Below are 57,671 nucleotides of genomic sequence, written 5' to 3'. Positions count from 1 at the left end.
TGACAATGTCGTTTTTCCAGTGCCAGACAGTCCAAAAAACAGTGCAACATCATCTTTTTCACCCTGATTAGCAGCACAGTGCATTGTCGGAATCCCCTCTAATGGAAGAAAATAGTTCATCATCGAGAAAACTCCTTTTTTAATCTCTCCACCATACCAGGTTCCTCCAATTACCTGCACCCCCTGCTCAAAATTAAAAGCAACAAAATTCTCTGAATTAAGTCCCTGTTTTTTCCACTCCCTATTCACTACCCGACTTGCACACAACACCAAAAAATCGGGTTCATCAAATTGCCTCAACTCCTCTTTATTTGGACGGACAAACATATTTAAAGCAAAATGTGCCTGCCATGCAATCTCGGTGACAACACGAACTTTTCGTCTATTTTGCGGATCCATTCCACAAAACACGTCTACAACATAAAGATACTTTCCATCTAAATATGTCGTTACTAAATCTAACAGACAGGACCAAATCTCAGGACTTATTGGCTTATTATCATTTGGGTATGACTGACTCGTCCACCAAACACGATGATCAGTATGATGATCCATTAATATATACTTGTCTTTAGGCGTTCGACCAGTAAAAACACCTGTATCCACACTAACCGCACCCAATGAAGTTACCACACCTCGTTCTTGTTCATCTAATGCAGGATCACACTCTAATATAAACAATTCGTCATATGTAGGTTGATGAACAATCGTCGTTGTGCTACCAATTCCAAATTCAGAAAGATATGAGTGCGTCATAATACAAGGTATTTAATGAAGAAATATTACCTTAAGAACAACAAAGAGAGAAGAAAAGTTTTATTAAAAAACCCTCAAACAAGAAACAAAAAATTTATATAGGAAAGTAAAGAAAAAGCAATCAAGATGTTTCTCATTTGAGGGATAAAACAAATATAATAAAAATTAACACACAAAACAATCTAAACAAGTCTTTTATTAAAATAACATAACGATAATATCAAAAACAACGAAGGCTCTAAATCTACAAACAAACTAGACTGTAAATCATATCATTATTATACAAACAATAAAAATTAACACTCTAGAAACAGTAAGATATAAGTACACACATAAACTCCCAACAGTTCAATAGCCATACCGGAAACAATGAAGATATTGAATACTATATTTTAAAACTCAACATAAAACACAAAGTGTTTATTTATGACTATTAAGCCCAGAATCAAAAACAATCTGATTATCAACAATAAAGATCATCTCTCTATAAATCTCCATGAAAAACATTTATTTTTTTCATGGAATTATTTGTAAATATCATCAGAGGTATTACTTTTGTTCCCCGGGTGAGTGCTACACGACATGCTCCTACTGAAACTCCCCAGGGTCGGAAGGCAGCAAGGATAGGTGGTTGTAGCAGTGCGATGTAGTTAGCTCGCCCACATGCCGAATTAGCTCAGTTGGCCAGAGCACGTGATTTGTAATCTCGGGGTCATCAGTTCGAATCTGATATTCGGCTCAACAAAAAGACTGTCTTTTAAAGGCAGTCTTTTTTCATATCTGTAACACCTAAATAGACTTATCTAACAGGTTAAAATCAAACTACCTGTAACCTAAAATATAGTACTTGTACTATAATTCTACATAAATTGATATTCTTAATTCAATACGTCTTTAATAATGATATATTTAGAGATATAGCAAACAGATGGAAACAATAAATTTGAGTCTACTTATATCATTTGTCTATGCAACCTTATATTCAAGAGAGCTTCACTGGAAAATTAATTGAATGAGATATCATTTTTTCTTTGCAGCAATGAATTTGTCCATTAACATATCAAACCGACGATCCATACAGATGCTTATGTCAGTGGTCACAAACTGACCATTATAAAACAAGCTAAAGATAGTTGCAGGTGTAGGTGCTTCTTGTGCCTCTGATAAAGTCTCTAGTTTTCTTATATGAAGCGGTATCTTTCTTCTCTTTGTAGTTTCCACTAGTGATGTGGAGACATGATATTCTGAGAAAGGACAACGATTGGTATAATAAACTGTAATTCCATCATCTAAAGGACACATTCCACTTTGCACACTCTGCTTAAAAGTAGGGTTTGTCCCACTTTTATCAAACTTTAACACCAACAGACTAAACCCATAAGAAAGTTTCTCGAATACCTCAAAACCTTGTCGTAATAACCATTTTGTATCACTCATAAAATGAAATTTCTTGGTTCCCACCACCGTCACCAACCCTAATTTTCCCTGGGCTTTTGCATCATCAATAGCATATTGCAATAATTTTCTTGCATTCCCATGTCCTTTATACCTTCCTGAAACCCAAAAACAGTTGATATTGATATAATTAGGTGCATCAATTGGCAACCATGCCTTCTCTGCTGGTCCATACTCTATAAAAACTTTTGCTCTAGCATCGATACGTCTGAAGACATATCCATTATCCAACTCTTTCTTTAACCATGATTTTTTCAACTCATAGCTCTCTTTGCATTTCTTATCAGAGATCGCACAACAAATATGCTCCTTGTCGATATTTTCTTTACTCAGTAGTATAAAATCGGCCATAACCTATGCATCTTTCCATCGTTCCAACTTCATTAAACTCCTCTTATTCATCAGCAATTTCGACCACCAACGCCATTTACCAGCTGCGACCATTGCATCTACCGTATGATCGACAAACCCATCTAGTCTGTCTTCAAAAGTAAATTGTCCCTCTTGATAACAATAGCTACAATATTTTTCACTTCTCTCATTCCCCACTTCTGTTCCTCCACCTTGAGGATCTTTTGCCATCGGCATATGGCAACTTTGACAAAACTTATTTTTCATATGATTATTTGATAGGTATATAAATCTCAGTAAGAATATCTTCTTTGTTTACTTCACTAGGATCGTTTAGATACTTTTCATAAGACATACGATTACGTAACCGCACCTCGCTCTCTTGCAACCATCCATAATAAATATCATCATACATCTGTCCCAACTGCGAGTAGGACCCACGCAATGTAAAGACCGCAAATTGACCACCTTTTAAAGTCAAGGTTCCAATCTCGCCATCCCCTTCTACTGGTGCTTCAATAGAGTAACAAGCATAAAATCGACACTTCTCATTTTGCGTAATATTAGGGTCATCAAAACTCAAACCAATGGCTTCGGTCTGTCCATTAAAAAGACGATGCTCAGAAACAAATTTACCCAAACGTTCCCAGGCTTCATCATAAGCCTTATGCGAACCATACTTCGAAATGATACGAATGTATGCCAACAACTTATCCTCTTCATAACGGATTTCAGGGTGCAACCCCAGCCTATCCTTTCGGGGCTTCCTTTTAGAGTCAAAATAAGATTCTAAATTACGAAAAGCAGATGGTGTGATCCCAAAATGTTTCTTAAAAGCCTTAGACAAAGCCTGCTGATTGTTATATCCAACTTTTTCCGCAATCTCAGTCAGACTCTGATCGGTAATCCGCAATTTACTCGCAGCACTCTCTAAACGTATACGATGGAGATAGGCTCCCAACGACTCTCCAATATATGCCTTAAAAATTCGATGAAAGTGATACTCCGAGATATGTGCCACTTCCGCCAATGTCTTTAAGTCTATATTTTCACTTATATGAAGTTGAATATAGTCTACTACCTGATTGAGTGACTCATGATATCTATCGTTTGTTACTTTTTTCATTTCCTGCCTTTTGTCTCAATTATATTTGATCTAATTTAGCATTTATATTACTCTTTTGTCAAAGATAATACATGTCAAATTGCACCAACTTATCCATTCTTGCTATTTCACAAGAGAACAATGATTCTCATCATCCCATCGATCAAAACAAGAACAATTTACAATATAATTACAAGACAAAATATTGTCAATGAAAATTCATTCCTTATAATATGCTTTAGTAAACAATCTACAAAACACACAAAAGATCATAAACACAGTCTTCATTTGAAACACTTTATAATAACACATACCGACTTACTTAGCCAAAAGACAAATAGGCTCAAAAGTGGTGCCCTTAAAAATCTCTTATTTAATACCAATCGAATCATGAAATAATGTAATTTGAGATTAATGACATGAAATAGTCCTTATTAAAAGGAGAAAAAGCACAATAATTTCCCATTGAATTGACAAAACTAAAGTATAGGGATCATAATAATTAAGTACTATTTTGAAATGTGAGATCCCCCAGTCAATATATATTAGCATATTTTTTCGTTTCTTCTTTTAACTCATGGTTGATTTTTATAATTTCGTTCTTATCATAAAGACAAACTAAAAATGGCCAATTATTATTTTACTGGGCTGTTTTGAACAACTATACTATTAACATAAAAAGCATTTGAAACCTATGATATGGACTTCTACTTTTAGGACTCTTTTATGTGTGACAGGAATAGTGTTATCTTGTATTTTGACATCACAGGGAAACACGAAATCAGACACTTTCACCACTTCGAAACACACCATCTCGACTTATGATTTTTCTTCAAACCTACCTCTAATCACAAACAGTTATGCGTTGGCAGACAGCACTTCAAAAAAGAAAGGAAAGCCAATAGAAGAAACGAAATATGATTTCCCTTCAAAGGCACAACAAGCGGTAGGAAAGGTGACCTCCAATGTAGAAAACGCAGTGAAAGTGATCACAACAAAAGCAGATAAGGTCATCAAAGATATAGGCCCTGTTGTGGATACTACGGCCAACAAAGTGGCTAAGGAAGCCAATCGTATTTTTGATGATATATCGACAGCAACCAGTAAAACGATTGACGATTTATCTTCAAACAAAGTAGATGAAGTAAAAGAAACCAAGTCAACTCCAAAGGAAACTTATACCACGGAGCATAAGTTTGATCGAGCGATGACACTCCTTTATGAAGAGATGGAGATAAAAGAAGGTTATGGAATTCTTCAATCGGAGGCACGCAAAGGCAATATCAAGTCTCAATTATTTCTAACTTTGTATCCTAATGCGACCAAATTCAGTAGCCTCTCTCCTAGCCTTGATCAAATTTATGAGGGTGCAGTGGAAGGTAATGTAGAATACCAATATTTGTTAGGAAAAAGTTATCTCGGAACAGATTATATTATCCATATTGAAAAGGCTGTCGTTTGGTTACAAAAAGCATCCAATAGTAAACAGATTGCTGCCACAAGGCTGTTGGCTCATTTGACATATTATGGTATAGGAGTAGTGAAGAATGAGGGGAAAGCTTTTCAAATGCTCACCACTGCTGCAAAACAGAAAGATACGATCGCTTTGCGAATGATAGCCGATGCTTATCTATATGGAAAGTTCAAGAAAAAAATAGATCCAAAGAAAGCCATCCCATTCCTTCTTCCTCTTGCACAGAGTGGTCAGGTGACGGCACAAAAAGAACTGGGAAAAATCTATTACCGAGGGAAACGAAGTAAATCGATATTATGGTACCACAAAGCGGCAAATCAAGGCGATTTGGAGGCCAATAAATTATTAGCAGATCTGTATTATGAAGGTACTGGAGTGGTGAAAGATTACAAGAATGCAAAAACACTATATATCAAAGCAGCTGATCTGGGGGATGTGGAGGCATTGACGCGATTGGGCGACATCTATTACTATGGCAAAGGAGTAAAACGAAATTATAGTACCGCATGTGGATGGTATAAAAAAGCCATGATGAAAGGGGCTAAAGCACCAGCGGAGAAATTATCGACGTGCTATGACAAGGGATGGGGAGTGAAACGAGATCCGATCTATAGAGATTTTATTTTGGGTAAAGCCAGTAAACATTACAAGCTGACGTCAGAAGAGAAAAGAGCATTAGGGGATAAAGTGCGCTTGTATAATTTTGGGGCGAAGTTAGATGTTGATTTTTCTGGAGAGACCCACCATCGTATTGGTCGTGAATTCGATAAAAAAGGTGATTTTAAGAAAGCTTTCTATTGGAATAAGGAAGGGGCAAAACTAGGCTATGTCACATCACACCAGATATTAGGCGATTATTATATTAAAGGAATGGGAACGAAAGTAAACAGAGATAGTGCGCTACACCATTATATTGTTGCTGCTTCGTTGAGAAATAAGAAGGCCAATAAACATCTAAAAACCTATAACTATAAACGTGCTAATCCTACGATTGTAAAGAAAGATATTGAGGCTTTAACAACCATTGCATATCAAGGAAATAAGCGTATTGCAGCCTTCCTATCTACATGTTATGACCATGATGATATGGGGGTGAACTACGACCAAGAAAAAAGTGCTTTTTGGAAGAAGGTAGCAGAGAGCCAATCGAAGGTGATAGCCTTGGACCAGTGGAGTGAGAAGCAATGGAAAGATCTTGATTTCATTACGAATCAAGCGTATGCCATGAATTTTAAAGCACAATCAGTACTTGGATATTGGTATCTGACAGGTATCGACCAGAAGGAAAATCTAAGTAATGGAATGATGTGGTTGCAAAGTGCTGTAAGAGGAGGAGACAAAGATGCTGCATTCCTATTGGCATCAGTGTATTATGCTGGCTATAAAACCATCTTACCGAATAAAAAAGCTTATGCGACATGGATAGCCAAAGCATATGAATCAAAGAATGCAGCAATGAAATTGGCTGCAATTCAATTGAAACTATCTCAAAATTTATCGGCAACATATCTCGCTCAAGTGATTACGGACTTAAAAGCACTAGGGAAAGTAGATCTAAATGGTACAGCTCTTACATGGACACAGTGGATTACCAAACACCCAAGTGAAATCACGCAAGCCATCAATTCAAACCATCGTTTACGTTCCATTGAGCTATTGGCACGTATCTATTTTTATGGTCCTTACCCTATTCACGACCCGAATAAGTCAATGATATATTATCAACAAGCAGTAAATCAACAGAGTGTGATCGCTAAAATCAATCTAGGTTATGGCTATCAGTATTCTTTGATACCACAAGGAAGAAGTACCAAGGCTTTGTTCTATTGGCGCGCTTTGGGAAGAGAAAATAGTGCATTGGCTAAACCATACCTATACAGAGCCTATGATCAAGGTATAGGTACAAAGAAAAATAAACGCTTTGCCAAGCGATATCAACCTTCAGAAAGCCAAGTGTTATAGAGGGCTAATGGCAAGAAAATATTGCCACAGATTTTAAAGAACCGAGGATGATACATACGGAATGGCACACAGATGAACACTGATTTTTGTTTATGCTGCGATATTCCCTTTCAGGGAATATCGCAGCATAGCCCAATGGTGAAAACCATAGGGGGAACGAGATAAAAAATCATATAAAGGCTGAAAGTACGATTCGATCATTTTGTCGATGTTAGTGTATGAAGGTGCATGAAAAAGGGAACCACAAAGGATTTTGGTTGTGGCAAGATGCCGAGCAGGAGTTCGGCGTTACCAAAAGGTGTCGTATCCCTTTCGTACCAAGGCATTGGCACAAACTTGGTCATATTGGATGTCTATTTATGACAAAAGTGTATAGTGAAGAGATATATGATCATATAGTGTATGATATATACCTCTTCTTTATATTTAAACTACTTGACTCTGCCTTCGATAGATTCAGCACCTGTTGATCTTCGCCTTTTGCTTTTGACTTGATTCGATCCTAGGTTATAGGAAAAGGTCAGGCGTAACATGGTTCTATCGGTGGATTCAGAAATGTCCAGATGAATATCGCCACTATTTAGCGTAGAAGCATAACTATTCCATCGGAAAGGATCCACTAGAGTTGCAGAGATAGATCCTTTTTTGTTCCATAGAGATTTTATAAATCTAATATTCAGATTTGCTCTTGGGTCTATTACCGTTTCAAACCAGTTGCGCTTTGTGGAATAGAAAAAGGTCCATTCTGAGGTAAAAGTCTTTGAAATTTTAAATTGGTTGTATAATTGTACACTTGCCCATAGATTATCACTATTCCAATCTCGACCTTGGTATTGATTATCGTAGATGTCGTAGTTTGCTACGGCAGAAAAATTGGATCTCCACCAAGAACCTATCCTTAATGGAATATATAGATAGAGCGAAGTTTTATTTGAGTTTCCAAGGTTTTGATAAGTATTTACGATCTCATTGGTTTTTGGATTACGCTGAGGATCTAAGAATATTTGATCATTGTATCTTGAGTGGCTAAGCGAAAGGGTTACGACCGATGGAATGCTATACCTCAAATTGATGTAATGGATATAATAAGGTTTCAAATTGGGATTCCCTTGCTGATAAATATTATAACCATTATAAAAACGATATGGATTGAGTTTAGAGAGAGAAGGTCTTACTATTTTATGTAAATAAGAGACAGAGAGACTGCTCTTTTTGGTCAAGGATTGTCGAAAAGAAAAGGATGGAAACAGATCCCAATAGTTATCTGAAAACTCTTCTTCTGTATTTCCCTTATAGTAAGTATGTTCAGCTCTCACACCCACTGCTATGGAGTTCGTTTTCCATTTCTTATCTAATTTGGCATAACCTGCCACAATGTTTTCATCATATTTCGTATCGATATTCTGAGGAGTTGTCTCTACTTTCTCAAACTCAACATAGCCTTGCTTTATGGATCTTTTTAGCACATTTGCTTTCCATCCTGTTTCCAATCGGAGCTGGTTTCGAAACGATTTCACATAATCCATACGTGCCGTAAGGATTGTGTTCTGATTATCGATATTCTGACTATTACCGCTATAGACATCATTTAAATGAGTAGATTTCATCAGATGGCTATTGTCATTACCAATATACGAAAGTGTGATATCTGTATTGAGCGAAGCTCCCGTAGAGTCTATCTTCCAATGATGATTTAGGTTTGAAGTAATGTTCTTATTGCTATTATCTTTAAATAGGTCGGACTGAATCGATACATCTTTAGGCTTATCCTCCTTTTCAGGGTAGATATAGGTTTCGATACCACTATCATCCTCCCCGTTATAAGTTCCTGCTTGTATTAACAGCCCTATGGTGTGCTTTTTAGATGCAAAATAGTCCAATCCTAAAGTTATATTATTGGATACCCCATCTGTCTTTTTGAACTCATGGTTTTCATTGATATATTTCTTATCGTTCTCTTGGTAATGTTGAACCTGATCAATATCCTTTTCGAATTTACCCGTATAGAAACCATAACTCCCATACCAGTTCATCTTATTCTTACGATAGTTAAAAGAGATGGATGGAGAATAGACCATTCCTGTCTTTTTGATTCCTGCACCTAATATAATGCCACTATTGATCCCTTCTCCTTTATCATATTTCAATTCGATATCTACGATACCACCTGTAATGTTAGCATCATATTTTGCATCAGGGTCGGTAATCACTCTTATGGACTTGACATTGTCTGCTTGGAGAGAGGCGATATAGTTCTCGGCCGCCTTACCCGACAGATTTAAGGATCGGCCATTGACATAGATGGTAGCCGTTTTGCCCATGACACTAATCTGTGTACCATTCTTCAATACTCCAGGTATAACCTCTAGTACTTCTAAAGCTGATTTACCTTGTGTGGATGTATAATCTTTCACTTTCACCGTAAAACCAGTTGCATCTTCTATGATGGCTTTTTTGGCACCCTTTATCGTGATTTCATTCAAGTTATGTATTTTATCCGAGAGGGTGATATGTTTGAGGTCTTCGGTGAGTTGTACAAACTTAGGGCTATAGCCTATATAGCTAATTTTTAGGAATGTATTTTGTTGTGGTGTCTCGTCAAACACAAAGTTGCCCTGAAGATCAGTGATGGTGTTGGCTAACAATGTCGAGTCGGGAGATTGACAGAGTAAAACATTGGCATAAGGGATGGCTTTGCCATGCCTATCTCTCACCACACCTTCTAACTTTTTTTGTGCTTGCACACCCAAAGAAAGGACACTTATAAGCATAACACACAAGAACTTAACTCTAAACATACAATAGTTATTTCTATATTATAAAAAATACTTTTTACTTAAAACCGAAGTGTGATTTACTAGAGTTAGAAACAAAGAATACAGCTGATATTTATGGTCTTATTAAAGCTAGGCATATCACAATTTTATCATAGGTGATTTCAATTCTTGCCACAACACCACACAACATCTCCTCGAGACACAATAGTTGCTATGAGATCTTAACATGACACTAATTAAACTCTTATTTACAAATACATATATTTAAACATAAATTAACCTATAGATAATCTAATTATAGGTTAACAAGGTCCAAAAGAGAGAGAAGACACACAATAGTAAGGCTAAAGCCCTAGCCCATGATGTCAACCACAATTTAGCACTTCTTGAAGGTTAAGCCTATAGTAAGATACATATCGAAGTTTCTATCCAATTTCGAGACATGTAAATAAAAAAGCATGATTTGTGACGATATGCCGTTACAAACCACGCTATGCTGTACATTATTTACATGTATAAAAGAATCTAATTTGAGATCCTTGATATCCCCCATTAAAGTATGTTACTCTATTACGATCCACTGGTAAGAGTGTGCTGCAATATTTACTTTGATTGTGATGGAACCATCTTTAGTAATTTCATACACTCTCTTCTTACCGTCTTTTATTCTCACGGATGCTTTTTGATCGAGTCCAGTATAATATAGAGGTAATTTGATATTGCGCTTGATATCTTTATCCGTAGGATTAAAAAACATAGCCAACCCTTTTTCTTTAAGATCAGGATTAACATGAAGGAATCCATCCCAGTCTTTACCTGATGCTCTTTTAAGATGTATCAAATCACTGTTAAGGATATCTCGGTATTTCTTATACCATGTAATTACCTCTTTTACCAGTGCTTTTGTTTTTGAGGTATCATATAACCTAGGACCTCTGTAGCAAGCTTGCACACCAGAACCGTAATTCTGCATCATATGATTTTCATAGTCATCAAGGTGATCATTTAAAGGTTCTAGGGTAGCAGCAGCTCCTCCTCCATGATATTGTGTCAGAGGAACAAAAGTCCAACACATACTAGGAATACGTTCCCATAAGCCATCATAAATATTCATTCGTCCAATAACCAGTTGACGCTCACGTGGTAATGACCAATTGACCTCACGGTAACCGATTCCCGTTTTGTTGGATCCCGCATTGAAATAGAAATCTGGGATATTCATATAAATTCCCTCTGCACGCATCCAACGATATAGATTTTGTATTTGAGCATACTGTTTCCATTGTGAATCATTCAGACCATGATGGTGTTTATGTGTTGTTGATGCACAGACATTGCCTGGATATGAACCATCATTCTCAAATACCTGCATTCCTGTTTCTTGATAAAACTTCTTCATTTTACGGAAGTAGTCATATCCCCATTCACTACTTAGGCATGGAGAAGATCCAAATATCATTCCCCCTCTTTTCCCTGTCTTGGGATTGATCACATCGACTTCATCACTAATCCAACGGCTGGATAGTAGAGAGTATCCTCCGAGCTCCACCCCTTTGGAATTGGCATATTCTCTTAAAGCCTTAAACTTTTTGTAGTTCTTCGCCGACTCATTTTCCATATTTAGTCCACTACCGAAGCTCAAAATAATCATCTCATACCCCACTGCAGCACATTGATCCACGGCCCTTTTTACCTTTTCTTCGTTGGTAGATATCAGATGAAGAAAAATTGGGTTTTCAGTTGTCCATGGAGAGATTGTACGATACATCTTTCGAATAAATAAACCTTGGCGCTCTCTTTCACGAGTATCTAATGGCATCTCCCAAACTCTAAAAGTGGTTAGGGTGTCTTGTGATGGAATATCAGTATCAGGCCCTAACGGTGATTTCACTTCGAGAATACAAGGCACAGCCATTGGATAGTTTGTTTGGGAAGTATAGCGTAAATCTTTCTCCCAGAAAACCGTATGATTGGATGTTTTCTGATTCATTCCACCAAAGGCATAGTCAGTCTCAACATGAATATTCGGTTTGATCCAATGTTCAGGAATATCCACAAGATCTTCTCCTGGCACCATAGCCAACTGCTCCACTTTGAAATGATTTAACCTGATCGGCAATTTGCCTCTATTGATTACTTCAATCCACTTCGACAGGGTTGGAATTCCATCGTATAGTGCAAAATGGATCTTCACCACTATTTGATCTTTTACAAGAGTAAAGATGATCTCTTTTCCTCTAGGCATACTTTTATTGCTTGCCCACCGTACTTGTTTCCATTTCATACGTGCAGAAAGAGGTTTCACTTCAAAGTCCGTCACTTGAAAAGCCGTAGATAAAGCGGTCATTTGATCTACCCATTTCATTAATGTATAGCCATATTCGACTTGCCCACTTAAACCTCCAAGACTATAGCTTTTGCCATCGATGGTTAAAACACCTTCATTCGAGACAGCTCTCAACAGGCTCTCACCAGTCATTTGGTTCGTGTAATCGATGGTTGCAAGATTAGGCATTAATCGAAACCGTCTTGCAATTAATTGGTTGGATATAATAATATCTTTACCATTTTCTGAACGATACACCTGTGCTTTGACCTGACTATTATCTAACAACCAATCATAGGATGGGGTTGCCAGTGGTGCAGAAATAGAAGGGAGTTGTTCTATTTTCTTTGTGAGTTTTTGCTCAATCTCTTTGGGCTGTTCATACGTATCTGCTAACACATCGGATGCAATAATAATTGGTGATTTTGAGCGATAGGTCACTTTGGGATTAACCCATACTGCATGATCTCCACTGCTTCCGTCTTTTGCATCATCAACAATAAGTTGTAATAATCCTCCTTTTGCTTTCACATCGATCTGTTTTAGCGGATCCCCCTGTGTCATCAAGCCACTATTGTATATCTCCTTTCCATTATGTAGTACCCTAAAGACAACAGAACCTCTATCTACAGTTCCTGCTTTCCCTTCTACTCCTAAAAACTGTTTATGTCCGTGTGCTACTTTGTAGAAAATTCGTTTTCCATTAGTTAGTGGGATAGATTTAATTGGGTTCGTTCCTTTCTCGTTATCTCCACCATAGTGGATCAAATTATCTGCAACTCCTATTTCGGCGGAGAAACGTTGGGCACTATTGAGTTTGATGGTGATCACTGAATTTGAAAGCACCCCAATACCTTTAGCATATGGTTTACCATCAATCGAAATCGGTTCTCCTATCACCGACTTATTTTTTATCGGGATACTTATTCGTTGTTCAATCTTCGACATATCGAGATTTTGCACCTCAACTACTTTCTGTGCTTTTATCGGATTGGCATAAAATGCAAAAACAACCCCTAAGGCATAAACGATGAATCTCATACTTAATCTAGTTTTGTGTTTTAATTGGTCTATCTATAGAAAACACCCATTAAATAATGAATTGGGTATAACACAAACATAAGATTCCTAAAAGGGATAGAAGCATATCTGTTTTTTTGTATTCAAAAGGAGGTCTTTTTGCGCAAAGGAACCATATAAACACTATAATACAGACAGTTACAATACAGAGTATTTTCTACGAAATGCCGACGGTGTCATACCAGTATTGGTTTTAAAGATGCGATTAAAAGCCGATTTAGAATTAAATCCACAATCCCAAGCAATAGAGATAATAGTATGATGATGGTAGATAGGATCAACAAGACGCTTTTTCACTTCTTCAATCCTATAGTCATTCACAAAATCATAAAAAGCTCGTCCGACCACTTCGTTTAGAAGATGGGATAACTGATTGGGGGTAACATTAATCTCTTTTGCCAAATCTGAAAGGGTTAGTTTGACATCCAAATAAAGCTCTTTATCAGTCATACATTTTTTCAAATGGACAATTAACTCTTCCTCCTCTGGAGATATGACTATATCTTTGGGGGTATTTCGTTTTTGCTTCTTCAGGTTCAAGATAAATGCCAACAATAAAAGTAAGCCTAACATCCAGAACCAAACATATGCACCAAAGATATGACTCGTAATAGTTACTGTCAATTTTAATGTATCACTATAACGATCTTGATCGACACAACGGATTTCTAAGGTGTATTTACCTGCGGATAAATTTGCATAGCTGATGGTCGGATCATTTCCCTGATAGTAATTCCATGTTGTATCGACCTCTGGCATCCTCCAAGCATATTTATTTCGATTACAACTGGCAAAAGACATCGATGAAATCTGTATTTTGAAACGATTATGGGTTTTAGGGAGGGTTACAAACCATTGCTGATTTTTATTTTTCCCCCATACCACACAATGATTTAAAGTATCTCCTTGGCGATAGTGTAAATCATCAATAGTTAAAGAGGTGATTTTTGGAGTATTCAAGGTTCGCTGCATTGGAAAATCCTTGGGATCAAAAATATTTACACCTGCAGTTCCTCCAAAAAACATCTTGCCATCAGGATCTTTCCAAGCACTGTTTTTTCTAAACTTACCACTTAACACCCCGTCATAATCAGAATAGTTCGAGAATGTTTCAGTTTTCGGATCAAAGCGAGAGACACCACTATTGGTAGAGATCCACAGGTTTCCGTCGTCATCTTCAAGAATACCATTCACCTCATTATCAGGCAAACCATCTTTTTCAGTATAGCTTCTAAAAGTATAATGTGTTATATGGTTGTCATCTTGAGATTCCACCACTTTATTAAAACCTGCTCCAGAAGTACCAATCCATAAATTAACTTCACTATCTTCAAAAATAACAAAGACCTCGTTATTGCTTAAGGATGTTCTATCGTCGGGATGATGACGAAAATGTTCGAACCATATCCGACCATCCATCTCTTCGTGCATCAAATTAAGACCTGAACCATTAGTTGCAATCCATATGCGACCATTATGATCTTGAAAGACTTTAAAGATGGAATTACCGGATAACGAATGTTTTTTTCCTTCTTCAGAAGCATAATTTGTAAATTGAAACTCTCCTTGATCATCTTGGGTAAGGATGGAAAGTCCACGGTAAGTTCCCAAGAGGATACGCCCAGTTCGATCTTCGATTATCGAAGTGGTTGCACTACTTGGAATAGATTGCTTTGAACCACTTTGATGAATGAATGATTTCCACTTAGATTGGTTTGGTTTGAGAAGGTTTAGTCCACCATCAAGAGTTGCTACCCATAAGCGTCCTTTTGAATCTTCCATGATCTCAGCAATATGATGGCCTGAAAATCCCCTCTTTTTTGCTTCAATCCCCAAATGAGTAAAAGTAGGAGCAGTTATAGAGCTATTCAGATCCATTTGTTCCAACCCACGATCTCTTGTCCCCAACCATAAACAACCTTTCTTATCACGAAATATAGATCGGATAAAACTGTTGTCTAACCCATAAGGATTATCTGGATTGTACTCCCATTTAATAAACCGTTGGCGTGACCAATCATAATAATCCAATCCCTCTTGAGTACCTATCCACACAACTCCCATCTCATCAGTAAAAATATCATAGAGGTCATTACTACTAATTGAAGTCTGTAGAGAAGGTCTAGAGAATAAGTATTCAGAACGCCCCTCTTTAGGGGCATAAATGGTCAAACCACCACCATAATTACCCATAAAGAGATTCCCATTCCTATCCTCTGCAATAGAATTAAAGCCTTTTCTCAAGGGGTGTCTCACCTCATTAATATGTTCAAAAACACCTCTATCAGAATGAAATCGATAGAGCCCATGACCCCCAATCCCCCAGAGAAGACCATAACGATCTTGATAAACCCTTTGAATATTTGCAGAAAAATGTTTTATATGTCGATAATCATTGGAGTTCAATAAGTCCACCCCTCCATTATGGCATATCCATAAAAATCCCTCCTTGGTCTCATTAAATGAATAGATGGTCTTACCCTCCAGAACTTTTTCAATCGTATGATTCGATTTGAAATATCTATAGTTTCCTTTTATCGTACCAATCCACAGATAACCATTTTGATCTTCAAGTAGAGAAGTGATAATAGAGTTGTCTAAATGTGTCTTAATAGCAAAAGTATCTTGAAAAGCTGTCGCTTTACCTGTCACAGGATTCAACTCACAAAGGCCAGTAGTAGTCCCAACCCAAATATTACCATTAGATGAAGGGGTTAAAGAAAATATTTTATCTCCACATATTGTATTTTCACCCCCCTGTTTATATATACGGAATCGATACCCATCAAAACTTGACAACCCATTTTGGGAACCAAACCACATCATTCCATCTTTTCCTCTCTTGATCACACGCACCTCATTGTGTGACAAACCATTCTCAATCGTATAATGACGAAATAATGGCTGTGGCAATCCTTTTACACTCCATATAAGGAGTAATAGTGTAACAATATAGAATTCCTTCATATCTATAAAAATAACACTAAAATAGATATTGTCAATAGGATGAACTAAAGCTTAAATAAAACTGAACCTTAATAATGCTATATTCAAAGCGCTGAAGTTGTCTCTTCATCACCACGCTCACGAATCGAAACAAGGAAGTAAATGATATTCCTGTAAGTAGTCTGCCAACCAAGATAAAAAGAGGCTTGGAAAGTCAAGAAGTTAAAAATGTTCGTCTACTGAGAAGGTGGGGCTACATTGAATAAAAAGATCTTTGTAAAGTATAACTGATTTACCTAAGCCGTATTATTCATATCATCAACCTTTCGAAACAAGGTCTAAACAAGCTTTAGCGAAATGTGCCCACGAATAAGAGTAACTTGAAGCCACACAATGCTGTTTAACCTCTTGAAAAGCGGCTTTAGACATATCTTGAACCGAAAGCATGGTCTCTTTCAATGACATAGTATCTCGGGTACAAAAGAACCCATTATACCCATCTTCTAATATATCTTCAGAAGCAGTAACAACTCCCTCCCCTTTATAAGCAATAACTGGTATTCCAGAAGCCAAAGACTCCGTAATAGTCTGACCAAAGGGTTCACAAATAGATGTCATTAAGAAACAATCGGCAGCTTTATAGTAATCTTCTGGTCTTTGACTTGCACCTAGTAGATGGACACAACCATCTAATTTAAATTGCCTCACCATTCTTTTAAGGTCATTATACTCCAAACCATCTCCTACAATTAAAACAGATATTTTTTCTCGAATACAAGGGGACATTAAATTTAAGGCATGCAAGATATCTGGAAAACATTTTATCGAAACAACTCTCCCAACACATAAATACACAAAACGTTTTTCTATTCCAAGCCGCTTTCGAATATCTTGACGAACTGTCTTGGAAGGAAAAAAACGACTGTGATCAACTCCAGGAGGACACATACTAATATCATCTCTTGAAACAATGGATGCAACCTCATTTTGCATTAGTCGACTTAATACCATCAAAAAAGGAGATTTTTTTAACACTCTATTTTGTATGAAAATATGCTGACGAACCACAATATGACGTATTATAAGATCTTTAAATCGATCTAATCCTGTCAAAACATGACTAACATGGGTATCTGATCTTTCCACAATACTAGGAACAACATAAACAATATTCTTCATTCCGTATAGTAGAAAAGACATTACCATAAGATGACTACGGCATATCACTCGGGTCTCTTTGTGCCACTTCTTTTTTTTAAGATAACGCCAAAATGTAAAAACAAGAATCAAAGGTTCGAATAATAACCAAATACGATTAGGATGAACAAAACGCTCTACCCAAACCCCCTCTTCCATACCACTTTCTGCACGTACACCAGAAGGTGTTCTATCGGAGGCTAGAATAATCACATCCTCTCCATCTTCTATTAATGAATTTGAGATATAAAAAAGAGAACTCTCAATCCCCCCAATAAATGGCTTTGAATAAGTATTACAAACGATAACACGCTGTTCTGATTTCTGTGACATAAAAACAAATTAAACCAAGACACCTTTCATAAAAAAACAAAAGCATCGACAAATCTTATCTACGACTTATCAAACGGGAATAATTAATAGTTTATTATCAAAACAAAAGAACTTATGGCATTTTTACATTTATGTATGAACAAGAATTAATATGTGTTCATCAGTCTAATCTGTTTCATCTGTGTCCCATCCCCTGTACATCAACAAAGATCCGTGAAAATCCGTCCAATCCGTGGCTATATTATTTTCTTTGTGTCTTCGTAGTTCCACTCCCCTTGCACCTAAACCACAATAAAGATCTGTGTTCATCAGTCTAATCTGTTTCATCTGTGTGCCATTACCTGCGATTCAACCGCTGGGAACGGGGTGCTGCCGCTCGGTATCATGACCCCAACAAAGATCCGTATAATCAGTCCAATCTATGGCTATATTATTTTCTTTGTGTCTTTGTGTCTTTGTGTCTTCGTGGTTAATTTAAAAGATCCGTGAAAATCCGTCTAATCCATTAAATCCGTGGCAATACTATTTTCTTTGTGCCTTCGTGTCTTCGTGGTTAATTTAAATGATCCGTGAAAATCCGTCTAACCCGTGGAAATACTATTTTTCGGACAGGCCTTCAGCCCTTGTTGGGGAATGTACATATCCCCAAGGCTCCATGCCAACTCAGAGCTAAAGCACTTCGTCAGCATTCCACCATTGGGCTAGGTTCGGTTTCCCTTTCAGGGAATGTTGTAGTCTGGAGAAATGATCCGTGAAAACCCGTCCAATCCGTGGCAATACTATTTTCTTTGTGTCTTCGTAGTTCCCCTCCCCTTGCATCTAAACCACAATAAAGATCTGTGTTCATCAGTCTAATCTGTTTCATCTGTGTCCCATCCCCTGCGATTCAACCCAGATCCGTTAAATCCGTGGCTAAACATTTTCTTTGTGCCTTTGTGTCTTCGTGGTTAATTTAATGATTCGTAAAAATCAGTCTAATCCGTGGCTAAACATTTTATTAGACGCGAGCATCGCGCCTCTACCTGGCTCAATAAAATCCGTGAAAATCTGTCCAATCCGTTAAATCTGTGGCTATATTATTTTCTTTGTGTAATTCGTGGTTCTTTCCATCCTTGCGCCTCAATCTATTCATGATCAATTTTATTCACAACAGGAGTTATTCTACACCTCATCATTAACCGCCTCTTTTTCGAAAGCTTCTCTTCTTCCAATTCTTATATCCACTTTATTCGGCTTATCCAATGTACAATATTGAGAATGGTTAGATACAAACTCAGGCACCAACTCTTTCATCTGTTTAACAAGAGTGATGTCCGAAACAACATTTAAGCTATCCATCAGACACTTTACTCTAGCTGAGACTTCACTATAATCGACGGTACGTACTTTCGCAATAGTTATCTTTTTGTGATGTGTAGGCAGAGTATTCTCCTCATTTGCCAAAAGTTCTTCATACAACTTCTCTCCATCACGCAAGCCAGTTACTTCTATTTTAATATCTCTATTCGGTTCTAAACCACTTAACTTAATCATTTTACGTGCCATCTGATATATCTTCACAGGCTTTCCCATATCAAACAAGAATATCTCACCACCTCTACCCATAAAACCTGCCTCAAGCACCAACTGACATGCCTCTGGTATGGTCATAAAATATCGTGTAATATCTTTATGTGTAACCGTTACAGGTCCACCTGCAGCAATCTGCTTCTCAAACAATGGTATCACAGACCCGTTAGAGCCCAACACATTTCCAAAACGAGTAGTTATAAATGAAGTTCTATGATCCTTTCTCAAGGCTAATGCCTGAACATACATTTCACAGATACGTTTAGATGCACCCATTACGTTGGTAGGATTAACAGCCTTATCTGTAGATACCATGACAAATTTCTCCACATTATATTTTACTGCCAATTCTGAAAGAACACGACAAGCACCTATATTTACGCGGATAGCTTCATACGGATTCTCCTCCATTAATGGAACATGTTTATATGCCGCAGCATTAAAAACAACCTGAGGAACATACTGCTTAAAGATAGTGTTCATACGAAACTCATTGGAAGCATCTGCAACGAGACTCACAACATCAATCACAATATTCTTCTGTCTCAACTCTTGTTGAAGGTCATACAAAGCACTTTCAGCTTGATCTATCAAAATCAACTTTTTAATATCAAAACGTATCAGTTGGCGAACTATCTCTGAGCCAATAGATCCCGCGGCTCCTGTAACCATCACAATTTTATGATGCAAACCAGTAGCAATTCTATTCATATCCACTTCTATTGGATTTCGAGCAAGAAGATCCTCTATCCGAACCTTTTGAATCTGTTGTACATCAAAAGTTCCATCCATCCACTTCTCAGTTTCAGGAGCTACTTTTACTTGAATACCAGCATTAATTAAACCATCTGTAATGGATTGTCTCATCTCTCTAGAAAGAACGTTTTTATTTATAGATAAGACCACCTCGGTTACACCTAACTCTTTAATAATTAAAATCGAATCGAGTCCTCCCAATACTGGAATATTAGATACATACTTATTTTTTAATGAAGGATTGTCATCCAAATATCCCACAACCTCATAAACAGGCTTACTCGATCCTTTTAACACTTGCAATGTAGTACGCCCAAAGGCTCCTGCACCATATATTGCCACCTTTGTAAACTCCTTGGGTCGATTACCAAAACCGTAATAGTAAACAATCTTAATGGCCATTCTCCACATGAAGAGTCCCATAAAACTACAGGCAGAATGTACAAACAGTTGGGTATTGGTCCATGCCGAATTATTGCCAAACAAAGAGGATAAAATACTAATGGCTAAGAGAATCACAAAAGCAGAAGCAGTGGCACCAAATATCAAACTTATATCACGAAATGTACTCTGTCTGATAATCCCAGCATAAGATTTAAACAAACAGAACATGGTACCATAAGAAAAAATAATAGAAAAAATCAAAAAGAGAGAATCTGAAAAAGAAATGATGACATGGGTATGCCAAAGCCATAAAACTTGAACAAAAACGTAAGAGAGTAAAACCAAAAATATATCTATCCCAAAAATCAAAGTTCTTGAGACAAAATGTTCAGCCAACCACAAATGTAGTTTCTTCTTCATAATAGATAGAGGTTAAATAGTTACTGTTCACTCCCTATCTAAAAATTTAATAGTTCTTTTTGATTACATTGAGGTCAAAACAATCAGAGATGAAAGGGATATGTTTTACAAAATTAATAAAAAAGTATCAAAAAACATAACCTTAAAACATCAAAAAAAACACACCTAACATATTGTAAAACAATGTAAAACACAAAACAATACTACATGCCAGAATCAAATACAAACACAAATTAACATCTAAAATATTGATTCATAAACGACTATTACCTTCCTATAAAGTCGGATAAACCTAGCCTAAAACATTTATAACTTAAGGAAAAGCTATCTCTTTTTTAAATATATAATTCGTCTAATCCGTGGCTATATTATCGTAACTACTCAGGTAGTATTATAGTTTAGTTTTTATTAAATTTTAAATAATGGTTCAAAAAGATATACTCCAAAGTTGTCTATTCCCAGCTTACAGCAACATTATTGCATGATAGCCAATATGCGATCATGTTTAGAACACTCTTTCCTTGTTTCTTTAATGTGTCGGTTATAGATCGCAACATGGCATACCTCTGCGCCCCTTCTTCTGTTCGATATCCCTTAGACACATTCTGTTTTACCTTGATATTACGCATTGCTCTTTCCGAAGCATTATTATCAAACGGGACTTCATAATGATTTAAGAAAGTAAATACACTATCTATTTTTTTCATTAATCGTTTCCGTAATGTTCTGATTTCATCGAGTTGATTATCGTAGGTCTCGATCTTCAGGAGTTCTATTAATCTGGTTTTAAATGAAGCATTTTTGTCTAGAGGGAAATCGCTCTCTTCAGATTCCCGTTTTAATTTCATCGATGCAGTAAAAAGGTCTAAAATATCTTGTGCCCAGTTGTTGGTGGTCTGTTCTTTGATATAGATCAATTCACGCTGTAAATGTGCTAAGCATAGCTGATAATGTTTGGCTGGAGTTTTCAGTTGTGAAGCATAACAGTCACTTACTAAAGTAGCGTTAGTAAATCCATCTTTGAAATTTTCTACCACAACTTTATAACCTCTAGATCTGTGAGCTGTAATAAAAGTTAGTTCATAATTTTGCCAAACCCACATCCATCCTTTACTGCCATCTATTTTACAACCTGTTTCATCAGATCCAACTATATTGGCATCTTCAATAGATTGACGTAGTGATTCATATAGAGGAGTGAATACCTTTTCTGCATGTTTTAAAATATTGTCACTAGTTCTATCTCCTATTTTATATGAAGTCAGCTCTTCTACTAGCGTACTAATACGATTTAAAGGGATATAGTGCTCTATATGCAGACTAAGACCTAGATTTGGCGACTTAACAAAAAAAAACGAAGAAATATTTATTTATGTTGTTGATTGTCATTATCTTAAACTATTGAAAACAAAATTATTTGATTCACTTTTAAGAAATACTCTTGATCATGTCAACGATAACAAAAATAGGTATTTCACGCTCCAAATTATCAGATCGAGCTGGACTATCACTGATTATGAATTTTATTAAAAACATTGGATTCTATTCCCTAGTATCAAACAAGTTTCTATCAAAGATCGCCTACAGTGGGTATGGTTTAACATTGGAATCATTTTTTTGTCAAATGGTCGCACATTTTATTGATGGAACTCACAGTTCAATCTGTTCCTTTGATAGAAAAAAACTCAGTGCATCATACGCACCCGTTATTGGTATTGAGAAGAATGAATTAGCCTCTAGTTTTCAAATAAAACGATTCATAGTAAAACTGTCACAACTATCAAACAGTGAACTGTCTGAGATTCTAAATGAACTCTTTATTTGGCGATTACTACATGAAAAGCCTAAGGTTATTGTTCTTGGGGTAGACACAATGGTAATGGACAACAATTATTCAGAGAAGAAAGAAGACAATAAACCGACGTATAAAAAAGTAAAAGGTTTTCAACCTCTTCATATATCATGGGAGAACTCCCTTATAGATGTCCTATTTCGTCCTGGTAATCACCACTCTAATCATGGCAATGACTATACCGAGAGAGTAAAACATATTGTAGATTTGATTAGATCTCGTTATAGCGAATCTGTCCCTATAATCGTTTGTTCAGATAGTGGTTTTCTAGATGAAAAAGCATTCAACTTTTTTGATCAGTTGAATATCTCTTTCATTACAACAGGAAAAATGTATAAAGACATAACCTCTGAACTAGAACACATTAAACGAGGTGATTGTGAGAAATATACTAATGGAACGTTACAATGGGATCTCTATGATTTTGGCAATAAATTAAAGAGCTGGAGTAAGTTTTGGCGCTGCATCGCAACTTCATTGTCTCGAGAAGAAGATGGTCAGAGGGTATTAGATCTGTCAGGTCCTGACAATCTGATTTACACCAATATTGGAAAAAATAAAATCTCAGACGAACGATTAAAAAAAGCAGATATGAGTGATATTTTAACTGCGAAAGGTATAGTTCAGTTATCTCACCATAGAGGTGCAGACGAATTGATTCATCGTAGCCTAAAAGAGTTGGCTACTACTGAATCATTGCCATTTAAGAAATTTAATCAGAATAAGGTCTATTACTATATTCTGGCAATGAGTCATTCACTTTTTGAGGCTTATAAGAATGACATTTCCTACGATAAAATATCGGCCAAAGCATATCCAAATACATTTAGAAGAAAATTAATCGATTTTGCTGGTGAAATTGTTGAAGGAGGAAGAAATACAACTTTAAGAATCGCAAAAGAGGTACAAGAAGAATTTGAAATTAAAGAATTATGGGAAAGATGTTTAAAACCTCCAATTGTATTATTTACAGCAGCTTAGTATTTGAATCTTGTATTGAAAGAAAAATTAAACCGAACGGTAATGGGAAAGGTATACCCTAAAATAAAAAGGTAGAGTTAGTATCGTAATAGAAATCTAAAATATGACTAGAATAAGACCAAAAACTTACCAGAAAACACTCTTGCTTCAAAAAAAAATGAGATGGCGACTTTGATTTATGCTGATAATCTATAATCGCCAAATTTAGGTAAGAATTAGCGAACGTATGTTGGGACCATATTGAACTGGTGCATTAACATTGGATGGCATAGCTCCTTTATGGATTTGTCCACAACTGCATCTATTCTCATAAAGACGATGCTCAATACATATAGGGTCAATAACAGGGGGGATATCAAAAACTTGACGCTTGCATAGCAACTTAGCATCCTCAGGATTCAATGTGTTTCCACAACTACACTTACCTAAAGGATGATGAGATTCGATATCGGTCGGTGTGGCATCTTGAAATAAAGTCATGCCTTTATGACCAAGTTGACCTCCTGATTTTTTATTAGATTTCTTGCGAAGAGATTGATTCTTCTTTACTGTCGATAAATCTCTAGATGGAGGAAAACTGCTATTACCACTATTTTTCTTACTACGTGATAGTTGATCTTCAAAAGTCTTAACCTTAGCATGAAGCATCGCATTTTCTTCTGACAAAGCTCTTACCTCCGACATAACAATGTCTAATTTTGCCAGTAAAGATTGTACTTGCTCTTTTAATGCCTTATTTTCTTTTTCTAAACGATCAACTTTGTTCATGCCTGCAAAGATCTATTCATATGGTCAAAATAGAAAAGATAACAACTAAAAGTAATCAACAAATACATTGTTATCTATCAACATTGTACATTAAATCAACGTGTTTGAAGTTTTTGTCGATTAAAACCTATCTGAAGAACCTGAGTAGTTACATATTATCTTCTTTGTGCCTTTGTGTCTTCGTGGTTAATTTAAAAGATCCGTGAAAATCCGTCTAATCCGTCTAATCCATGGCTATATTATCTTCTTTGTGCCTTCGTGTCTTCGTGGTTAATTTAAAAGATCCGTGGAAATCCGTCTAACCCGTCTAACCCGTGGCAATACTATTTTCTTCGTGCCTTCGTGTCTTCGTGGTTAATTTAAATGATCCGTGAAAATCAGTCCAATTCGTCTAATCTGTAGCTAAATTATTTTCTTTGTGTCTTTGTGTCTTAGTGGTGATTTTTATCTGTGTCCCATCCCGTGCACTTCAACCCTTCGTGTCTTTGTGTCTTCGTGGTTAATTTAAATGATCCGTGAAAATCCATTAAATCTGTGGCTAAATTATCTTCTTTGTGCCTTTGTGTCTTCGTGGTTAATTTAAATGATCCGTCAAAATCCGTCTAATCTGTAGCTATATTATTTTCTTTGTGTCTTTGTGTCTTCGTGGTTAATTTAAAAGATCCGTGAAAATCCGTCTAATCCATTAAATCTGTGGCTATATTATTTTCTTTGTGTCTTCGTGGTTAATTTAAATGATCCGTAAAAATCCGTCTAATCTGCAGCTATATTATTTTCTTTGTGTCTTCGTGTCTTCGTGGTTAATTTAAATGATCCGTGAAAATCCGTCCAATTCGTCTAATCCGTGGCTATATTATCTTCTTTGTGCCTTCGTGCCTTCGTGCCTTCGTGTCTTCGTGGTTCATTTAAATGATCCGTGAAAATCCGTCCAATCTGTTTCATCTGTGTCCCATCCCTTGCGCTTCAACCCTTCGTGTTTCTTTTCCCTTGCACTTCAACAAGCTACTCATCCATCTCCTGCTGTTCCTTTTCAGCCCTCATCATTGCTTTCTCTTGCTCTTTCTGTAGACGTTTGGCATCTCGCTTCTCTTTAGCCAAGATCTTCTTATGACGACGAAGCTCTTTTCGCTTCTCTCTATCCACCTCTTTCTCTATCTTAGCATCATAAGCAAAGATTTCCAAAGAAGAGACATCTCTCTTCACCTCATACCTCCACTTCATCTGTTGGAACTCTCCAGTACCATAGTTCGAAGTAATTCGGTAGGAGTAGATACGACGATTTAAATCATTATACACCTCCTTTTGAATCTCTCTGGCAGCACCAAACACCAATTTCCAACGATTATGTTCACGGTATTTCTTTCTTAGACGTCGAGCTGCCACCTCATACATATCAAAGATAGTCTGCTCATACTGTAAAGACATTGGAATCGTTTTTCCATCACGTTTAATCCACGAATGGTTAGGATCAAAATAGGCTACAACCTGCTTATTGAGATTTCTTTTAAAAAGGAAATACAAGAAATGTGTTTGATCTTCAATACCACACTGTCCTTGAGAATGAAAAGGCACCTCTTTTTTCACTGGAGCAATACCAAAATCTCTAATATTTAAGATCGTATAGGCATCCCATGGTATTCGAGGTATCTCCTCCATATCAGAAGATTGTTGTCCATATACAAATGATATAGACAACAACCCCAATATAATAACTAAAATATATTTTAATCGTTGCATCACAAAGTCTATTTCACCCAAGGACTACGATACTTCTTACGTCTACGGTTTAGTGATCGAGCATTCATCTTCTTAGATTTATAACGACGACCTCCAACACTACTGACACCACCCAAACGATATGAGACACCAAATGACATATATGCATGGCTATCCCCCGCAAAGGGCAACATACTACCCTCAGACATAGGAATGCCTTCATTAACAGGTTTACTATCCAAGTAATATGCATCCACTTTTGAAGTAGCAGAAAGCAAAAAAGTAAAAGCACCAAAGAGACTCCAATGGCTATCTAAAGACTTCTTCAAAACTACTCCTCCAGCACCCGTCAACACCCAATGTGAACTCTCACCAAAATCATACAATTTATCTTCTGGTGTAAATGGCAAAGTCTGTATTCCACAATAACTCATCCCAATACCCCCACGAACCATCAATGCAAAATCTTGACCAGCACCAGGGTTTACCATTTCAATAACATTAAAATTCACCATGGGAATGAAATTATACATGGTCGTCTTATATGCTCTCTGTGTACCTGGAGTTACCGTTACAGAAGTTCCTGTTGGATCTCCATTATAGGTTACATTACCCGATAAAGTCGCAATAGACATATGCATGTCTAATGCAAAATAATCATTGAGATGTAATCTAAATTCGGGAGTAAATGCCAAACCGATACTGTTACCATCCGTTCGATAGAACCCGAGAAAATCACCACTAGACATATTTACTGTACCAGTAAACTTTGTCGGCCCCAACCCCGCTCCAATTTCCAATCGATCCCAAAACGTCTCTTTTGCAACAAGAGTCGTTCCTGTCAACGAGATAAGAAAAAGTAGGATCGACCTTCGAACACTACTTCTATAATTTTTAAATATTGTTTTCATAAATGGTTACGAATAGCCTTTTATCATTCTTATTCAACTTTTACCTGCTGCTTCGGTGGATCCAATTTTGCATATACAGAGTTATTAGAGACAAACTCAGGGACCAGGGCTTTCATTTGAGCCACCAATATATCCTCCCCCTCTTCATCAATACTATACAGTAACGACTCAACCGCTTTCTGCACTTCTTTAAAGACAACCGACCTTACTTTCGCAATCATAATTTTCTCATGATGCGTCGGTTGGGTGTTCTCTTTATTAGCCAATAACTCTTCATAAAGTTTTTCACCGGGACGCAGCCCCACTACTTTTATATCTATATCTTCATATGGCACCAAACCATGAAGTCGGATCATCTTCTTTGCTAACTCATAAATTTTCACAGGAGATCCCATATCAAAGAGATATATCTCCCCCCCTTGGCCCATAAAACCAGCTTCCAACACCAGACGACAAGCCTCTGGTATTGTCATAAAATAACGAGTAATCTCCTTATGTGTCACACATACAGGTCCGCCCAAACGTATCTGTCGTTGAAATAGAGGTACCACAGAACCATTCGATCCCAACACATTACCAAAACGTGTGGTCACAAACTGTGTTCTTATCCCCTCTTGCGAAGCCAAACCTTGCACATACATCTCACAAATTCGCTTCGATGCCCCCATCACATTGGTTGGGTTCACTGCTTTATCGGTAGATACCATCACAAACTTGGACACACCATATTTAATAGATAGATCAGCCACTGTTTTGCAACTTCCTATATTTACACGTACTGCCTCATATGGTTGCTCCTCCATCAATGGCACATGCTTGTAAGCAGCGGCATGAAAAACATGCGTTGGTCTATATTTATCAAAGAAATGGGTCATACGATGGCGATTGGAAACATCCGTAACAATCGCATGATAGCTCCCTTTATAGTCACGCTCTTTGATCTCATTTTGCAAATCATACAGCGCCGACTCTGCTTGATCAACCAATAACAAAAGTTTCGGTTCGAAAGAGATAATTTGCCTTACAATTTCAGAGCCTATAGAACCTGCAGCACCGGTAACCATAACCACTGATCCTGCCAACCCTTCGGCAATTCGATCCATATGTATATCTATCAGAGAGCGTTCTAATAAATCCTCCACCTTTACTTCTCGAATTTGATGGGCACCAAAAGAGCCTTCAATCCACTCTTCCGAATCGGGAGCCTCCTTCACCTTAATACCTAATTCTAATGCCCTATTGGCAAGCTTATTCTTAAGTCCAGGAGCCAAGTTCTTGGGATGTACTGAGATAATCAACTCTTGACAACCCAAAGCAACCAGTCGACCAATTGCATCCACACCTCCAACGACTTTTACGCCATCAATGGCTTTTCCTTTTAGAGACGATAAATCATCCATAAAAGCGACCACTCGATAATTAGGTCTTTTATTCCTTCGAAGCACCTCCATGGTGGTCATCCCTAAACTTCCGGCACCAAAAATAGCCACAGGTACCCCTTGGGCTGGTGCCATCATTCGGTGATATACCACTTTAATAGCAACACGCAAAGCGATCAATAAGAAAGTCACCAAAAAAAGTTGTACAATAATAACCGAATATGGGATAGTAAATGATCTCATTCCATCGAAAGATCTTCCTCCCATAGAAACTAGTAGCATAAAAATTGTCGCAGAGAGATTGGCTTTAACAATCAATAGTCCATCATGAAAAGTAGTATGACGTATTACACCAGAGAATGGTTTAAAACCCAAGAAAAAAATCAGATAAACAAGGGAAACCAAACCGGTTTGCATATACATTGTAGACACATCCACGTTTAACCACTCGAGATTAAAACGTAAAAAATATGTAAAAACAAAAGTGATTGCCACCACTATCATATCCATACCGAGCACCACACTTTTAGGTAGAAAGCGATGCATCCAGTACTCTGTAAGTCTCTTTTTCATATACACAACTAAATAATCTGTTAAGATTATGCTAATATAACATAAACATTTATATTAAACACTACAAATCTTAACAACCCCCTATTTCTTAACAAAACGTTACATTTGCCAATCATAAAAAAGAGTCGAGACAACCACACAACAAACTATTAATCAACAGCAAAACAACACACCTCGCAAATATTAACTCAACAATAAAATATAGTAGACATATTATAACAAGATAGCTAAAACAGAAACACAAATCATATAAGATCCGTGTCAAACTGTATTCCATCCTCAAACCATAACCACTCTGTCCCAAGACTCCATTCCTATCAAATGCTACCGCGCAACATAGTCATTACACCATTGGGCTAGGTTCGCCTTCCCCTTAAGGAAATACTTCAACCCTTCGTGTCTTTGTGTCTTCGTGGTTCTTTCCTCAATGCACCTCAACCACAATAAAAATCTGTTTCATCAGTGTCCCATCCCGTGCACTTCAACCCTTCGTATCTTTGTGTCTTCGTGGTTCTTTCCTCAATGCACCTCAACCACAATAAAGATCTGTGTTCATCAGTCTAATCTGTTTCATCTGTGTCCAATCCCCTGTACATCAACAAAGATCCGTGAAAATCTGTCCAATCCGTGGCAATACATCCATGCGTTTCAACCGCTGGGAACGGGGTGCTCCGCTCGGCATCATGGCCCCAATAAAGATCTGTGGAAATCCGTCTAATCCGTCCAATCCGTGGCAATACTGTTTTTCGGACAGGCCTTCAGCCCTTGGTTGTGGGGGACTTCTTTACCCAAGGCTCCAACCGATATCTTGACCTTGCGGTCAAGAAATGGTCTCCACCATTGGGCTAGATTCGGTTTCCCCTTCAGGGAATACTTCAACCCTTCGTGTCTTTGTGTCTTCGTGGTTCTTTCCTCAATGCACCTCAACCACAATAAAAATCTGTGTTCATCAGTCTAATCTGTTTCATCTGTGTGCAATCCTGCGTATCAACCATAATAAAGATCTGTGTTCATCAGTCTAATCCGAGGCTAAGTTTCCTTGTTTCCCTAGGCTCCAACCACAAATAAGATCTGTGTTCATCAGTCCAATCTGTTTCATCAGTGTCCCATCCCGTGCACTTCAACCCTTCGTATCTTTGTGTCTTCGTGGTTAATTTAAAAGATCCGTCTAATCTGTGGCTATATTATCTTCTTTGTGCCTTCGTGTCTTCGTGGTTCATTTAAAAGATCCGTCTAACCCGTCCAATCCGTGACTATATTATTTTCTTCGTGTCTTTGTGCCTTCGTGGTTAATTTAAATGATCCGTGGAAATCCATTAAATCCGTCCAATCCGTGGCTAAATATTTTCTTTGTGTCTTCTTTCCCAGCATTTCATACTGGGCTATGTTCTATTTCCCCTTCAGGGAACACTTCAACAACAAATAAAATCTGTTTCATCAGTGTCCCATCCCGTGCACTTCAACCCTTCGTGTCTTTGTGTCTTCGTGGTTAATTTAAAAGATCCGTCTAACCCGTCTAATCTGTGGCTATATTATCTTCTTTGTGCCTTTGTGTCTTCGTGGTTCATTTAAAAGATCCGTCCAATCCGTGGCTATTATTTTATTTGGTACTTCACTCCGAACATCACCCCGATGTTATCCCCTACCACATCACCTCTATCCATTGCCATATCTACTCGACAACCCCACCTATCACTCAATCGATATAACACCCTCGCTCCAAGGCTCCACTGTTCTTTAGGATATCCTTTATTAGATCCATAACTCTTAGGATCATCCTTATAATACCATCGATAGTGTTTCCAGTAGGCACTGCGCAGCTCCCACCGCCATCTGTCTTGAACAGTTCCACCCAAACCAACATATAAACCTTCCATTCTAGTAGAGGCAAAACCTTGATCATTTTTGCGTGGCACCATCAATGGAGTCCCTATAGTACGTCCATAATAAGTCCAGCCAGAAGCATACACCCCATGATTAAAATAGTTATCTTTTCCTGAAGGTTGCCCAGCAATATGCTCTGTACCCGATTGGTCTTTGGTGATAGTCCACTCCACCACCGCCGTCTCCAACCAAGATCTTTTTTTCTTATGCCAACAGACACCCCATGTACCATCTGGGAAGTTCATAAAATCTTTCCCAGAGCCATCCTCAAAGAGGTGCAGATAATAACCCTCCAACTCAAAATCTTTCACTTCATAACCGACACGAAAAACATGCTGTCCCACATGATTTCCTGCGACATTCATTTGATCTCCAATCAAACCATCACTAGAAGCTGCATTTCCCATAATAGCATCCCAATAGCCCTGCCACGATTCATCGAGCTCACCATATTTAGGAGAAGAACCACCCCACATCACATAGTCATCTAATCCAGCCGTCACACTAAATCCATGAGGTAACATTAGTTTCAAATGAAATTTCTTTTGATGCAGATGAGGTCGATCCACATAGCGGTCATCATTGAGTACACCTTCTCCATACTCAGCATACCACTCTATCCACTTGGACAAAACACCAAAAGGCAGAGCAATATAACCATCCGTAGAGAACACTACCTTAGGATAAGGACGGGCATTATTGCTCATCAACATATCTCCATTGGTTAAGGACAAACCACCATATCGAGGGCTCGTAGATTCTGCACCCAAAGAGAGTCGAAAACCCAAATAAGTAGCAGCGGCATAATATTGGTTTAACACCAGCATATTTTGATCTGGTTGACTAGTAACATAACCACTCACTTTAGAAGTAAAAGTCCACCTCTTACGCTTTGAAATAGTATTATATCCGACATCCATAAAAAGATAGGGAGTGAAGAATTGATCTGTTTGAAGCACTTGGCCTTCCTGTCCACTATAAATAAAGAAAGGCGTCTGCTCCTCTCCGCCAAAAACAATAGCTGAAGATACAGATGCCTGCATTTGGGCCTTCAGCTCTCCATAAAAGAACCAAGGCAATAAAATAAAAATAAAAAAGCGTTTCATCCTAAGGGATTTAGTATTTACCCGTCCCACCGATGCCCAAGCACCCTTCCCAGAATAGAAACAAAAATAACAAAAAATACCATACCTGTCAAAGACAAATATGGCATTTTAAAAAAGATTATAGCACACAGGTAAAACGCTGAACTCACCTCCGCATCATGTAGCATATAGATACGCAAGAAGAAGAAAAAGCACCACAAAGACACGAAGTCACAAAGAAAAATTATAGCCACGATTGAACGGATCATAGAAGAACCACTAAGACACGAAGGCACAAAGAAAAATTATAGCCACAGATTTAATGGATTTCCACGGATCTTTTAAATGAACCACGAAGGCACTAAGACACGAAGAAAATAATATAGCCACGGATTTAATGGATTTTCACGGATCATTTAAATGAACCACGAAGACACAAAGACACGAAGGGTTGAAGTATTCCCTGAAAGGGAAATAGAACATAGCCCAGTATGAAATGCTGGGAAAGAAGGCACAAAGAAAAATATCGTATCACAAAACTATTTTCTACAATATTAATTAACCATCCGACAAATTCCATTTTTGATCAATGGGACATTAAAGTTTATAAGAAACCCCAAATGGCAATCTGTCATCTTTAGGTAAGACCTAAATTTGGCGACTATAGATTATCAGCATAAATCAAAGTCGCCATCTCATTTTTTTTTGAAGCAAGAGTGTTTTCTCGTAAGTTTTTGGTCTTATTCTAGTCATATTTTAGATTTCTATTACGATACTAACTCTACCTTTTTATTTTAGGGTATACCTTTCCCATTACCGTTCGGTTTAATTTTTCTTTCAATACAAGATTAAAACACTAAGCTGCTGTAAATAATACAATTGGAGGTTTTAAACATCTTTCCCATAATTCTTTAATATCAAATTCTTCTTGTACCTCTTTTGCGATTCTTAAAGTTGTATTTCTTCCTCCTTCAACAATTTCACCAGCAAAATCGATTAATTTTCTTCTAAATGTATTTGGATATGCTTTGGCCGATATTTTATCGTAGGAAATGTCATTCTTATAGGCCTCAAAAAGTGAATGGCTCATTGCCAGAATATAGTAATAGACCTTATTCTGATTAAATTTCTTAAATGGCAATGATTCAGTAGTAGCCAACTCTTTTAGGCTACGATGAATTAATTCGTCTGCACCTCTATGGTGAGATAACTGAACTATACCTTTCGCAGTTAAAACATCACTCATATCTACTTTTTTTAATCGTTCGTCTGAGATTTTATTTTTTCCAATATTGGTGTAAATCAGATTGTCAGGACCTGACAGATCTAATACCCTCTGACCATCTTCTTCTCGAGACAATGAAGTTGCGATGCAGCGCCAAAACTTACTCCAGCTCTTTAATTTATTGCCAAAATCATAGAGATCCCATTGTAACGTTCCATTAGTATATTTCTCACAATCACCTCATTTAATGTGTTCTAGTTCAGAGGTTATGTCTTTATACATTTTTCCTGTTGTAATGAAAGAGATATTCAACTGATCAAAAAAGTTGAATGCTTTTTCATCTAGAAAGCCACTATCTGAACAAACGATTATAGGGACAGATTCGCTATAACGAGATCTAATCAAATCTACAATATGTTTTACTCTCTCGGTATAATCATTGCCATGATTAGAGTGATGATTACCAGGACGAAATAGGACATCTATAAGGGAGTTCTCCCATGATATATGAAGAGGTTGAAAACCTTTTACTTTTTTATACGTCGGTTTATTGTCTTCTTTCTTTTCTGAATAATTGTTGTCCATTACCATTGTGTCTACCCCAAGAACAATAACCTTAGGCTTTTCATGTAGTAATCGCCAAATAAAGAGCTCATTTAGAATCTCAGACAGTTCACTGTTTGATAGTTGTGACAGTTTTACTATGAATCGTTTTATTTGAAAACTAGAGGCTAATTCATTCTTTTCAACACCAATAACGGGTGCATATGATGCACTGAGTTTTTTTCTATCAAAGGAACAGATTGAACTGTGAGTTCCATCAATAAAATGTGCGACCATTTGACAAAAAAATGATTCCAATGTTAAACCATACCCACTGTAGGGGATCTTTGATAGAAACTTGTTTGATACTAGGGAATAGAATCCAATGTTTTTAATAAAATTCATAATCAGTGATAGTCCAGCTCGATCTGATAATTTGGAGCGTGAAATACCTATTTTTGTTATCGTTGACATGATCAAGAGTATTTCTTAAAAGTGAATCAAATAATTTTGTTTTCAATAGTTTAAGATAATGATAATCAATAATATAAATAAAGATCTCTTCATTCTTTTTTGTTAAGTCGCCAAATCTAGGTAAGATAATAATTGTGCCTTATGTATCGGTAAAATTTCTTGAACCAATTTAAGTTCAATAATTATTTGATTCTCCACCAATATATCTATACGATATTCACTATCTAACGAAACGCCTTTATATTGAAGAGGAATAGACACTTCTCTTTGAACAGAAAACCCTCTCAACCTTAATTCGTATATCAAACATTTCTGATAAACAGATTCAAGTAAACCAGGTCCCATTTCGACATGTACATCATAAGAGCTATCAATTATTTGATTTGCAATAAATTCGAACTCCCTCATTTTCATTATATATTTAAATCAACACATAAGAAACAACACTTATTCAAGGTTAGATGTTCAATTTTCCATGATCCCCTTGCACCACAACCCTTAGCGTTTTAGCGGTTCATTACCACTTACGCATCAACCTTCGTGTCTTAGTGCCTTCGTGGTCACATTTCTTCACCCAGGTCTCTTTTGTGTATCTTAATCAACCTTCGTGTCTTTGTGCCTTCGTGGTTCCCTTCTATCACACATCAACCAAAATATACTTTGTGGTTCTTTTTAATCCGTGGCTACAAATAACGTTTCAGCTCTTTCATATATGCTTGCACCCCGTCTTCACCTTCAGCAGGTGACCATGGAGCAAAGTCTTCCTTACACAATGGCTCATAGGGACCATGCTTCACTTCAAAGATTACGGAGTCATCCTCCAACACCAGTAATCCATGCCATTGTCCGGCAGGAATATCCACACCATATTTCCCCTTATCTCGATCCAAGATAACCGACTCAACGACCTCACCTTTATCATTAAAAAAGAAAACAGCCAACCTACCTCTTAGCAAGATAAACACCTCATCTTTTTCTGGAGTTAGATGTCTATGCGGACGCAAATACGTTCCAATTTGCAGTGCATTCAACATCCTTTGCAAAGGAGCCTCAGCCGAATCATGAAAATTATAATTCATCCTTTTTCTCTCAGATGCTTCTGCTTTAACACAAACATCATCCAATAAACTATCGTCAATTAACATTTTATATTCATTTTAAAACACAAACACCCTGAAATTTACATTCCAAGGTGCTTATATATCAATATTATTTCAACATCATATTCTTCAAATCCAAATCCATGGCTATGTCATTTCTTAGACACCATCATTGTGTCTCTATATATTTCAAATCCTCATAAATTCACCTAATCCATGATCAGGGTCTCTTGCGCTTCAACTCCGTCGTGTCTTAGCGTCTTCGTGGTAATCTTTAAAGATCTGTGTACCATCCCCTGCGCCTAAACACTTCACTTCAACCAGCTTCGTGCCTTTGTGTCTTAGTGGTTCTTTTCCTCACATACCACAACCATAATCCGCGGGAATCCGTTTCATCCGTCTAATCCGTGGCTATATTATTTTCTTTGTGCCTTCGTGTCTTAGTGGTGATTCTCATCTGTGTACTATCCCCTGCACAACAACCCGTCTTCGTGCCTTCGTGTCTTAGTGGTGATTTTTATCTGTGTACTATCCCCTGCACAACAACCCGTCTTTGTGCCTTCGTGTCTTAGTGGTGATTTTTATCTGTGTGCTATCCTCTGCACAACAACCCGTCTTTGTGCCTTTGTGGTTCTTTTCTACTTAAACACAGTCTTCACCACCGCTGCTATCCTTTCGCGATCTGCTTCACTCATATTTGACCCTGAAGGCAAACACAGCCCGATCTCAAATAATCTTTCCGAAGTACCATCCCCATAAAAAGGACAATCGGCAAACACTGGCTGCATATGCATTGGTTTCCATAATGGACGACATTCGATATTCTCGTTCTCCATAGCCAACCTCAAATCTTCTCTAGACACACCACACACTTCTGGATCCATTGTCACACAGCTCAACCAATGGTTAGAGAAATATTTCTCATCAGGTTCAGTAAACACCTCTACCCCAACCACATCTTTAAAAAGATCTTGGTAGAATTGATGGTTTGCTCTTCTCAGTGCAATATGATCATCCAACACCAACATCTGTCCACGACCGATACCCGCCACGATATTACTCATACGGTAATTGAATCCAATGTGCGAATGTTGGTAATGCGGTGCTGCATCTCTAGCCTGTGTAGCCAAAAAACGAGCTTTGGCTATCATCTCTTTATCATCAGAAACCAATGCACCTCCACCAGAAGTAGTAATAATCTTATTTCCATTAAAAGAGTACACACCAAGCTTTCCGAATGTACCTAAAGCCTGTCCGTTAAGTTTACTTCCTAACGCCTCTGCTGCATCTTCGATCACTGGTATACTGTACCTATCAGCCACCTTAAGGATTTCATCCATTTGAGCTGGCATACCATAAAGATGCACCACCATGATAGCCTTAGGTTTCTTTCCTTTAAATATTCTATCTTTAATAGCCTCCTCTAATAGAACTGGAGACATATTCCATGTCTCACTCTCACTATCCACCAATACAGGGGTAGCACCAAGATAAGTAATAGGATTAATGGTAGCCGAAAAAGTAAAAGACGAAGCGATCACATCATCACCAGTCTTCACTCCCAAAAGAATCATAGCCAAATGCAATGCTGCTGTTCCAGCACTCAAAGCTGCTGCTGCAGTGATTTCATTATATTTTTGTAGATCTTCTTCAAAACCATTTACATTAGGTCCCAAAGGAGCGATCCAATTCTTATCGAAAGCCTCTTTAACAAAAGCTTGCTCTTCTCCTCCCATATGGGGAGACGAAAGCCATATCTTAGTTTTCATTTATTATTCTCTTTTACGATTCTAACAGGATTACCAACTACAATAACATTATCTGGAATATCCTTTAGCACAACTGCTCCAGCTCCTACTATCACGTTACTGCCAATATTTATTCCTTGAATGACAACTGCACCTGCTCCTATCCAAGAATTATTTCCAATGGTAACATCTCCACAAACAGTAACACCAGGAGCTATGTGAACAAAATCACCAATCATGCAATCATGATCTATAGAAGCATTCGTATTTACAATAACATGATCTCCAACTTCAACAGAAGATTGAATTACTGCACCTTGCAATGCCACAGAACCAATCCCAATTCTAGCAGTATTAGAACAAATAGAACTGTTACTAATGAGATTACACCAATTACAATTAATTTTTTGAGCTATTATTTTTCGAATTGACGAACTACCAATACCCCAATATACTTTATCATGACTTTTTATTAGACGAGAACGAAACACAGGTAGTTCCATGAAAATCTTCTTTGATTCGTCATCATCAATAAAAGCATCGACTTTAATATTGGAAGAAGTCAAAGCATCTAACACGACCTTTCCATGACCACTTGCTCCATATATATATATCATTATCAATAATTTTAATAAACCTTTTAATCCTGTGTTTCATCCTTGCTCCTTTGCGTTTTAGCGGTTCATCCAACTAACGCTTCAAGAACAAAAAAGATCTGTTTCATCAGTGTGCTATCTCGTGCGCTTCAACTACAATAAAAATCAGTGTTCATCCGTGCCATAAGTTTCATCAGTGTGCCATCTCTTGCGCTTCAATCCCAAATACGCTTCATGTTATATTTCTCTTTAGAATTACTTAGTACTACCAGTAAACTTATCCATCGTGACAACACCTTCAGCACTAATACCATCACGCACCAATACTTTCTTTACCGTCATCCACAGAATTTTACAATCTAATAATAAGCTACAGTTATCTACATACTCTACGTCTAATCGAAACTTCTCTTCCCAGCTGATGGAATTTCGTCCATTAACCTGTGCCCATCCTGTAATCCCTGGTTTCACTTCATGACGTCTAGCTTGCTCTGTATTATATAAAGGCAAGTACTCCATTAACAAGGGACGAGGTCCAACAAGACTAATATCGCCTTTTAGAACATTAATTAATTGAGGTAACTCATCTATACTTGTTTTTCTTACGAATGACCCAATTCTAGTTAAACGTTCTGCATCTGACATCAAGTTTCCTTCATCATCACGTTTATCATTCATTGTCTTAAACTTGATGATATAAAAAGGTTTTCCATGTAAACCAGGACGTTTTTGAAAGAAAAAAGGTTTACCTTGATTGGCAAGAAATAGAAGGATAGTCACAATAAATAGTAAAGGGCTTACTATAACAAATCCAATGAATGAAATAATAAAATCTAAAATTGGTTTTATTTTCTTGAGATACATTCGTATGATGGTATTACAATACTATTCTTAACTCCAGCTTTATCTAACTGTTCTTTGTACATCTTCAACATTTTACTCCACACATACTGTTGTTCATACCGATTTTGAATCATCTCTCTAGCACACGAAGCATAACGTATTCTTTTATTATCATCCTCAATCAAATTCAAGCAAGCTTTAGTCAAAGCTTGGCTATCCTTTGGAGGAATAATAACTCCATTTTGATCATTTACAATAATCTCATTACAACCATTAATATCTGTAACAATAGAAGGCAACCCCATAGCACCAGCCTGCATAACGACATTGGGGAAACCTTCCCGATAACTTGGGAACACCAACATGTCACTGATAGCCATAAAAGGTCTCACATCACCTTGCCATCCTGCTTCAACAATGTAGGGATTATTTAGTATTTCATTAATCGTCTCTGATTCTAAAGGATCTAAATGATCTTCTCTTGGCCCAACTAATAACAACTTAAGATTTGAATGTTTTTGCTGAATATTTTTGAATGATGCGACCAACTCATTTATACCTTTATCACCAACCAAACGCCCGACAAAAAGTAAAACAACATCGTCTTGCCTAATTGTGTATTTTTCTCTCAATAGCACTTTAGTATGTGGCATTATTTTATCTATCGAGAAAAAAGAAGTATCAATACCATTACTGCTTCCAAAGCCTATAACTTCTGACTTATCACAAGAGACCAACTTTTCAGAAAGGATAAATTCATACAAACCATTAGAGTTTGGCAATACTAAAGATGCACAATTATATGTCAATCTTTCTATAAATAAGAACAACTTTCTTTTAATTCCAACACTCTCCATCAAAGGCATCCCAGCTACTGTGTGTATCCTAATAGGCACTTTTGAAAGCCTGGCTGCAATCATACCGCACATCCCTGCTTTAGGAGTATGGGTATGAACAATGTCTGGTTTCTCCTCTTTCATCTTCTTGTATAAACGAAAAATAGAAATAATATCTATCAAAGGACTTGGCTTACGTTTCATTTTTACAGAAAAAACATCAATACCTTCTCGACTTTTTGTTTCATTTAACATTTCTCCTGGAGAAGAAATCCCAATCACACGTATAAATCGATTTACGTATGACAATTGCCCCTTAAGTAAAGTATGTAAAGAAACAGGAACTGTCGTTATTCGAATAAGTTTAATCATATATGCTTGATCGAATAATCCACAGCTACATCCTTAAACTCATTATGAGCTACAGCTAAAACTGTATAATCTGAATTCATCGACTCAATATCATTCTCACAAAAAATCCCATATTCACTCTGAACTTCATCACAATTAGCCCAAGGGTCATAAACAGATATATCAATACCATACTCCTCTAATGTATGAATCAAATCTACTACTTTAGTATTTCGAATATCAGGACAATTCTCTTTGAAAGTTATTCCTAACACAAGCACTTTAGCTCCTTTAACGGGGATATCGTTTAGAATCATTTTCTTCACAATGTCATGTGCAAAATATGGACCCATACCATCATTCATACGTCGTCCAGCCAAGATAATCTCAGGATGATATCCTACTTCTTGCGCCTTTTGAGCTAAGTAATATGGATCTACTCCAATACAGTGTCCCCCAACCATTCCAGGTTTAAACGGCAAGAAGTTCCATTTGGTTCCAGCAGCCTCCAAAACATCATACGTATTGATATCTAATAAGTTAAATATCTTATGTAACTCATTCACAAAGGCAATATTGATATCTCTTTGTGAATTCTCAATCACCTTTGCTGCTTCAGCTACTTTAATAGTAGCAGCAAGATGAGTCCCAGCGACAATCACACTTTTATAAACTCCATCCACTACTTTTGCAATCTCAGGTGTAGATCCTGAGGTTACCTTTTTAATCTTAGTTACCGTATGCTCCTTGTCTCCAGGATTGATTCTTTCTGGCGAGTATCCCACAAAAAAATCCTCATTATATTTTAAACCAGAAACTCTCTCTAATACTGGTACACACTCATCCTCAGTTACACCTGGATATACTGTTGATTCATAAACCACAATATCACCTTTCTTCAAAACAGCACCAACGGTTTCTGATGCTTTTACGAGAGGAGTTAACACAGGACGGTGATGTTTATCTGTTGGAGTAGGAACTGTCACCACAAAAAAGTTTGCTTCTTTTAGATCCTCTATATTACTAGAAAAACAAATACCAACATTATCATTAGATCCAGAAAGAACTTCTTGCAAGTAATCCTCAGTAACCTCTAAAGTATGATCCTTTCCTTCTTGTAATTCCGTGACACGATCTATATTTATATCAAATCCTATAGTAGGATACTTCTTTCCAAATTCAACTGCTAGAGGTAACCCAACGTACCCTAATCCTATTACTGCTATTTTTTTCATAAATTAAGAACTCTATTTTAGGTTTTTATAGTACCATCCACATGCTTCTAAGATACCTTCTCTTACACTATATTCAGGGTGATAACCAATTAATGCCGAAGCTTTCTTTATAGATGCCAAAGAGTGTGGAATATCACCATTACGCGTCTCTCGATAAACAGTCGGCACGTTAAGAATATTTGAATCATATGCACTCAAAGCCTCCTTGAGATACACAACAAGATCATTTAACGTCGTTCTTTCACCATAGGCAATATTAATCACTTCACTCAAAGGACGAGAAGCATCGAAGTCAATCGTTTGTTCGTTTGCATATAAACTCATTTGACAAACAATATCTTTCGTAGGAGTTGTAGCTGCCTTTATATTAGCCTGGACAACATTATCGATATAGGTAAAATCACGAGAATAACTTCCGTCCCCATTAATATAGGGAGATTCATGATTTATCAAACTACTAACAAATTTAGGAATCACTGCAGCATAAGCCCCATTAGGATCCTGCCTACGACCAAACACATTGAAATAACGCAATCCAATACACTCTATCCCATATAGATCTGCAAAATTGCGTGCATACAACTCATCAACATACTTTGTAATAGCATAAGGAGAAAGAGCATTCCCAAACTTATGCTCAACCTTTGGCATATCTGGATGATCACCATAAGTAGAAGATGAAGCGGCATAAACAAATCGTTTCACTCCTGCCTCTTTTGCTGCATGAAGCATCTTTACAAATCCACCAATATTAACATCTGTCGAAGCCATTGGATCCTCAATAGAACGTGGAACACTTCCCAAAGCAGCCTGATGCAATACATAATCACATCCTACTACTGCTTTTTGACAATCTTCATAATTACGAATATCTCCTTCATACAATGTAAACCTATCGTTTTTCGATGCATCATTAAGATTCTCTCTCTTTCCTGTAGCAAAATTGTCCAAACAAACAACGGCAGCTCCTTGAGATAGTAGGAAGTCAATCAAATTTGAGCCAATAAAACCAGCACCGCCAGTTACTAAGAATTTATATCCAAACATTACTTTCCAATTATTGATCTAAGATACATTTTATGATTAAAACGAGCATTTAGTATCATTCTTATTGATTTAAAGTTTAACCTTTTTAAATACCAATTTAAATCTCTCTTTTTTTTACGTTCCTTATAATACATTCGGAGAAACTTTGTCCTTTGTAAGGTATATTCATTTCTTTCAATTTTAAGGTCATGGTTGTAATCCTTCACCTTATCAAGAATTTTGTTTGATGCAGGTAATTCGAGAAAATCATTGCCTATATATATCGGAGTTAAAATGAAATTAAAACCTTTATTTTGATTAAAATCAACCTCTAGAATTACAGACTCCTTATTGTTCTGACTTAATTTAATTAAGGGTTCAGTACTTTTGTTTGTATAAACATCATCAAAACAGAAATTACCTAAACTATAAGCCAGAATCGAACTCTTATATTTAACAATTGGCTGTAATACATGAGGATGATGACCATAAAGAATAAAATCAGTCTTTTCTGCTAATTCAGTAAATAAATCGATATGATCATAGGAAGGTTTATTCACATGTTCTAAACCAAAATGAGCAGAAATTACAGGAATCTTACCTCGATTTCGAATTTTAAACAAATCTGAATACAACTGTTTCTTTGATAATGGAGCTAATATTGAATCATTACCATCAGAAACACCTAAGGGATTTGTTGAATAACACGTATATGCTTTAAAACAAATATTCTCGACCTCTAACTCTTTGTCATAAACTCCAAAATATTTTATATTATTTAGTTCTAGAATTGTAATGGATTCCTTTAGCCCATCTTCTCCATAATCTAGTATATGATTATTCGATAGATTTACAATATTTACACCTAAATACTTTAGTAGTTCGACATTCTCAACTATGGATTTAATATATGCTGATTTCACGCCACTAGTTCTGGTATAATTAGTTAATGGAGTCTCTAAATTAGCAACAACATAGTCAAACTTCTTTAAATAAATAGATACATCTTTAAAATACTCAATGGAGAAACTCTTATTGTCTAGATAGTTAAACCGACCAAACAGAGCTAAATCACCTAAAAATGCTATTTTCATAATAGTGACTTTATAAAAGGTATTTTACCACTTTTCTCAAGTGGCAGAGATGAAAAGAAACCAAATGTATATTTCATTTCTTTTCCAAACCGATCTATTAATGCATTTATTATTTTTTCTTTATGATAATCTTTAAATTCATTTTTATCCACAACAAGATTGATATTCAAATGATCGGTCTTATCTTGAACAAATTGGACATTAATTACTGAATTAGGTATCCCTTTTATTACATCTGACATGTGACTAGAACTTACAACCTTCCCTTCAGGAGACTGTAAATAATCAACCATACGACCTTCAATACTATCAACTACAGGATGACATGAGCCACAATTACATTTTCGCCCACTCATTTTTATTTTATCGCCAATTTTATAACGAATCAATGGAGTACCATGACTTGTAAAAGATGTTACAATAATTTCACCTGAATCAGGGTCCATTTCAATTACTCCAGTATCAAGGTTATAATGCAAACTATATTCCGAGCATTCAGTAATGAATGGAGCACCCTCTGCAGAAGCATATTGATTATAGACTCTACAATTAAATGCTCTTTCAATTTCTATTTTATGAAATTCTGTCAATGTCTCTGATGTTGTAAAAATACCATCAGGAACAAATTTCAATTCTATTGATTTTTCATTTATATACTTTGATAGTATGTATATAGCAGAAACAAATCCATTAATTTGATTAGGCTTATACTCATTCAAATTCTTTATGTAGTGCGGAATATTACCTGGGGTTAACTCAAAAGTTGAATAGAGTCTTTGATTATAAGCAAAATTATTTCGCCAGAATACATTTCTATCAAAAAAATAAATCGAACTAAAATGTCTTCCACTAAATGTTGCTTTACGAGCATTATGTGGGTCACACCCTAACTTAATCTTAAAGGCATCCAAATAGGCCATCCTTTTTTGAAAATCTTCTTTGGTAAAGATTACTTCAAGTGACTTTCCTGTAGTTCCCCCAGTAAAACTCCGAATTCCTGACTTAATAGTATAAACATCTTTAATATTTCTACGGAGATCTTCTTTTGTAACTATAGGTAAGATATCAATGTTATCAATATCGAGCTCAGCAATATCAATGTTACTATATAGTTTTCGATAAAATGAAGAATGTTTACATGCATAGTTAACAAAAGCAATCAATTCATCAGTTTGTATATTCTTAATTTCTAAATCAGTATTATCTCTCGTAGAATATATATCAAGATATCTTTCATATACACCTTTATACCTTTGCTTGTTTTGAATTAAACCCTTAATGGATATTAACACGTTTTGAATAAATGCAGGAACACACTTAAACAATATTTCATGAAAATTACTTTTCATATCTTCTCCATACATTAATATTAACATAATCTGTATAAGATAAAATAATTCGAACTACTTTATCTGACACATTAGGCATAGAGTAGTCATACACAGGACGCAGAATTCTTTCATCGTCTCGTTTCTGAGTATCTAGAACAGCTAACCCTTGTAAGATTCGCTCGGGATTCACCCCAACCATCATAACAGATGCTTCCTCCATGGCTTCAGGACGTTCATGTGCCTCTCGAATATTCAGTGCTGGAAAATTCATAATAGATGATTCTTCAGAAATAGTACCACTATCCGACAATACTGCTTTAGCATTAATCTGAAGATGATTGTAATCATGAAACCCCATAGGCTTCATTAATTGAATCATTGGGTTAAATTCCACACCCAACTCTTGAATTTTATTTCTTGTTCTAGGGTGAGTGGAAATGATAATAGGCAATCCGTAAGTCTCTGCAACAATATTTAATGCCAGAACCAATTTCAAGAAATTATCGGAATTGATATTTTCCTCCCTATGTGCAGACACCAAGAAATACTTTTCTTTATTGAGATCCAATCGAGTAAGAATATTCGAACTTTCAATCTGCTCTTTATATGCATGAACTACTTCATAAATAGGAGAACCGGTTTTGATAACTCTATCAGCAGGTATTCCTTCTCGAAGAAGATACTCACGAGCGATACTACTATACGTAAGGTTAATATCAGAGACATGATCTACAATCTTTCTATTAGTCTCTTCTGGCACTCTTTGATCAAAACAGCGATTTCCAGCTTCCATATGGAAAATTGGAATTTGTCTTTTCTTTGCCGAAATAGCACATAGACAACTATTGGTATCCCCCAATACTAAAAATGCATCTGGTTTCACCTCTTCTAGAACGGGATCGATATTGATTAATATTTGACCTGCTGTAGTTGTAGCATTACCACCTGCAGCATTCAAAAAGTGATCCGGTTTTCGCAAACCCAAATCCTTAAAAAAAACCTCATTCAATTCATAGTCATAATTCTGACCTGTATGCACTAATATATGTTCGATCGATGGTGTCTGATCTAACTTCAACAACACTTGAGATAAACGAATTATCTCAGGCCTTGTCCCCACCACCGTTAATACTTTCAATTTCTTCATAATATATTTCATAAATAACTCACCACAGATTTAGACTGATTTGAACAGATCAAACAAATTACATTTAACTCAAAAATCGCAAATTAATCTTTTAAATTCAGGTTCAACGCCAAAATTCATCAATAAGCCAACGTCAAAATTAGTGGCCTTAAGATAATTCAATAATTGAGCTGAAAACTCAGGTGTCAATCTTTTAACAGCTTTAAGCTCAATAATAACTTTATTCTCAACAACTAAATCAGCATAATACACACCGACATTTTGTTTCTGATAAAATACCTCAATTTTCTTTTGATCTTCCACATATAACCCAGAACTCTTTAGTTCATATAACAAAGCCTTCTCATAAACTTGCTCCAAGAAGCCAAATCCAAGAGTATTATAAACTTCATAATAGCATTTAATTATTTTCTGAGTCAAATCAAAATACATAAGAATCTATCATTTACAAAGTTTGAGCAACAATTAAGTCAAATCTGTGGTTAATAATACAAATTAGTTCTGTAACAATCAGTTTAGTCTGTTAGATCTGTGGTTAAATATCAATTCTGTAGAATCTGAGGTTAATAATACAAATTAGATCCGTGGAAATCTGTCCAATCCGTCTAATCCGTGGCCATATTGTTTTTAAGACGTGAGTATCGTGCTTCTACGTAGCACAAATAAAAATCCGTAGGAACCTCCCTTTGTGTCTTTGTGCCTTAGTGGTACTTTGGAATTTTATCTACGATTCAACCACAAAAAGATCCGTGGAAATCTGTCCAATCCGTCTAATCCGTGGCCAAACTATCTTCGTGACTTCGTGCCTTAGTGGTTAATTCATCTTACACTTCTTCGAAGTATGTATCAGGATCATTTTCATTATAAAACTCATTGATCCAAAACATAGTATACAACTCTTCTTCTCCAATATTTTTTATATTATGCGTATACCATATAGGCATATCTACATAGGAAGGGTTCTCTCCATCCAAATAAAAGTCCAAGACTTCATCCGTTCCGATACGACGTAACTGAATCAGTGCCTTACCTTTAATCACACAGAATCTTTCAATCTTTCGCGTATGGAAGTGATTTCCTCTTGTTATTCCAGGAACAGTGGTAGAAAAAGACACCTGTCCACCAACACCTAAACGAATAGTCTCTACAAAAGAACCTCGAGGATCCGTATGTTTGGTTAACATCACAGGATAGTGACCTTTGATATCCATTGCACAACGGAAAGTATTAAACAGCTGCACTTCTACATTAGAAATCAATGATGGAATTATTCCCTTCTCAAGATACTCAGCTCGACACACTTCAAGAAAAGATAAGATCTCAGAAACTTTCATGGTAGAAGTCGCAGCAATCTCCTTGCAATCTACAACAGTTTCAGCACATGCAAGTTGATATATCTCATCCACCAATTCTCCTACATATATAAGATTTAACTCTCCATCTTGAATAATGGTAGGCGTTTCATGATGTGTCATTTTATGACAAAAAGTTGCAACGACTGAATTATAATTTGGTCGTCCAAATGGTCCAAATACATTGGGGATTAATAAGCCACCAAAAGACCCTTCGGTTCTATTAGCCCACTCATTAAACAGTCGTCTTCCTTCTTTTTTTGAGTCCCCATAAAGATTTCCTCGTGTCTCTTGGATTGAAGATGAAAAAAGGACTCTTGCTTTAGAGTCACATCTTTCCAAACTACCGACAAGGTCATTTACAAGTTGTACATTGGTATTATATAATACCTCCATACTCTCATGACGATTCATTGCAGCCAGGTGTACAATTACATTACAAGATGAAACAAAAGCATCTAAGGTCTCATTAGAGTTCCAGAAGCTGTCTTCGAACGGTATCGTTTGCACATCATTTTTTAATTTTAAAGTCTCAAACAAATGTGTACCAACAAAACCAGCTTGACCTGTAATACCAATTTTTATCATAATCTATTGCTCTTTATTGTTAATGGCATCTTGAACAAATGACAGAGACAATAATTTATCTTTTACCCCTTCTATATTCAATCTATCCGTATTATGGGAATTATAATCTTCCAAAGCAGATGTTTTATGGTCACCATCCGCAAAATATTTCCTGTAATTCAAATCTCTGTTATCCGCTGGAATACGAAAGAACTCTCCTAAATCCTCAGCTTTTGCCATCTCTTCACGAGTACATAGCGTCTCATACAACTTCTCCCCATGACGTGTCCCAATCACCTTAACATCTTGGTTATAATTGAAAAGTTCTTTCACAGCTTGAGCTAAATCACCAACAGTAGAAGCAGGAGCTTTTTGAACAAAAAGATCCCCTTGTTCTCCATTTTTAAAAGCAAACAGAACCAAATCTACCGCTTCGTCTAAGCTCATCAGGTAACGAGTCATCTCTGGATCAGTAACAGTCAAAGGTTGATTATTTTGAATTTGATCCACAAAAAGGGGGATCACAGATCCTCTAGATGCCATCACATTACCATAGCGTGTCAGACATACAGTTGTTCCTCCTTCAGGAATATTACGAGATGCTGCTACAGCCACTTTTTCCATCAGAGCCTTGGATATCCCCATAGCATTAATTGGGTAGGCAGCCTTATCTGTGCTCAAACAGATAACTCGTTTCACTTTATTTGCTACAGCACAACGTATCACATTATCCGTACCAACAACATTGGTTTCAGTAGCTTCTAATGGAAAAAATTCACAGGAAGGTACTTGTTTCAAAGCTGCTGCATGAAATACGTAATCCACTCCTTGCATTGCCAATTCAATACTTCTATAGTCTCGAACATTACCAATATAAAATTTTACCTTTGAATTATTTAATGCCACTCGCATATCATGCTGCTTTTTTTCATCTCGAGAGAAAATGCGAATCTCTTTAATATCTGTATCGAGGAATCTATTTAGAACAGCATTACCAAAAGAACCTGTCCCACCAGTAATTAATAAGGTTTTATCTTTAAACATATACTAAAGCTTCGTTAAGAAATCAAAAAAGTCCTTTGATTTAGATTTATATGAAAAGGTAGTCTTTGCTATTTTTTTTCCATTACAACCTATCTTCTTAGCAAGTTCATAATTTTCAAAAATCCACATCATTTTTTTTGCAAAAAGAATATTATTATCAGGTTCAACCAAAAATGCATTAACGCCATCAGTTAAATAATTGGGAATTTCACCCACTTTAGTAACCAAAACAGGATTACCTGTTGAAAGATATTCTCCTAATTTACTTGGAAAACCACCTAAAGATTGTAATGAATTTGGTCGTGCCAATACAAGAAGCTTTGCACTACTTAAAAGTTGTGGAATTTCAGAAGCCTCTGCAACTCCATAAAAATCAACTCTCTTTTGGTCTTTTGCATACTCTTTTATTGAATTTAATTCATCAATAGTAGCACCTCCAATTAATTTGAGCCTTATATCTTTATAATGTTTCGTAAATAATGCAAAAGAATCCAATAAGTTTAATACACCATCTTTATTGCCAGACATATTTCCACAATATGCAATATATCTCTCATCTGTATCTTCACTTTGGCACAAATCAAACCGCTCAAAATCAACAGTCATTGGTAAATGAAAGATTTGTGTCTTTTTAGGAATTTTATCCTGGAAGTACTCAATAAGAGGTTTTGTCATAATAACCATACCATCAAATAAAGAATATATATATCTAATATAAAACTTTGAATAAATTTTACCTACCAAGGACAAATTCATTAAAACAAAGGGAAATTCACTCTTCTCAATCAATATCTTAGTCCTTTTAATTAATGAAGCCAGTTTAACTATAGTGATTAACACTATACTATTTGACACAACCAAATAATAATCATAATTATTAGAACACAAATATTTAAACATCGATAATAATGATAAGATTATTCCACGTGATTTACCACCTGTGTTGATAATTTTGATTCTACGATCAATATTAGAAATTGTTTTTTTTCTAACGGAAAGAACATTTATGCTACAACCCTCTTCAATTAGTCCTTTTGAATATGAAATAATTCTATTTGCACCAGCTGTTGGACTAGGAAATTCAATCGAAGTTATGACTAATAAATTCAAATCAATATTAATTTAAGAGTTAATACACATTTCAACAAAACGATCCCAAGAATATTTTTTACTAGTTTCAATACAATTTAGATTAATTAATTCTTTATCATGTTTTCTAATAGAAACGACTCGAGATATGAGCGCTGCTAAATCATAATTATTCAAATCACATAAAAAGCCGTTATATCCATGAGATATAATCTCACTTGATGCTGTATCTATAGATTCACTATTATATGCTAATACAGGTACTCCAGAAGAAAAAGACTCAATGATAGTTTGTCCAAAAGATTCATAGCGAGATGTCATAAAAAAATAATCAGACATCTTATAATATTTTTCCGGTTCAGTAGTAGAGGGATAGAATTTTATAACACTACCAAGTTTCAGCTTCTCAACTTTTGTCTCCAACTTTAACTTTTCTGGTCCATCACCTACAATTAATACTCTTATTCGATGCAAAACACCTTCATCTAACAACTCCATTGCATCAACAACATCGTTATAACCTTTCGATTCAGCTAATCTAGCCATACAGAGAAAAGTTATCCTATGATTATCACAAGTATTAATTGAATCTAAATCTAACGAAAGACGATTGAAACGTGATCGATCAACACCTGGTGAAATAACACTAACTTTAGGTCGAACACTATTATATTTTGAAAGTATTTGATTTCTCATCATATTACTAAAAACAACAATTTTACGTGAATAAGAAAAAGCTATTTTTTGAATTACAATACTCTGACTAACGATCAAAAACTGAATTAAACTTTTCTTAATTAATTCTAAAAAACTAATATTATCCTTGTTAAACTTCGTATCTAGTCCATCAATCAAACTTGGAACGATATAAGTAATATTCTTAATCCCATATAAATAAAATCCTAACACAACTAAATGATTTCTACATAAAATAATCGCATCTTTATCAACTTTAAGTCTATTTAAAGCTGACAAAACACTAAGTATTATCATCAATGGTTTAAAAATCGACAATGTATATCTGGGATACTTAAAGCGATTGATTTTAATTATGTCATCGACAGAATCATTTATGACACCTCCAGAAGGAGTCCTATTTGATGCTAGTATTTCAACAACACATCCTTTTCTAATAAGCGATTTTGATATATAATACAATGAATTTTCAACACCACCATAATAAGGTTTATAATATAAGCTTGCTACTATTACTTTATTTTTCTTAAAAACTTCAGACATATATCAATTGATTTTAAAACCAAACGCCTTTGCATAGATGATGCGTGATTTTCAATTCCAGAAAAACTACATTCTTCCATTTTACGATAACTATCATTAATTATACGTAATAAGAAAGGATCTTTTCCTGAGATACAATAAAATGATGCCAATGAGTTAAAAACCCATGAATCACTCCTAACATAAAATCTAGAATCATATACATCGCCATTATTTTCGAGTATAGGTGAAAAATATTGACCATTCCAAGACTTATTTATAATAAATTGCCAGATACGAACAGCTTCATCTTTATAAGATATAGATAAATCATCTTCATAAGCACTTGCATGGACCAATCCGCTCGCAACTGAACACAAACCCCAGACATGGATTCTATTAGAAAAAGATGAGTCATTTGTGTAGTTAATAATTGAGCCACTACTTTGACATTTTTTATGGATAAAGCGACTAGCTTGTTTAATTATCTTTTCTTGAACATCAGATGGCATAAACGAATTAGCAATACTATGTACTTCTACCTGTTGCATTTGATGATAATAATCAATCTTATCACTCTCTTTAGAAACATTATAATACCAAAACTTTTCATCTTCGAGATCTTCATCAGAATGCATATTATGATACAGATAATTGATCATTCCCTCATATATTTCGACTAAAGATTCATCATTCTTACCATAAACACCGAGATATACACCCAAAGCAGAACAAACAAAAGAAGTACCATTATAAACGACAATATTATTTGTAGAATGGGGACCATAGGGTATAGCCCACATATCTGAACATATTTCTCTAGAATGTTCTTTTATCCAATTTACAGAAGCAGTAACATTATCTCTCAATTCATTTCTATAATTAAACTCTTTCGCATATAAACACAATGCAATTAATGAAATCATTTCAGGTGAAGTTGACTCTCCCTTATTATGTTTATATCCAAAATTAAAATCGTATCCAATATCAAAACCACCATCATCACATTGGATATCTATCAATATCGACAGTAATCTATCACAACGTTCTTTCCAAAGCTCTTGCTTAGTTACTTGATACATTTTAATAGAACCAAGTAAACATTCATAAATAGTTTGACTAGAATTATTAACATGAACAAGAGGAACTAACTTTAAAATTCTTTTTTTTATTTGTCCAATCATCTTTCTATTATTCTTATCATTTTTGCAGGCACTCCACCTACCACAAAATTATCTTTAATGTCTTTTGTAACAACTGAATTAGCACCAACAAGTACTCCTTTACCGATAACAACACCAGCAGTAACTGTTGATTTTGCAGCCAACCAAGTGCCACTCCCTATTTTAATCTCACCTCCACTTCCTTTACCAAAACGATATGAATTGTCCAAGAAACTATGGTTATTTGCAACTAGAGTAACGTATGGACCTAGCATAACTTCATCACATAGAGTAACACCATCTTTATGCCCATTTATCCAAGAACCATAGCCTACATATACATTATTTCCAATATTAATTTTATTTAAGTTTTCGAACTTAACATTTAAAGCAACTTGAAAATTAGCACCACAGTTCTTTAAAAATGGTCGATATATACATCCTCTTATTTTACAGCCCAAGCTTGTCTCTGGAAAAAAACCACCTAAGACTTCAAGAAATCTTATTAATGATAACTTAATAAAGAACAATAGATTAAGTATTGTAATAATATATTTTTTCAGTATTCGAATCATATTAAAATCTATTTATAAAACTAATTATATTCTTATATCCTAATAGCAAAACTCCTATAGTGGTACTTAATAAAAGAGCAATAGTCATAATCATTGTATTATTGCTTTCTATAGAAAGTAAAACAAATAAAATTGATAAGTAGGAGACGAAAGAAACCCAGTTAATAAAATTATTACATTTCAATAAAATAAATCTCAAATAACAATAATTTATCAAAAAGCCCAATACAGTTACAATTAAACGAGACAATAATAAACCTATTATCTGATATTCACTAATCAATAATAATGCAAATATTAATTGAATACACACAAGGCTAAAATTTGATATTAGAACGAACTTACCGCGATCGTTTGACTGAATAAGTGTTGAATTTAGGATCCCCACCGAGGAAATAAAACTAGAAAGCAATAAAATTTTAAAAATAAAATATTCCCCATCCTTAATATGGAAAAAATCAAACAAATACCATCTAAAACATATTAATAATACACTAATTAAAAAGGACACAAACATAGATAAGTCCGTAAGTTTTATATAGTAATTTGTAATCGAAATTATATTATTTGATAATATTGAAAATTTAGTCAAGAAATATTGCACTAATTTTTTAGGGATAAAACTTACGAGTGTACACAATTGAAAAACCATGAAATAATAAGCTAAATCTGATTTTTCAAAACGTGAAATTATAAACAACTGGTCAATATATACATACAAATAAGACACAATTGAGCTCAAATACATATAAAGTGATTGTCTCAGAAAATGCTTATTAAAACAATACCCTTCAGTTAATAAAATAGATTGGAATTTAATACGAACAGATCCTACTATCAATATAAACATAAAAGTAGAACAAAAGAAAATGAACATAAAGTCATAAGCATTAATTTGTTTATTTCCAATCAAAATAAGTGACAAACAAATTACAATAAAATATACTTGTATATTTGATAATATTGCAGAGAATACATAATCTTTCAATCCATTAGTAACATAAATCATTAATTGGGAAAAGACAGCACATAGTATAAAAACAATAATTGGAATAAAATTATTATGAAACAGACTATAATAACTATCTAAAACATTTGAATATTTGATTAATAGGAATAATATTAATAATCCAAAACATGATAAACCTGCCGATAAATAGAAATAAGTTTTTATAAATTTATTCTTCTCAGTTTTACAAAGATTTGGAATATATATTGAATATGCCGTAGGTGAGCCATAAACAAAAAATGTTGCTGCAAAATTTAAGAGTAGAATAAATATTGCATACTTTGAGACATAATCAACCCCAATATCACCTAAAAGCCAATTCCTAAAATACGAAATAGGAAGAGCCACAATTGCTAATAAAACAATAATTAGAGATTGGTTCGACCTAAGATATTTAACCAACATTACTTAAAATATTAATAAATAATTTAGACACTGTTTCATGATTATGATTAGAAATTGTCATACTGTGATTATTTTGTCCCATAAGTATAACTTCTTCAGTTGGTTTTGAATAAAACAAACTGATTTTATCAGCTAAATCTCTAGGATCATTTGGATTAAATGTAATACAATTAAACCCATCAATAACATTATCCTCGTAACATGTAAAATCAGAAATTATGACTGGTTTCTTAAAATATCCAGCTTCATACAGATTTCTTGATTGATGAGCAATATTGAATGGAATGACAATAACATCACACTTATTTATTAATTCTTCCACATTACTCATTTTTCCAAACACAGTAATTTTTATATTTTTGTTAATCTGAAGTTTTAACGATTGGCATTTTACATGAAACAAATACAGCTGTGTTCGTAAAATAATGAACCTCAAATTAATCTTTGGAGGTATCACTCCACAAACAACAACATTTAACTTAATATTTAGATACGTAAGAGACTCTAACAATACATCATAACCTTTTAAATAATTAGCTCCACCAGTATAAAGCAAAGTTAACGAATCTCTATTAAATGATTTACTAGTACCCCTCTGCTCAATATTGGAATATTTAAGATTAACAATATCAGGGAGGATATAAGTATCAGCTTTAATCAAAGACCAATTTAACATATCAAATTTAGTTAGAAATGTTACACAGTCACACATATCCAATAAACGAGACATTAATAAATTCACGATGCCCCTTCTTTCTTGTTTAGTTTCTCTCACACAACATATTACTTTCTTATTATGATACTTGAGTAATAAAACCAAAGGAACCTGAACAATACTATTCAAAACGAATATTTCCTCATTCATGTTTCGAATTAATTTATTCCACTTGAACACAAAGAAAATATTCCGCAGAAATTTAAACAACATAAAAATCAAATTTGGACCTCCATTAAAATTTGAAAGAGTTATGAATGGACAATCAACTTCTGTATATTCATAACTATCATCTAAACATTTGCTTTTTAAATAACTACTGGCAGAATTTGATTTCGGAAAAACAACATGCGGACTATAATTTGTATCGGACAAACAATCAATAATATCAAATAAGCTTAAAGAACCTCCACCAATAATATTAGTGTGATGCATAAAAACTATTTTTTTAACAACATTCATTATATATATATTACAAATAGTCTCATAAAATGATCTATTTATTGTTAATTATCTCACATTAAAACAAAAAGGATTCTGAAATAAATAAGTACTTATCAATTTTCAAAGCACTATTAGGAATATAAACTACAAATTGATATAACGACAATATAAATAAGATAGAATAAGTTACTAGTCGAAAAGAAAGATTTGGAATTTTATCTATGACTAGAACTATCAAAACAATTAAATATGGCCTAAAATAATATGATAGTCTTGATAAGTGAACCATTTCCAAACCTAGCAACATCATATAACAATGAAAAATAGATAATATAAAAAAGATTTGAATCAAATAATTATATTTAACGACAGATATTTTAAACAAAACCAAACAATATGACAATAGTAATAATACTCCCCATGAGATAATTAACATTGGACTAATTGAATTAAATTCCTTATAAACATCGATCCCATTTAAGTATCTCTGAGGTAAAAACAAATCGACATTTCGAACAAGTAATGGTAATAGAAAAAAGAATGGAATCAAGGAAAGCAAAAGATATGATATATACTTTAATTTAGTCTTCTTTCTACTTAAAACAAATAAAAGATAAGGCAAACAAACTATAATAGAAGAATTATGAATTGTAAATGCCATGTATAACAATAACATTGCTAATATATTTCTTTTCTCATTAATGAGATCAAAAGCTAGCATACCTAAACAAACAGCTAAGGTTTGACGTATTCCTGACATACTCATAGCAAATAAACCAATTGTTATATGTAGAAATATACAAAGCAATAAATTTGTCGAATATTTATTAAAAAAAAACAAAAATGATATGGATATAAATATCGACAACACTAAATTATATGAATAAAATTCTAAACCTATACTTTTCCCAATATATTGTAATATATCGTATCCATATTCACTTTTATTAAAATCAATATACTCAAATGAATTATAAATATCCAGATACCTGCTAGTATCATTTCCTACTGTTGAATCTCTAAAGCCGAGCAAAACAGAAAAAAGAATAATACTCATAGAGTACAGAATTCTTCTAGAATCAATTTTTTTTTCGATAAAAAAAACAATAACAAGAATTACAAAAAATAAATAATAAACTAACATGTTCTAATTATCTGAATATTTTACTTATAATTCCTTTCTTTTTTTGTTCTTCACCATAACCATAACCATAACCATAGCCATAGCCATAGGTTCCTTCTTTATTAGATACATCGTTTATAACATACCCAACTTTATTATCAGGGATATACTTTTGCATCTGTTCTCTTACAGACTGGATTCCCCCTTTGGGAGTCTTATGAGAACGAGAAACAAAAATTACATGATCGGCTCTATTTAAGATATTATACGTATCAAAAGAGATGCCCAATGGAGCGGTATCTAAGATAATATAGTCATAGGTCTTACGAAGTTCTGCCAACAGTACCCCCATCCGCCCATGAGACAATAAATCTACAGGGCTATGTACTCCAAAGACACCAGAAAAGATGACATCCATTGTCGTGTCACTTTGCGCATTGATGAGCTCATATACATTAGAAGTCTCTCCTGCAAGAAACTCAGCTAAACCATATTCTGTACGACACTCTAATTCGGACTGCAGTCGTGGTTTACGTAGATCGGCACCAACCAAAATCGTCTTTTTGCCTAAGGCAGCGAAACAGAGAGCAGTATTAATCGAAACAAAAGTCTTTCCATCCCCTGATAATGTAGAAGTAAATAAGAATATAGGTGCTTTGGTCTCCTTGAAAGCATGTGCCAGACGCACCCTTAATGCACGAAATTGTTCCGTCACTTGTGCATCTGGAGCTGTCAATACGGGTTTAGACCCTTCTTCAGCATGACCTATTATAGCCATCGGTGCCACACCTACTAACTCTTTAATATCAGAGGCTCCTACAATATGGTCAAAAAAGTAAGACTCTATCATGACTGCAATGGATGGTACCATCAATCCTAATAGAATAAATACTAAATAATTGATCATCGTTTTAGGACTCACAGGAATATCACTTTCTTGTCGTGCCACGTCAATAATAGAACCATTTGGTGTATTGGAAGCTTTGGTAATTGCAGCTTCTGTTCTTCTTTGCAGTAGGTAAGTGTAGATATTATCATTCACCTTAAACTTACGCTGTATATTTAAGAAGGTTCGCTCTGCCTCTGGTAGACTCTCCACTTCTGATGAAATTTTACTCATTCGAGCTTCTACACCCTCTTTCTGCAAAGATACATTCTGTATCATCTGACGCACATTCTCCTGCAGGGTAACGGCAGCATGCTGTAACTGTGCTTTAATGGTTGACAGGCGCTGGATGTTCGGAACACTGGCACGTTGAAGTACCGTGCGTTCATCCAAAAGTTTATTGATCTCTGAAACCATTGAGAGCATCAATGGATCTTCGATCCCCATACTCGATGGAGCCAAAATCCCCTCCGTCTTTCGATTGGACAAATA

Annotated in this window: 42 protein-coding genes, 1 tRNA gene and 1 other RNA gene (2 of these 44 running past the window's edge); 4 read left to right on the top strand and 40 right to left on the bottom strand. The window is 35.5% G+C overall.

Annotated features, from left to right (window positions below):
• Positions 1–756: the 5' end (the start) of a phosphoenolpyruvate carboxykinase (ATP) gene (gene pckA / locus K5X82_18860; protein ID QZT37259.1), read on the bottom strand. Its footprint begins 852 nt before the window's first position; 756 of the gene's 1,608 nt are visible here — the first part of the coding sequence; its start codon is at positions 754–756; its stop codon lies off the left edge, out of view.
• 564 nt (positions 757–1,320) lie between these two features.
• Between pckA and ffs the strand changes: the two genes are divergently transcribed.
• Together ffs and K5X82_18850 are read left to right on the top strand one after the other, a co-directional pair.
• An RNA gene (gene ffs / locus K5X82_18855) (signal recognition particle sRNA small type) lies at positions 1,321–1,420 on the top strand.
• Between the two features lies 1 nt (position 1,421).
• Positions 1,422–1,495, top strand: a tRNA-Thr gene (locus K5X82_18850).
• A 281-nt stretch (positions 1,496–1,776) separates the two neighbouring features.
• On the opposite strand, the gene K5X82_18845 is transcribed toward K5X82_18850, so the two are convergent.
• The 3 genes from K5X82_18845 to K5X82_18835 are packed head-to-tail and all read right to left on the bottom strand — an operon-like array spanning position 1,777 to position 3,688.
• Entirely contained in the window at positions 1,777–2,562 is a 786-nt protein-coding gene (locus K5X82_18845) for a YoaP domain-containing protein (GenBank protein ID QZT37258.1), read from the bottom strand.
• 3 nt (positions 2,563–2,565) lie between these two features.
• Positions 2,566–2,829 (bottom strand): zinc ribbon domain-containing protein, encoded by a 264-nt coding sequence (locus K5X82_18840; GenBank protein ID QZT37257.1) that lies wholly within the window; start codon positions 2,827–2,829, stop codon positions 2,566–2,568.
• Between the two features lie 4 nt (positions 2,830–2,833).
• Positions 2,834–3,688: an AraC family transcriptional regulator gene (locus tag K5X82_18835; protein ID QZT37256.1), complete on the bottom strand. Its 855-nt coding sequence runs from the start codon at positions 3,686–3,688 to the stop codon at positions 2,834–2,836.
• Positions 3,689–4,352: 664 nt separating this feature from the next.
• Between K5X82_18835 and K5X82_18830 the strand changes: the two genes are divergently transcribed.
• Entirely contained in the window at positions 4,353–7,103 is a 2,751-nt protein-coding gene (locus K5X82_18830; GenBank protein ID QZT37255.1) for a hypothetical protein, read from the top strand.
• A gap of 431 nt (positions 7,104–7,534) precedes the next feature.
• On the opposite strand, the gene K5X82_18825 is transcribed toward K5X82_18830, so the two are convergent.
• The 7 genes from K5X82_18825 to K5X82_18795 all read right to left on the bottom strand — a co-directional run bounded on the left by K5X82_18825 (position 7,535) and on the right by K5X82_18795 (position 22,261).
• Complete coding sequence (locus tag K5X82_18825; protein ID QZT37254.1) at positions 7,535–9,901, bottom strand: TonB-dependent receptor; 2,367 nt, start codon at positions 9,899–9,901, stop codon at positions 7,535–7,537.
• Between the two features lie 541 nt (positions 9,902–10,442).
• On the bottom strand, positions 10,443–13,247 hold the full coding sequence (locus tag K5X82_18820; GenBank protein ID QZT37253.1) for an NPCBM/NEW2 domain-containing protein: 2,805 nt from the start codon (positions 13,245–13,247) through the stop codon (positions 10,443–10,445).
• 177 nt (positions 13,248–13,424) lie between these two features.
• Entirely contained in the window at positions 13,425–16,253 is a 2,829-nt protein-coding gene (locus tag K5X82_18815) for a helix-turn-helix domain-containing protein (protein QZT37252.1), read from the bottom strand.
• 297 nt (positions 16,254–16,550) lie between these two features.
• Positions 16,551–17,762, bottom strand: coding sequence for a glycosyltransferase family 4 protein (locus K5X82_18810; protein QZT37251.1), 1,212 nt, complete (start codon positions 17,760–17,762; stop codon positions 16,551–16,553).
• Between the two features lie 165 nt (positions 17,763–17,927).
• Entirely contained in the window at positions 17,928–18,089 is a 162-nt protein-coding gene (locus tag K5X82_18805; GenBank protein QZT37250.1) for a hypothetical protein, read from the bottom strand.
• A gap of 834 nt (positions 18,090–18,923) precedes the next feature.
• The gene (locus K5X82_18800) at positions 18,924–20,891 is read right to left on the bottom strand and encodes a polysaccharide biosynthesis protein (protein ID QZT37249.1); all 1,968 of its coding nucleotides are present in this window, start codon (positions 20,889–20,891) and stop codon (positions 18,924–18,926) included.
• Positions 20,892–21,343: 452 nt separating this feature from the next.
• Positions 21,344–22,261 carry an IS66 family transposase gene (locus K5X82_18795; GenBank protein QZT39161.1) on the bottom strand — a complete coding sequence of 306 codons (918 nt, stop codon included), beginning with the start codon at positions 22,259–22,261 and terminating at the stop codon, positions 21,344–21,346.
• Positions 22,262–22,338: 77 nt separating this feature from the next.
• On the opposite strand from K5X82_18795, the gene K5X82_18790 reads away from it, so the two are divergent.
• Positions 22,339–23,724 carry an IS1380 family transposase gene (locus K5X82_18790; GenBank protein QZT37248.1) on the top strand — a complete coding sequence of 462 codons (1,386 nt, stop codon included), beginning with the start codon at positions 22,339–22,341 and terminating at the stop codon, positions 23,722–23,724.
• Between the two features lie 204 nt (positions 23,725–23,928).
• Here K5X82_18790 and K5X82_18785 read toward each other — a convergent pair whose 3' ends face one another.
• The 29 genes from K5X82_18785 to K5X82_18645 all read right to left on the bottom strand — a co-directional run.
• On the bottom strand, positions 23,929–24,492 hold the full coding sequence (locus K5X82_18785; GenBank protein ID QZT37247.1) for a DUF6444 domain-containing protein: 564 nt from the start codon (positions 24,490–24,492) through the stop codon (positions 23,929–23,931).
• Positions 24,493–25,494: 1,002 nt separating this feature from the next.
• Positions 25,495–26,229: a hypothetical protein gene (locus K5X82_18780; GenBank protein ID QZT37246.1), complete on the bottom strand. Its 735-nt coding sequence runs from the start codon at positions 26,227–26,229 to the stop codon at positions 25,495–25,497.
• An 8-nt stretch (positions 26,230–26,237) separates the two neighbouring features.
• The gene (locus tag K5X82_18775; protein QZT37245.1) at positions 26,238–27,119 is read right to left on the bottom strand and encodes a hypothetical protein; all 882 of its coding nucleotides are present in this window, start codon (positions 27,117–27,119) and stop codon (positions 26,238–26,240) included.
• Positions 27,120–27,148: 29 nt separating this feature from the next.
• On the bottom strand, positions 27,149–29,071 hold the full coding sequence (locus tag K5X82_18770; protein ID QZT37244.1) for a polysaccharide biosynthesis protein: 1,923 nt from the start codon (positions 29,069–29,071) through the stop codon (positions 27,149–27,151).
• 1,595 nt (positions 29,072–30,666) lie between these two features.
• Positions 30,667–32,061, bottom strand: a complete 1,395-nt coding sequence (locus K5X82_18765) for a capsule assembly Wzi family protein (protein QZT37243.1) — start codon at positions 32,059–32,061, stop codon at positions 30,667–30,669.
• 533 nt (positions 32,062–32,594) lie between these two features.
• A complete protein-coding gene (locus tag K5X82_18760) occupies positions 32,595–32,675 on the bottom strand; it encodes a GxxExxY protein (GenBank protein ID QZT39160.1) in 81 nt (26 codons plus the stop codon).
• Positions 32,676–32,896: 221 nt separating this feature from the next.
• Positions 32,897–33,400, bottom strand: a complete 504-nt coding sequence (locus K5X82_18755) for a hypothetical protein (GenBank protein ID QZT37242.1) — start codon at positions 33,398–33,400, stop codon at positions 32,897–32,899.
• A gap of 105 nt (positions 33,401–33,505) precedes the next feature.
• A complete protein-coding gene (locus K5X82_18750) occupies positions 33,506–34,282 on the bottom strand; it encodes a transposase (protein QZT37241.1) in 777 nt (258 codons plus the stop codon).
• 102 nt (positions 34,283–34,384) lie between these two features.
• Positions 34,385–34,690, bottom strand: a complete 306-nt coding sequence (locus K5X82_18745) for a GxxExxY protein (GenBank protein ID QZT37240.1) — start codon at positions 34,688–34,690, stop codon at positions 34,385–34,387.
• A 275-nt stretch (positions 34,691–34,965) separates the two neighbouring features.
• A complete protein-coding gene (locus K5X82_18740; GenBank protein ID QZT37239.1) occupies positions 34,966–35,427 on the bottom strand; it encodes a WbuC family cupin fold metalloprotein in 462 nt (153 codons plus the stop codon).
• Between the two features lie 593 nt (positions 35,428–36,020).
• Entirely contained in the window at positions 36,021–37,151 is a 1,131-nt protein-coding gene (locus K5X82_18735) for an aminotransferase class I/II-fold pyridoxal phosphate-dependent enzyme (GenBank protein QZT37238.1), read from the bottom strand.
• Positions 37,148–37,747: an acetyltransferase gene (locus tag K5X82_18730; GenBank protein ID QZT37237.1), complete on the bottom strand. Its 600-nt coding sequence runs from the start codon at positions 37,745–37,747 to the stop codon at positions 37,148–37,150. The genes K5X82_18735 and K5X82_18730 overlap by 4 nt, the downstream gene beginning before the upstream one ends.
• A gap of 234 nt (positions 37,748–37,981) precedes the next feature.
• Complete coding sequence (locus tag K5X82_18725) at positions 37,982–38,590, bottom strand: sugar transferase (GenBank protein ID QZT37236.1); 609 nt, start codon at positions 38,588–38,590, stop codon at positions 37,982–37,984.
• Positions 38,572–39,777 carry a glycosyltransferase family 4 protein gene (locus K5X82_18720; GenBank protein ID QZT37235.1) on the bottom strand — a complete coding sequence of 402 codons (1,206 nt, stop codon included), beginning with the start codon at positions 39,775–39,777 and terminating at the stop codon, positions 38,572–38,574. The genes K5X82_18725 and K5X82_18720 overlap by 19 nt, the downstream gene beginning before the upstream one ends.
• Positions 39,774–40,991, bottom strand: a complete 1,218-nt coding sequence (locus K5X82_18715; protein ID QZT37234.1) for a nucleotide sugar dehydrogenase — start codon at positions 40,989–40,991, stop codon at positions 39,774–39,776. Before K5X82_18715 ends, K5X82_18720 begins: the two co-directional genes overlap by 4 nt.
• A gap of 12 nt (positions 40,992–41,003) precedes the next feature.
• Positions 41,004–42,038, bottom strand: coding sequence for an SDR family oxidoreductase (locus K5X82_18710; GenBank protein ID QZT37233.1), 1,035 nt, complete (start codon positions 42,036–42,038; stop codon positions 41,004–41,006).
• On the bottom strand, positions 42,038–43,111 hold the full coding sequence (locus K5X82_18705; GenBank protein QZT37232.1) for a CapA family protein: 1,074 nt from the start codon (positions 43,109–43,111) through the stop codon (positions 42,038–42,040). The genes K5X82_18710 and K5X82_18705 overlap by 1 nt, the downstream gene beginning before the upstream one ends.
• A complete protein-coding gene (locus K5X82_18700; protein QZT37231.1) occupies positions 43,108–44,460 on the bottom strand; it encodes a hypothetical protein in 1,353 nt (450 codons plus the stop codon). Before K5X82_18700 ends, K5X82_18705 begins: the two co-directional genes overlap by 4 nt.
• Positions 44,450–45,589: a UDP-N-acetylglucosamine 2-epimerase (non-hydrolyzing) gene (wecB, locus tag K5X82_18695; GenBank protein QZT37230.1), complete on the bottom strand. Its 1,140-nt coding sequence runs from the start codon at positions 45,587–45,589 to the stop codon at positions 44,450–44,452. Before wecB ends, K5X82_18700 begins: the two co-directional genes overlap by 11 nt.
• Before the next feature lie 69 nt (positions 45,590–45,658).
• Complete coding sequence (locus K5X82_18690; protein ID QZT37229.1) at positions 45,659–46,021, bottom strand: GxxExxY protein; 363 nt, start codon at positions 46,019–46,021, stop codon at positions 45,659–45,661.
• 392 nt (positions 46,022–46,413) lie between these two features.
• Positions 46,414–47,529 (bottom strand): NAD-dependent epimerase/dehydratase family protein, encoded by a 1,116-nt coding sequence (locus K5X82_18685; protein ID QZT37228.1) that lies wholly within the window; start codon positions 47,527–47,529, stop codon positions 46,414–46,416.
• A 3-nt stretch (positions 47,530–47,532) separates the two neighbouring features.
• The gene (locus K5X82_18680) at positions 47,533–48,552 is read right to left on the bottom strand and encodes a polysaccharide biosynthesis protein (GenBank protein QZT37227.1); all 1,020 of its coding nucleotides are present in this window, start codon (positions 48,550–48,552) and stop codon (positions 47,533–47,535) included.
• 3 nt (positions 48,553–48,555) lie between these two features.
• A complete protein-coding gene (locus K5X82_18675) occupies positions 48,556–49,662 on the bottom strand; it encodes a glycosyltransferase (protein ID QZT37226.1) in 1,107 nt (368 codons plus the stop codon).
• A 12-nt stretch (positions 49,663–49,674) separates the two neighbouring features.
• Complete coding sequence (locus K5X82_18670; GenBank protein ID QZT37225.1) at positions 49,675–50,880, bottom strand: glycosyltransferase family 4 protein; 1,206 nt, start codon at positions 50,878–50,880, stop codon at positions 49,675–49,677.
• Positions 50,850–52,043, bottom strand: coding sequence for a hypothetical protein (locus K5X82_18665; protein QZT37224.1), 1,194 nt, complete (start codon positions 52,041–52,043; stop codon positions 50,850–50,852). Before K5X82_18665 ends, K5X82_18670 begins: the two co-directional genes overlap by 31 nt.
• Complete coding sequence (locus tag K5X82_18660) at positions 52,040–52,597, bottom strand: acyltransferase (GenBank protein ID QZT37223.1); 558 nt, start codon at positions 52,595–52,597, stop codon at positions 52,040–52,042. Before K5X82_18660 ends, K5X82_18665 begins: the two co-directional genes overlap by 4 nt.
• A 1,403-nt stretch (positions 52,598–54,000) precedes the next feature.
• Positions 54,001–55,188: a glycosyltransferase gene (locus tag K5X82_18655; GenBank protein QZT37222.1), complete on the bottom strand. Its 1,188-nt coding sequence runs from the start codon at positions 55,186–55,188 to the stop codon at positions 54,001–54,003.
• Between the two features lie 58 nt (positions 55,189–55,246).
• Entirely contained in the window at positions 55,247–56,227 is a 981-nt protein-coding gene (locus K5X82_18650; protein ID QZT37221.1) for an EpsG family protein, read from the bottom strand.
• Positions 56,228–56,321: 94 nt separating this feature from the next.
• Positions 56,322–57,671 carry the 3' portion of a polysaccharide biosynthesis tyrosine autokinase gene (locus K5X82_18645; GenBank protein ID QZT37220.1) on the bottom strand. The gene runs 1,098 nt beyond the window's last position, so 1,350 of the gene's 2,448 nt are visible here — the last part of the coding sequence; the start codon falls outside the window, past its right edge; the stop codon is at positions 56,322–56,324.

This window comes from Prolixibacteraceae bacterium, from assembly GCA_019856515.1.
GTDB classification, from domain to species: domain Bacteria; phylum Bacteroidota; class Bacteroidia; order Bacteroidales; family Prolixibacteraceae; genus Halosquirtibacter; species Halosquirtibacter xylanolyticus.
This window is presented reverse-complemented; position numbering and strand designations above follow the sequence as displayed.

Excerpts from the sequence above, each read along its gene's own strand:
- K5X82_18845 (QZT37258.1), bottom strand. The coding sequence starts at position 2,562 with ATGGCCGATTTTATACTACTGAGTAAAGAAAATATCGACAAGGAGCAT.
- K5X82_18840 (QZT37257.1), bottom strand. The coding sequence starts at position 2,829 with ATGAAAAATAAGTTTTGTCAAAGTTGCCATATGCCGATGGCAAAAGAT.
- K5X82_18835 (QZT37256.1), bottom strand. The coding sequence starts at position 3,688 with ATGAAAAAAGTAACAAACGATAGATATCATGAGTCACTCAATCAGGTA.
- K5X82_18825 (QZT37254.1), bottom strand. The coding sequence starts at position 9,901 with ATGTTTAGAGTTAAGTTCTTGTGTGTTATGCTTATAAGTGTCCTTTCT.
- K5X82_18820 (QZT37253.1), bottom strand. The coding sequence starts at position 13,247 with ATGAGATTCATCGTTTATGCCTTAGGGGTTGTTTTTGCATTTTATGCC.
- K5X82_18815 (QZT37252.1), bottom strand. The coding sequence starts at position 16,253 with ATGAAGGAATTCTATATTGTTACACTATTACTCCTTATATGGAGTGTA.
- K5X82_18810 (QZT37251.1), bottom strand. The coding sequence starts at position 17,762 with ATGTCACAGAAATCAGAACAGCGTGTTATCGTTTGTAATACTTATTCA.
- K5X82_18805 (QZT37250.1), bottom strand. The coding sequence starts at position 18,089 with ATGAAACAGATTAGACTGATGAACACAGATCTTTATTGTGGTTTAGGT.
- K5X82_18800 (QZT37249.1), bottom strand. The coding sequence starts at position 20,891 with ATGAAGAAGAAACTACATTTGTGGTTGGCTGAACATTTTGTCTCAAGA.
- K5X82_18790 (QZT37248.1), top strand. The coding sequence starts at position 22,339 with ATGTCAACGATAACAAAAATAGGTATTTCACGCTCCAAATTATCAGAT.
- K5X82_18785 (QZT37247.1), bottom strand. The coding sequence starts at position 24,492 with ATGAACAAAGTTGATCGTTTAGAAAAAGAAAATAAGGCATTAAAAGAG.
- K5X82_18780 (QZT37246.1), bottom strand. The coding sequence starts at position 26,229 with ATGCAACGATTAAAATATATTTTAGTTATTATATTGGGGTTGTTGTCT.
- K5X82_18775 (QZT37245.1), bottom strand. The coding sequence starts at position 27,119 with ATGAAAACAATATTTAAAAATTATAGAAGTAGTGTTCGAAGGTCGATC.
- K5X82_18770 (QZT37244.1), bottom strand. The coding sequence starts at position 29,071 with ATGAAAAAGAGACTTACAGAGTACTGGATGCATCGCTTTCTACCTAAA.
- K5X82_18765 (QZT37243.1), bottom strand. The coding sequence starts at position 32,061 with ATGAAACGCTTTTTTATTTTTATTTTATTGCCTTGGTTCTTTTATGGA.
- K5X82_18760 (QZT39160.1), bottom strand. The coding sequence starts at position 32,675 with ATGACAGATTGCCATTTGGGGTTTCTTATAAACTTTAATGTCCCATTG.
- K5X82_18750 (QZT37241.1), bottom strand. The coding sequence starts at position 34,282 with ATGTCAACGATAACAAAAATAGGTATTTCACGCTCCAAATTATCAGAT.
- K5X82_18745 (QZT37240.1), bottom strand. The coding sequence starts at position 34,690 with ATGAGGGAGTTCGAATTTATTGCAAATCAAATAATTGATAGCTCTTAT.
- K5X82_18740 (QZT37239.1), bottom strand. The coding sequence starts at position 35,427 with ATGTTAATTGACGATAGTTTATTGGATGATGTTTGTGTTAAAGCAGAA.
- K5X82_18735 (QZT37238.1), bottom strand. The coding sequence starts at position 37,151 with ATGAAAACTAAGATATGGCTTTCGTCTCCCCATATGGGAGGAGAAGAG.
- K5X82_18730 (QZT37237.1), bottom strand. The coding sequence starts at position 37,747 with ATGATATATATATATGGAGCAAGTGGTCATGGAAAGGTCGTGTTAGAT.
- K5X82_18725 (QZT37236.1), bottom strand. The coding sequence starts at position 38,590 with ATGTATCTCAAGAAAATAAAACCAATTTTAGATTTTATTATTTCATTC.
- K5X82_18720 (QZT37235.1), bottom strand. The coding sequence starts at position 39,777 with ATGATTAAACTTATTCGAATAACGACAGTTCCTGTTTCTTTACATACT.
- K5X82_18715 (QZT37234.1), bottom strand. The coding sequence starts at position 40,991 with ATGAAAAAAATAGCAGTAATAGGATTAGGGTACGTTGGGTTACCTCTA.
- K5X82_18710 (QZT37233.1), bottom strand. The coding sequence starts at position 42,038 with ATGTTTGGATATAAATTCTTAGTAACTGGCGGTGCTGGTTTTATTGGC.
- K5X82_18705 (QZT37232.1), bottom strand. The coding sequence starts at position 43,111 with ATGAAAATAGCATTTTTAGGTGATTTAGCTCTGTTTGGTCGGTTTAAC.
- K5X82_18700 (QZT37231.1), bottom strand. The coding sequence starts at position 44,460 with ATGAAAAGTAATTTTCATGAAATATTGTTTAAGTGTGTTCCTGCATTT.
- wecB (QZT37230.1), bottom strand. The coding sequence starts at position 45,589 with ATGAAGAAATTGAAAGTATTAACGGTGGTGGGGACAAGGCCTGAGATA.
- K5X82_18690 (QZT37229.1), bottom strand. The coding sequence starts at position 46,021 with ATGTATTTTGATTTGACTCAGAAAATAATTAAATGCTATTATGAAGTT.
- K5X82_18685 (QZT37228.1), bottom strand. The coding sequence starts at position 47,529 with ATGATAAAAATTGGTATTACAGGTCAAGCTGGTTTTGTTGGTACACAT.
- K5X82_18680 (QZT37227.1), bottom strand. The coding sequence starts at position 48,552 with ATGTTTAAAGATAAAACCTTATTAATTACTGGTGGGACAGGTTCTTTT.
- K5X82_18670 (QZT37225.1), bottom strand. The coding sequence starts at position 50,880 with ATGTCTGAAGTTTTTAAGAAAAATAAAGTAATAGTAGCAAGCTTATAT.
- K5X82_18665 (QZT37224.1), bottom strand. The coding sequence starts at position 52,043 with ATGATTGGACAAATAAAAAAAAGAATTTTAAAGTTAGTTCCTCTTGTT.
- K5X82_18660 (QZT37223.1), bottom strand. The coding sequence starts at position 52,597 with ATGATTCGAATACTGAAAAAATATATTATTACAATACTTAATCTATTG.
- K5X82_18655 (QZT37222.1), bottom strand. The coding sequence starts at position 55,188 with ATGAATGTTGTTAAAAAAATAGTTTTTATGCATCACACTAATATTATT.
- K5X82_18650 (QZT37221.1), bottom strand. The coding sequence starts at position 56,227 with ATGAGTATTATTCTTTTTTCTGTTTTGCTCGGCTTTAGAGATTCAACA.